The organism is Planktotalea sp. (assembly GCF_018607995.1).
In the GTDB taxonomy this organism is placed as follows: domain Bacteria; phylum Pseudomonadota; class Alphaproteobacteria; order Rhodobacterales; family Rhodobacteraceae; genus Planktotalea.
Genome location: NZ_JABBAL010000003.1, coordinates 1 through 54,628, shown reverse-complemented (window position 1 = coordinate 54,628; position 54,628 = coordinate 1). Strand labels below are relative to the sequence as shown.

The window sequence follows — 54,628 nt, the reverse complement described above, 5'->3', positions numbered from 1 at the left end:
TGAGACATTTGATAAAATGGATGAGACACGCCGATTGTTTGAGCAAGAGCATGTGCGCGCGGATATCGAGCGCGCGACCGAACGAGACGAAGAAGACGAATGAAGCTCTGGCTCACCGCACTCTTAATCTGCTTGTCGTCGCCCTTAGTCGCCGCAGAGTGTCGTGAGCAAATCTATAAAGGCAACCGCTTTGTGGTCTGCGATGTAGACCTTGCCAGCGAGGACCTACGCCTGTTTCTGAAAGACGACGCGGACGAAGTGCATGGCTATTTTTCCTCCGTAAATTCTGCGCTGAAAGACAACGGCGAAAAGCTGGGCTTTGCGATGAACGCGGGCATGTATCACGAAGACCGCTCACCTGTTGGATTTTACCTTGAGAATGGCAAGCAAGAGCAACGCGTCATCACATCAGATGGTCCAGGCAACTTTGGCCTGCTGCCCAATGGTGTATTTTGCATCAGTGAAAACCGCGCTGATGTGATCGAAGCGCGCAAATTCGCCAAACGCTCGCCTCTGTGTACCTATGCCAGCCAATCTGGCCCGATGTTGGTGATTGATGGCAACCTGCACCCACGCTTCTTGATCGACAGCACGTCGCGCTACCTCCGCAATGGCGTTGGCACTAGCGCGGATGGCCGTATTGCCACCTTTGCGATTTCGCGTAACACCGTGACCTTCCACGAGTTCGGCACTTTTTATCGTGATGTTCTGAAAACCCCGAACGCGCTGTTCTTTGATGGCAATATTTCGCGACTTTATGCGCCTGAGATCGACTCCTCCGGCGTTGGCTGGAACAAACTAGGCCCCATCGTTGGCACGGTTATCCCCGCAGAGTAATTGACGGGCGCGCGCCAATTGGCTAGTCGGCGCGCTCAGGTAATTAAGGACACTCCCATGGCACGTAAACGCAAAGGTCGCGATATTTCCGGCTGGATAGTTATCGACAAGCCTGCGGGCATTACATCGACCGCCGTTGTGAATAAAGTGAAATGGGCGCTTGAGGCGAAGAAAGCAGGCCATGCTGGCACGCTTGATCCTGAAGCGACGGGCGTTTTGGCGGTGGCCTTGGGCGAAGCGACAAAAACTGTAGCCTATATCACCGATGCTTTGAAAGCTTACCGTTTCACAGTGCGTTTGGGCCAAGCGACCAATACTGATGATGCCGAAGGTGAAGTGATTGAGAAAAGTGATTTGCGTCCAGAAGATGCTGAGATCACAGAAGCGCTCAGCGCATTCATTGGGGACATTCAACAGGTGCCACCAAAATTTTCCGCGGTGAAAATTGACGGACAGCGCGCCTACAAACTTGCGCGCGATGGTGAGGATGTTGAACTGTCTGCGCGCCCGCTTTGGGTTGAAGAACTGCTGTTAATTGACCGCCCTGATGCAGATCATGTGGAGCTGGAAATGACCTGCGGCAAAGGTGGCTACGTACGCTCCATCGCGCGCGACTTGGGTGCTGCGTTAGGGAGCTACGGGCATGTCCTAAAATTGCGTCGTATTTGGTCTGGCCCGTTTGTCGCGAGCAATGGAGTCAGCCTGGAGCTGATCAAAGAGCTAGAGCGCACGCCAGCGCTGGACGATCATATCCAACCTCTTGAAATTGGGCTTGATAACCTACCTGAATTGCGATGCTCTGAGGAAGGAGCGACCAAATTGCGCAACGGCAATCCCGGCATGGTGTTCGCCGCAGATGGCATTGAATGCGGCGACGAGGCTTGGGCGTCCCTCAATGGGCAAGCTGTTGCCGTGGGCATCTACAAAGCAGGCGAATTGCACCCGTCACGCGTATTCGTGCGCCCGAGCTAGCGGTGCTGGTCGATCAAGATCGGATTACCATCAGGATCAACCACAACGAAACTCGCAGGCCCCTCTTCGCCACCTTGCTCATGCTCAATCACATGTCCTGCGGCGACCATCTTTTCCTTGATTGCACGTACATCATCGAACGGATCAACATTTTGCGCGGACTGATCCCAAACGGAGTTGAACGTTAACGTGTTTGTCTCAAACATCCCTTTAAACAGCCCGACCAAGCTCTCGCCGTTTTTCAAAATCGCATAACCACGCTCGACTGTGCCGCCAAAGTGCGTAACGCCAAGATCCTCGTAAAATGCGATGGATTTGCTAAGATCCTTTACCGTCAAGCTGATCGAAAACGCGCCTAGGTTCATCTGATGTCCTTTCTTACTTTCGCGACACACTTACACAGATTTGCACACTCGCACGTTTCAGGCATAACGGCGCATATGATCACGCGAACACATACCAAAGGTGATGCGCCCTCAACTGCGGTTTATTCCGATTGCAAGCAATATCGATATTCCCTTAGCCGCGTGTGGGACAGCGCTGGCAAGCATGTGTGTTTCATCATGCTCAACCCCTCGACAGCGACTGAAGTGCAAAATGATCCAACCGTTGAGCGATGCGAGCGTCGTGCACGCGCACTTGGATTTGGCAGTTTCAGTGTGACCAACATATTTGCGTGGCGCGACACCGATCCGCGCAAGATGAAGGCAGCTGCTGATCCAATCGGTCCAGCAAACGATGATGCCATTTTGGACGCAAGCCGCACCTCTGATCAAATCATCGTCGCATGGGGCACGCATGGGGCGCACTTGGCACGTGGGGCAGAAGTTCAGCAGCTTTTGTGCAAACTTGGGAAACCGCTTTACCACCTCGGTCTCAGCAAGGCGGGCCATCCAAAACACCCGCTCTACATCGCTTATACAGAACAACCACAACGCTGGGATTTACCCAATGACTGATAATACGAACACGCGCCTCGACAAGCTCACGGCGGAACTTGAAACGCTCAACGAACATCGCTTAATTCGGGTTCATAACTCTCTGTGGAAGCTCATTCTTTTCCAATTCACACGTGGCCTTGCGTTTGGTCTTGGCTCCGTTCTGGGCGCGTCAATATTGGTGTCGCTTGTGGTTTGGTGGCTATCGCAATTCGAGTTTATTCCCATCATCGGCGACTTTACCAAACAGCTGATTGACTGGATCGAAATTCCCGCTTCGGCACCGCGTAGACGTTAACCAATTAATCTAAATAGATTTGCCCGTCGCAACTTTGACCGTCAATCACCTGATTGGGGTTTAAAGAGGTGCGTGATGCTTATTTTAGATGGTCTTTTGGGGATGTTGGCGATTGGCTCTATCTCGCTTGTCGAACCCGGTACAAACACGGATGAAACTGACGATGGCATATTACTAGACACCCTAAAAGACGACTTCACTACGCAAATCGCTGATACGAGCACGGAATTCTTATCCTACTTGGATGAAGACAGCGGCACCCGAATCAATCCAAATGAAATAACAGATGGCGATAATCTTCTGGTTGGAACCAATGCCGCTGACGATCTGATCGGCGCTGATGGCAACGACAATGTCATGGCAGGTGGCGGTGATGATGATGTCCTCCACGGAAACAGCGGCAACGATGTATTGACCGGCGATGACGGGTTTGACGCCTTGTTCGGAGATCAGGGAAGCGACGCGCTTGATGGCGGCGTTGGGAACGACACGCTCAGTGGCAATGACGGCGATGATGCGCTCTCAGGTGGCGAGGGCAACGACAGCCTTTATGGCGGTGAAGACAACGACACACTTTTGGGCGGCCTCGACAACGACACGCTTGTTGGCAGTGCAGAAAACGACCTTCTTGATGGCGGTGAGGGAAGCAATCTCTTGAATGGAGGCGGCGGTGACGATGCGTTGAACAGTTGGGAAGAGACGACCGAGAGCACTGACTTTCTCAATGGTGGAGATGGCAATGATACGATCTTCGCGGGGGCAGACGATCAGGTGTCCGGCGGGCTAGGTGCGGATGCAACCGTGTTGAGCACTAACATGGACGGAGCGGCGCAAATCTGGGGTTTTGAAAGCGGGCAGGACACTTTGGTGCTTGTCTATGAAGCAGGCGACGTGGAACCCGAGGTGAGAATTTCAAGCGATGCAGAGCAAGCAGACCGCTGGCTAATCCAAGCAAACGGCACCGCGCTTGCAGAAGTGACGGGTGACGCGCCAACTCTGTCTGACATCAGCTTTGTTGAACAGGCGTAGCTATGCGCGCGTTTTTTGCTTTCTTTTCGACCTAATCTGACCTAAACGCGCCTGTCTCTCCTAGAAAAGAGACGATTCTCCATGGGCCTTGCTGGACGATATCCCGGCCTGCGCCATTCACTTTTATCTCTTAAAGGAGACCCCGATGTCGATTACGCCTGAAGAAAAAGCACGTCTGATGAAAGAATTCGCCACCAAAGAAGGCGATACAGGTTCACCAGAAGTACAAGTTGCAATCCTGTCCTCGCGCATCGCGACACTGACAGAGCACTTCAAAACACACAAAAAAGACAACCATGGTCGCCGTGGTCTGCTGAAGATGGTAGCTCTGCGCCGTAAGCTTCTGGACTACGCACGTGCGAAAGACGAAGCACGTTACCAAGACCTAATCAAACGTTTGGGCTTGCGTCGCTAAGCGCCAGCTCTTACCGTCGAATTAGAAACACCCGTCTCTCTTTGAGGCGGGTGTTTTTTGTGCAATCAGTGCGGAGTACGGATGGCCCCACTGTGTTGATCTAAACGGCTAGCAAATCCTTCAAACACCCTTTCGCCTTTGCAACATCCGTCAGCGAATAGCCATCTAAAGCAGCAAAGAACGCTTCTTGCGCCTCAAGCAACGGGCCACGCAAACCACAGGCGGGCAAGATCGCGCATGAGGTATTGGCACCAAAACACTCCGCGACGGGTTCATCTTTTTTCAAGGAGCGCAGAACTGTGCCAATCGAAATATTGACAGCCGGCACAGCCAACGTCAAACTACCTCCGCGACCACGTTCTAACACCACAAAACCACCCTTAGAAAGTTGGGTTGCGATCTTCGCAAGGTGGTTTTCTGATATCCCATACATCCGCGCAATGTGAGACACCGACAACTTGCCCGGCGCATGCGCGGTCAGTGAGATCAAGATACGTAACGCGTAGTCTGAAAATTTGTCCATTTTTATAAGCACATAATTAGCATTCTCAATGCGCATATAAAACATCTATTTAATCCGCATCTAAAATACCTATTTAGGAGTAAACTCATGAAAATTTCTGATATGGTCCTTTGGCCTGGCACGAAGATCTGCGAACGTTTGGGCGTTGATCCCACAGGAGACGTGGCCTTGATCCGATGGATGATTAATACATTGATCTATCTTGTTATCGCTTTGATCTTTGTATGGATCATCGTTGTATAAGTGCTTGCACGGTTAGACATAACAACGGATGAGATCGAGCGTGTGACTGAAGCGTTTTATGCCAAAGTTCGCTCGCATGAAACGCTTGGCCCTGTATCCGCATTGCACGTGAAAGTTTGGCCTATTCAAGAAGCGAAGATCACGCGATCTTGCTAGAACGTTCATACAACGGCAATCCAATGCAAATTCAAAAAGCGGCTGGCAACGTCCATGTGAATCATTTCCCCATCTGGCTCGCCCTTTTTGACGAAACACTTGCACAGAATTTAGAACCAAACATTGCGCACGCTTGGTCGACGCTTGCCCATCGCATTGGCAGTGACCTTAGCATGGGTCTTGAACCTGTTGTTAGAGCAGGCGCTGCTCCGCCAAAGTTCATTTAAGACAAGTAGCTGACCTCTTCCCAAACGTACAAATTTACTATAAACGCGCCCTATCTGAGACGTGACGCTTTGGCCTTGGCGCACAAAACGATGGAAAAGGCCGGTGGCAATGGGGCCACTAATTGAACGGAAGACCCGGAACGCCGGGAGTGCTTCCAGCTAGGAAACGATACATGTTTAACGTTACGAAAAAATCAATCGAGTGGGGCGATGATACGCTGACACTCGAAACCGGCAAAGTTGCGCGTCAAGCTGACGGCTGCGTCATTGCCACACTTGGTGAAACCTCCGTTATGGCGGCCGTCACCTTTGCGAAAAAGCAAAAGCCAGGTCAGGATTTCTTTCCTTTGACCGTGCACTACCAAGAAAAATATTACGCTGCGGGTAAAGTCCCCGGTGGTTTCTTTAAGCGCGAAGCACGTCCTTCCGAAAAAGAAACACTTACAGCACGTTTGATCGATCGTCCGATCCGTCCACTGTTCGTCCCAGGCTTCAAAAACGAAGTTTTGGTGATGTGTACTGTTCTGTCCCACGATCTCGACAATGATCCAGACACGCTCGCTATGATCGCGGCTTCTGCGGCGTTGACGATTTCCGGCGCTCCTTTCATGGGCCCAATCGCCTGTGCACGCGTTGGTTTTGTGGACGGCGAATATACGCTGAACCCAACTGTTGACGACATGCAGGACCTGCGTTTGAACCCTGAACAGCGTCTTGATCTCGTTGTTGCTGGTACAAAAGACGCCGTGATGATGGTTGAATCAGAGGCGTATGAGCTGTCTGAAGCTGAAATGCTTGGTGCCGTAAACTTCGCGCACGAGCAAATCCAACCTGTGATCGACTTGATCGTTGATCTGGCAGAAGATTGCGCGAAAGAGCCGTTCGATTTCCAACCTGCTGACTATTCCGAATTGTCCGCTGCTGTCGCAGCTGCTGGCGAAAAAGACATGCGCGCAGCATTTGCGATTACAGACAAACAAGAGCGCACGACAGCCGTAAACGATGCTCGCGCAGTGATCAAAGACGCGCTTACAGAAGAGCAGCTTGCAGATGCCAACCTTGGTTCCGCAATGAAGGGCCTCGAAGCAGGTATCCTTCGCGGTGACGTTGTTAAGACGGGCAAGCGTATTGATGGCCGTGACACGACAACGATCCGTCCAATCGTTTCTGAGACAGGCCTTTTGCCACGTACACACGGCTCTGCCCTGTTTACACGCGGTGAAACGCAAGGTCTTGTTGTGACGACTTTGGGTACCGGAGACGACGAGCAGTTCATCGACTCATTGCACGGTAACTTCAAATCCAACTTCCTGCTGCACTACAACTTCCCTCCCTATTCTGTGGGTGAAGCTGGTCGCGTGGGCCCTCCCGGTCGTCGCGAAATTGGTCACGGTAAACTGGCTTGGCGCGCGCTTCAGGCGGTTCTGCCTGCGGCAACGGATTTCCCATACACCGTTCGTGTTGTGTCCGAGATCACTGAATCCAACGGCTCGTCTTCTATGGCATCTGTTTGTGGTGGCTCCTTGTCGATGATGGACGCGGGCGTTCCGCTCAAGTCCGCTGTTGCTGGTGTTGCAATGGGTCTCATCATGGAAGAAGATGGCTCCTACGCGATCCTGTCCGACATCCTTGGTGACGAAGATCACCTCGGCGACATGGACTTCAAAGTGGCAGGTACCGAGAACGGCATCACGTCCCTTCAGATGGACATCAAGATTGCAGGCATCACGCCTGACATAATGGAGAAAGCTCTTGAGCAGGCCAAAGACGGCCGTATGCATATCCTCGGTGAAATGGGCAAAGCCATCTCTGGCGCGCAGGAATTCTCTGTGCACGCGCCACGCATTGAGACCATGCAGGTTCCAACAGACAAAATCCGTGAAGTCATCGGTTCTGGCGGTAAAGTCATCCGCGAGATCGTTGAAGTCTCTGGCGCGAAAGTGGACATCAACGACGAAGGCATCATCAAGATTGCTTCGCCAAATGGTGAGTCCATCAAGAAAGCCTACGACATGATCTATTCCATCGTAGCCGAGCCCGAAGAGGGCATGGTTTACGACGGTAAGGTTGTGAAGATCGTTGATTTTGGTGCCTTCGTGAACTTCTTCGGCAAGCGCGATGGTCTTGTGCACGTGTCTCAGATTGAGAATCGTCGCTTGAACCACCCATCTGACGTTCTCAAAGAAGGCCAGGACGTTAAGGTCAAGCTTCTGGGCTTTGATGATCGCGGCAAGGTTCGCCTGTCCATGAAAGTTGTTGACCAAGCAACTGGTGAAGAAGTTAAGCCAGAAGCGGCTGAAAAGTCGGACGACTAAAAGACGCTCAACAAACCATTATAGAAAGCCCCGGTGGAAACGCTGGGGCTTTTTGCGTTTACCTCCAGCATAATTCCCCGTGTTAGCAATGTTTAAGTAGTTATACCTGCCCCCACAAAAATAACGAAGGGACAGATCATGAAGAAACCATTGGCTGAATTTATCGGCACATTCACACTCGTACTATTCGGTTGCGGCGCTGCGGTTATAGCAGGAGGCGACATTGGCCTCACTGGCATTAGCTTTGCATTCGGCCTCGCGCTGATCGGTATGGCATATGGGATCGGCTCCGTTTCGGGCTGCCACATCAACCCAGCAGTTACACTTGGTGTTGTAGCATCCGGCCGCATGAGTATCGCAGACGCGGTACCTTATATGATCGCGCAAGTTGCAGGCAGTATTGCTGGTGCCCTAGTTCTGATGATCATCGCGACAGGCAAAGCCGACTACACGGTTGCGGCAAACGGTCTTGGCCAAAATGGTTGGGGCGCTGGATATCTTGGCGAATACACAATGGCCGCGGCGTTTGTGTTTGAGGTTGTCGCAACATTCTTGTTCCTCGTCTTCATTCTCGGCGCGATTGGCGCTGGCGCTCCGTCCGCAAAGGCGGGTCTCGCGATTGGTCTCGCACTCGTGGTGATCCACTTGGTTGGCATCAACGTGACAGGCGTTTCTGTGAATCCTGCACGCTCCATCGGGCCAGCATTGTTTGCAGGTGGTACAGCAATTGCACAACTTTGGCTGTTCATCGTTGCACCAATCATTGGTGCGGTCGCGGCCGGATTGCTGTTCAAGTCAGGCTTGCTTGACGCAGAGTGATTGAGCACGGGGTGAAACACACTGCTTTTCCCCGTTATTCATTGCTTAAGAGTAGGCAAATACAAATCACGTAAAGGTGCCTTCACTCACGGATAGTGCCTGACCCTTCGCCATTGATTCCCTCATGGCGGAGGGTTTTTCTAGTACTTGGCGACCTTGTTGCAAATCTGTGGCTATTTTCATGGACTGACTCGCCTTGTAGTTGACCTTGAGGCATCCATCAGAGGCACAGGGGTGAGTAATTTTTTGTAGAGCCAATATTATGAATATCTATTCTTCTTACCGCGGCTGCCATCGCGCTACTTGCAAGCACTGCATCTGCACAAGACAGCAACCTTCGTTTCGGCCTTAATGTCCACCATGGGTGCGACACATGAAGGTGCATATCGCTTTAACCAAAACTGGGCCGTTCGTGGTGTAATCGCTGGCGGCATTAGCGCCAATGGAACACAATCCGTAGACTGCGTAAGCTATACGACGCCAGGCCAACTTGGTGGTTTTGCATTGCTTGCTGACTACTACACAGGTAGCTCAGGCTTCCGCGTTTCTGGTGGTGCATTTGTATCAAACACAAACTTCAGCGGCTCAACAACAGCGACTGCTGCGAACCCAATCGAAGTTAGCGGCTTTACAGCTAACAGCGGTGAAACAGTGAGCGCAGAGATTGAATTCACTCGCAAAGTATCTCCAATATTGACGGTTGGCTACGACTGGAACATTGGTCGCACGTTCAAACTTAGCGGTGAAATCGGCGCAATTGGTATGGGCGGCTTGAACGTCTCTGTTGATGCTCCTGCAATTGCAGCAAACGAAGTTGCAGCCGAAGTGTATAACATTAACGACGAGCTTTCAGCGTTTGGCGTTTACCCCTACCTGGCGATCACAGGTACGTTCCGCTTCTAAGATCGTTTTTGATATTCAAAGAAAAGCCCCGGTCATTTCGCCGGGCCTTTTCTATTGGTGATTAGAAATCAGGACGGCAATTGTGCTTTGCGCAAGTAAGGCAGCACCATTTCGAATGTTCCGAATTTCTCTATGGCAGCCTCGTTCGAAACCGTCGCAGGAATAATCACGTCCTGTCCCAACTCCCAATTTGCAGGCATCGCAACACCATGTTTTGCTGATGTCTGAAGCGCATCCAAAGCACGCAGGATTTCCGCGAAATTCCGACCAACCGTCATGGGGTAAGTCATCGACAGCTTCAACTGCTTATCGGGTCCAATGATAAAGACCGAGCGCACGGTCGCACTATCAGCAGGGGTGCGTCCATCGGGCAAATATGCCTCTGCGGGCAACATGTCGAACGCTTTGGAAACAGCAAGACCCTCATCCGCGATAATCGGAAATCCAGCGCTCGTGCCAGCAACGCTTTCAATATCGCCTTTCCATTTTTTGTGATCTTCAACACCGTCCACGGACACACCAATCACCTTGGTGCCACGGGCTTCCCATTCAGATGCCAACTGTGCAACTGCGCCAAACTCGGTCGTGCAAACAGGTGTGAAATCTTTGGGATGCGAGAACAGGACTGCCCAACTGTCACCAATCCAATCATGGAACGTTATCGCCCCTTGATCCGTGTCCGCCGTGAAATTTGGAACCACTTCATTAATACGAAGACTCATATTTTATCCTTTCATTTCGCTCTTTGAATATCCTACGTCATAACTTAGGCGTTCGTTAAGACACTTACATCTCCTCCCTTGCGCCAGAGCGCACACGATGACAAAGTGCCGCTAATCTGCGAGGAGACCCTTCGCACACGAGAATCTCACAGGAGCTTTCCAATGCTGGAACACCGTCAGTTTTACATCGATGGCGCATGGGTTGACCCAGCCGTTGCGAACGATTTCGATGTGATAAACCCTTCAAACGAAGAGAATTGCGCAGTCATTTCTTTGGGTGGCCAAGCGGATACAGACGCTGCTGTTGCTGCTGCGAAAATTGCGTTCGAGAGCTGGTCGCAAACCTCCAAAGAAGAGCGCCTCGCGCTTTTGGAAAAATTACTCGAAGTGTATAACGCGCGCCAAGAAGAAATGGCGCAAGCTATGTCCATGGAAATGGGTGCCCCACAAAATCTGGCGCGCGCTCAGCAAACTGGCGCAGGTAGCTGGCATCTTGATGGTTTCATCAAAGCGTTCCGTGATTTCGAATTTGATTCTGAGTACACGAAAACTGAGATGACGCTCAAAGAGCCGATCGGCGTCGTGGCCTGCATCACGCCTTGGAACTGGCCAATGAACCAGATCGTTCTGAAAGCGATTCCGGCGATTGCGACAGGCTGTACAGTCGTTCTGAAACCATCCGAAATTGCGCCTTTGTCTGGCGTTCTGTTCGCTGAATTCATGCACGAAGCAGGCTTCCCAGCGGGCGTATTCAACATGCTGAATGGCGACGGTGTTGGTGTCGGATCGCAGCTTTCCGTGCATCCAGATGTGGACATGGTCAGCTTCACAGGGTCCTCGCGCGCGGGCATCCTGATTTCTAAAGCAGCGGCAGACTCACTCAAGCGCGTGAGCCTCGAACTCGGGGGCAAAGGTGCTAACATTATCTTCGCGGACGCTGGCGAAAAGGCAATGCAATACGGCGCAGATCGCTGTTTCCGCAACTCCGGCCAATCATGCAACGCGCCAACGCGCATGCTCGTTGAACGCTCTGTCTATGATCGCGCTGTCGAAGTGGTCACGGAAGCCGCAAACAACACTCATGTAGGACCAGCGTCAGAAGAAGGCGGCCACATCGGTCCGGTTGTCTCCAAAGTGCAATTCGACAAGATCCAAGGTTTGATCGAAGTCGGCATGGGCGAAGCGAAACTCGTCGCCGGCGGCCTTGGTCGCCCAGACGGTTTGAACCGTGGCTACTACGTCAAGCCAACGGTCTTTGCAGATGCAACGAACGACATGCGTATCGCTCAGGAGGAAATCTTTGGCCCCGTGCTTGCGATGATCCCTTTCGACACCGAAGAGGAAGCAATCGCAATCGCCAACGACACACCGTATGGCCTCACCAACTACGTGCAAACGCCTGACGATGAAAAACGTCGTCGCGTGGCGCGTCGTTTGCGCTCTGGCATGGTCGAAACCAACGCGCAAGGCTTTGCACAGGGTTCACCGTTTGGTGGATACAAGCAGTCTGGCAATGGTCGCGAAGGTGGCCTCTATGGCCTCGAAGAATTCCTTGAAATCAAGGCCGTTTCTGGCTGGAATGGCAAAAGCTAAACGAGCTTAATTCTAAAGTGTAAGAATGCGCCGAGGACACTCTGGCGCATTTTTCTTTGGCTAGTGTAGATATCCGAGCTTGTTTCGTATGAATTGCGCTTCTGCGGCATTCTGCGTGTGCTCAAGCGCCAAACCCAGCACATGTCTAGCATCTGCATCGCGTCTCAAACGTTCCAGAACCTCTGCCTGCGCAAGATGAAACGGTACATATCCTTCCAAGTTTTCAATGTCGTCTAGAACCGCCATAGCTTTCTCAGGCCTGCCAGCCATACAAATCGCAACAGCTTGATTAAGCCGTACAACGGACGTGGGTTCAAACTTCAGCAACTCACCATAAAGCGCAACGATCTGCACCTAATCGGTGCTTTGCCAATCCGCGCTATAAGCGTGAACGCCACTGATTGCCGCTTGAATCTGATAGGGGCCAGCGCGTCCTTGCTTTAAGGCAACCTGCAAAAATGTCGTGCCTTCTTTGATTTTATCTTTATTCTGACGCGCTCGATCTTGCTGCTATAACGTGACCACGTCTCCATTCTCTTTCACACGTGTTTCACATCGAGAATCGTGCAGCAAAATCAACGCAAGAAGCCCCTGTACTTCGCATTCCTCTGGCATCAACTTGGCGGTGATACGCACCAAGCGGATCGCCTCATCGCTCAGATCAACGCGTGTCAAAGCATTGCCGGATCGGCTTGCATACCCTTGGTTGAAGATCAGATAGAGCGTACGCAAAACCTATACAAAACGAGCAGGCAAGTCTTCTGCGTCTGGCACCTTATAGGCGATCCATGCTCCAGCAATTTTCTTTTTCGCACGTGTGATCCGCCGCTGCATCGCTTCACTTGTGTCTAAGAAAGCAGCTGCAATTTGCTCTGTACTCAGACCGCCCAGCGCACGAAGCGTGAGCGCTACACGCGACTTCTCCGCCAATGCAGGGTGACAACAGATGAAGATCATTGGCAAACGCTCGTCAGGGATCATTGCGCTCTCCTCCGCGTCATCACCGTTGTTTTCCAGCTCATAAAGGTATGTCAATTCGGGAATTTTCGCCGCGAAACCTCTGTCGCGTCTTATGCGATCAATTACTTTACTTTGCGCGGTTTTCAACAACCAAGCGGCAGGCGATCTTGGCTGGTCAGAGCGCTCCCAATGCTCAAAAGCACTGAGTAACGCGTCTTGCAGGCAATCTTCTGCCATTTGAAAATCACCCAGCGTTTTCACTAAGCTAGCTAAAATGCGCCCCCAGCACTTCTTTCGTTTCCATGAAGGGACCGTCCATCGTTTCGGTCTTTTCGCCACGCACAGACACAGTCGTCGCCGTTTCTGTCCCTTGCAAAGCATCGCCGGAGACGAATTTAGCGGTGTCCTGCACATGTTTGGTGAACGTACCGTACCCCTGCATCATTTCGCCAAACTCAGGCGTTCCGTGAGCAGGCTCGTTTGCGGGATCAGAATAAATGAGGCACATAAATTGCATGGTATTTCCTTTGTGTTGCAGCAAACGCAAAGCACGTCTGTACATACTAGACGAACAAAGCTTAGCGAAACCGACAGTTTTCACGAAATTATTTTTAAAAAGGTGCTTTGGCGCGGAATTTATGCGTCGCACCACCGTCAGGATGCTTCACGCGCAGCTCTTCTGAATGCAGCATCAGCCGTCCATGATCCGTCAAAGCAGCGCCAGAGGCGTAGAACGGATCGCCCAATATCGGATGCCCAAGTGCGAGCATATGCACGCGAAGCTGATGCGAACGCCCTGTTCTTGGCGTCAAACGCACGCGAGTTTCATTCTCGCCGTAACGCATTACACGATAATCCGTATGCGCGTTTTTACCCGTCTCGTGGCACACCTTTTGCAACGGACGGTTTGGCCAATCAACAATAAGCGGCAATTCAACCGCGCCAGTCTTTGGTTCTAAAAACCCTGAAACACGCGCCACATAGGTCTTCTGCGTCATACGTTTCTCAAATTGCAGTCCCAAGTGCCGCTGCGCATGACGGGTCAACGCAAAGACCATGACGCCAGACGTATCGCGGTCCAAACGATGCACGAGCAGAGCTTGCGGAAACACCATTTGGATACGCGCAATCAAACAATCTGCAAGTTCCTCCCCCTTCCCCGGCACAGACAACAAACCCGCAGGTTTGTTCACGATCAAAAGTTCATGATCGTCGTGAATGATATCCAAGGGATCATTCGGGGGATTGTATGCGGAACCCATGCGCCCTCGTCTCAGATGCGCGCCGTCTTTTCAAGCCGACATCTTGCGCCTAGGCTATCCGCAAAGGAGTTTCCCATGCATCCCACAATCACCACCATGCAAGAGGTCGTCGCCAAAGGGGACGATAGCAAGATCGCGCCTTTGCTCACAGAGCAAGTTAATTTCTTGCCACCGACCTATTTCGCGACTTGGACGGGACGTAATGCAGTTGCGGCAGTGTTGGGTCATGTGGGGCAAGTGTTTAGCGATTTCGAATACCGCCGTGTGATGGGAAGCGGCAAAGATTGGGCGCTGGAGTTTCAATGTAAGATCGGTGATCTCGATGCGGTTGGCGTCGATCTGATTACCTTGGATGATGAGGGTTTAATCGAGACATTCGAGGTCGTCATGCGTCCGCACAAAAGCATCGGCGCGCTGCGCGAGACGATGAATGCACGCGTGATGAAAGACCCCACGTTCCTGAAACACAAAGCTGCTTTGAGTTAAGCTTTGCGCATCTGGCGCACCATTGAGGTGGTGTAAACGATCAACGCCAACCAGATCAGCGGAAACGCAATTGCTCGCGCGCGCCCGAAAGGTTCGTCAAAGACGAAGACCGAGATCAGGAAAATGATGGTTGGGGCGATGTATTGCAGGATGCCAGTGGTGGAGAGGCGCAAGAGTTTCGCGCCATTCGCGTAGATCATCAGCGGCACTGCGGTGATGACCCCACAACCGAGCAGGAGCCAAGTGTTTGTGCTAAGTACTGGTTCGAAATGCAATGTGCCTAGTGTGCTGAGATAGGCGACGTAGGCGAGCGCAAAGGGGAGCAGGATCAACACTTCGAGCAGGAACCCTTGGTTCGGCCCAATCGGCAATTGCTTCTTGCCCAACGCATAAAAGCCCCATGTGAACATCATGCCAAGCGCGGCCCATGGCAGACCCCCGCCATCAATGACCAACACCAGAACAGCAGTTGCAGCTAATCCAATGGCAACCAACTGCGCACGGCTGAGCTTTTCACCCAGCAAAAGCGCGCCAAGCGCGATGCTAAAAAGCGGGTTCATATAATAGCCCAGCGCCGCTTCCATGGCGTGTCCGGTGGTGACGGCCCAGACATAGATGCCCCAATTGAGCGAGACCAATGCTGCCGTTACGCAGGCCATGCCAAGCATCTTTGGCGTTTTCAAAGCGGTGACCACATCCTTAGTGCGGCGCAACAAAAGCAACACGACCACAGCGATCGGAACGGACCAAATTATACGATGCGCAATGATCTCAACAGGGGGGATATGTGCGAGGAGTTTGATGTAGAGCGGCAAGAACCCCCACAAAAAGTAGGCGGTCAAAGCAAAGGCAAGACCTTGCGGTGTATCAACATTTGCGCGTTGTGTCATATGGCAGTGCTACTGCACCCGTCCACCAAAGGAAAGACAGGTGCGTGCCAAGCACAACACCTTACTTAGGGTGCGTGATCTTACGCTACCCCCCGCTTATACTTTTACGCGCTCAGACTTGGGGTCATAAAACGGCTTGGAAGACACCTCAGCCTTCACACGCGTTCCAGCAACATCAATCTCAAACATTGATCCTAAAACATCCGCAAGCTTTTCACCCTTGCATGGAATATACCCCATGCCCATCGCAGCCCCCTCCTGATGGCCATAAGCGCCAGAGGTCAGGTAGCTCACGATCTCTCCATCGCGCAGCACAGGTTCCGCGTGATACAAAAGTGGCTCAGGATCGCTCAGCTTGAACTGCAATAGACGCATATCAAGACCATTCTCTTGCTTGGCCAAAATCGCTTCACGGCCGATGTAGTTCGCTTTGTCCTTCTTCACAGCAAAGCCAAGACCAGCTTCCATCACATGATCTTCAGATGTGATATCATGCCCAAAATGGCGGAACCCCTTCTCGATGCGACAAGTGTCCATCATATGCATCCCACACAGGCGCATGCCCATTTCTAGACCCGGCTCCGCAAGCGTTTCAAACACATGACCCGCCATATCGGCAGAAACATAGATCTCCCAGCCCAGCTCACCCACATAAGTCACGCGGTGCGCGCGGGCGAGACCCATGCCAATCTCGATCTCTTGCGCAGTTCCAAAAGGATTGCTCGCATTGGTGAAATCATTCGGTGACACCGCTTCCAGTAATTCGCGTGAGCGTGGACCCATGATGGCCAAAACACCCTCGCCAGAGGTCACATCCGTGATCACCACCTCAAAGTCGCCTTGATTGCGACGCAGCCATGTTTCATCCGCAAGCCGTGTCGCCGCAGGCGTGACAACCAGATAAGACCGCTCCGTCAAGCGAGTGACAGTCACGTCTGCTTCAATTCCACCGCGCCTATTCAAAAACTGCGTGTAGACGATCTTGCCATTGGCCACGGAATAATCACCACCGCCGACGTAGTTCATGAAGGCTTCAGCATCACGTCCCTCGACGCGGATCTTACCAAAGGACGACATATCATACATGCCCACGCCTTGACGCACGGCCATATGTTCTTGACGCACGTTGTCGAAGAAATTCTGGCGTTGCCAGCTGTATTGATACTCTGGCTCCTGCGCCTCGCGCGCGAACCAGTTTGCGCGCTCCCACCCCGCCAGTTCACCCATGACAGCGCCACGCTCAATCAGGTGGTGATGAAAGGGCGTCCTGCGCACACCTCGCGCGGTTTTCTTTTGCAGATAGGGGAAGTGATCGGCGTAAAGCAGACCCAAAGTCTCTTTCGAACGCTCAAAGAGGTAAGCTTTGTTCCCTTGGAAAGGCTGCATACGGGAGATGTCCACATCGCCCAGATCAAATGGCTTATCGCCTTCATCCATCCATTGCGCCAAAGCAGAGCCAGCGCCGCCAGCAGATTGAATGCCGATAGAGTTAAAGCCACAGGCTACCCAGAAGTTATCTAATTCAGGTGCAAGCCCAAGATGATAGGCATCATCAGGCGTAAAGCTCTCAGGGCCGTTAAAGAACGTATGAATGCCCGCTTCTGCAAGCATTGGAAGGCGTTCGACAGCCGCCTCAAGTATCGGCTCGAAGTGGTCAAAGTCCTCTGGCAGTTGGTCGAACTCAAAGTCCTTGGGAATGTCCAAGGTCCATGGCTTAGAGACTGGCTCAAACGCGCCGAGCAGCATCTTGCCTGCGTCTTCCTTGTAGTAAGCGCATTCATCAGGAACCCGCAGCACAGGCATTTGCGTAAGGCCCGCAATCGCTTCGGTCACGATATAGAAGTGTTCACAAGAATGCAGCGGCACGTTCACTCCAGCCATGCGTCCAATGGAATGACCCCACATTCCACCACAGTTGACGACGTGCTCTGCTTCAATCGCACCGGTCTCGCCGTTCTTATCTTCCCAAGTGACACCCGTAACGCGACGCCCCTCTTTCTGGATGTTGGTGACGAGATACCCCTCTTTCACCAATGCCCCATTCTGACGCGCGCCTTTGGCCAAAGCATGCGCAATGTTGGCCGGATCGCCCTGCCCGTCGAGAGGTAAGTAAACGCCACCGTGGACACCATCAATGTTGAGATGCTCGTACTTTGCTTTCACTTCTTCGGGTGAAATCGGCCCAGCCTCGACCCCGAAAGAACGTGCCATCGCGGCTTGACGATTGATCTCTTCGAGACGTTCTTCAGTCAACGCAACGGTGATGGAACCACAGCGCTTAAAGCCCGTCTCAACACCCGTCTCCGCCGCTAAATTCCCATAAAGCTCCTGAGAATACTTCGCCAGCTTCGTCATATTCTTTGTCGCGCGCAGCTGCGCGATCAGGCCAGCCGCATGCCAGGTCGTGCCAGATGTGAGTTGTTTACGCTCCAAAAGAACGATGTCTTTCCAACCAAGCTTAGCGAGGTGATATGCAACAGAGCATCCAATCACGCCACCGCCAATAATGACGACGCGGGCTTTTTCAGGAAGAGACATGGGCGTGGGTTCCTTTAGATTATAGTGTGACCAGCCGCGCGCAGGCGTTTGGCGATTTCCGCAATATGGGCAGGGCTGACTTCACAGCATCCGCCAACGAGTGTGGCCCCTTGATCGACCCACGTCATGACGTGATCGGCGTAGCTTTCAGGGGTGAAATCATGGCGCAATGTGAGCGCATCAACTGTGGGGCGTTCTTCGAGAAAGCCATCGCTGATCTTAGTAAATCCGTTGGCGTATGCACCGTAGGGTAGACCCGTTTTAGCAAGTTCGGCCAACGCCGCAGGGATCACTTCGGGCGCAGAGCAATTGGCCAGAACCGCGACAACACCCAAGTCAGCCGCGATCTTTGCCGCCTCCGCAATAGGCTCACCAGAGCGCAGTTTGCTGCCGTCTTCATCACTGACAGAGAAGGCACAATATATCGGCAGTTCAGCCGCTCTTGCGCCCTCAATGATGCAGCGCGTGTGCTCAAGCGAGACAACAGTTTCGCAGATGACCAGATCGGTCTTGCCTTTGAATTTCTCCGCAACTTCGCGGTAAAGCGGAACTGCTATATCCGCGCTTGGATGAATGTCGGGACGATAGCTTGCGCCCAGAGGGCCAAGGCTACCCGCAAGACGGCCAGACCCATGCGCCGCAACAGCGTTTTGCGCTTCACTCAGGGCCATCGCGTGCAAAGTATCGAACTGGTCTTCAATTCCAACAGGCACAAGGCGGTCACGCTGGATCGCATAACTGTTCAAGGTCGCAACCGTCGCGCCAGCGCTCAGAAAATCTTGCGAGACTTCGGAGACCAAGCCGGGCTTGTCCATCATCACTTGCGTGGACCAAAGCGGTGTTGGTTTGTCGCCAGCACGGTGAATAAGTTCTTGGCCCATGCCACCATCGAGAAGTGTAATTTCGCTCATCAGATCGGTCCTGTCAGTAAGAAGAATGTCAGGGCCGCCGCATAACACCAGTCCACGATAACGCAAACACTAACGTACCAGCCAAAGAATGGCGTTCCATGGCCGCGATGTTTCAACAGGTCCCAAACGCCATGACCGAAGATGCCTGCGATGATGAGCCATGGAGTAGTTAACAAGCCTAGCAGACCGAGCAAGGCTAAGAAGATTAAGACGCGCAGCTCTAGTGAGAAGTGGCTCCCGCTACGCCAAGCGGCAGCGGGGTAGGTAAAGAGCATCGCGATCAGGAAGAAGGTCGCGATGCCCCAGATATAGGCGTGCGGCAGAGCGAAATGACTGATCACAATTCCGATGACATAAAGCGTCGACGCGGCCTTCAAAAAAAGGAGGGACCGCGACAACAGGCTGTCATGCCAGTCAATATCGTCTTCCGTGTGGGTCATGCACGCAGTCTTTCATTCGCAGGATCCCACATGGGCTGATCTTGCTGAACTGTCGCGCCGTATCGAGCGCCAAAGATCTCAACCTCAAGCTTCGTACTCGGCTCAAGAAGGTCCGCGCGCAGCATGCCAATCGCGATGCACTTGTTGGTGCGGTAGCCCATCGCAGACGACGTGACCTCGCCGACAACCTCATCGCCATTCCAAATCGTGGACATATACGGTGCATCGAAAATACAGTCGTCATCGATCGTCATCGTGACGAAACCCTTCTTGCGACCCGCTTGCTTTTCACTCAACAAGGCGGCCTTGCCTGGGAAGTCCTGCTCTTTGTTGAAGTTGATGAAGCGATCTAGTCCGCCCTCTAGCAGGGAGTAATCCGTGGACAAGTCCCCCTTCCAAGCACGGTAGCCTTTTTCGATCCGCAAAGAGTTGAGCGCATACATGCCAAAAGGCGATGCACCTGCGGCGGTGACGGCGTCATAGATTTCGCACGCGTCGCCCATGGCGCAATGCACTTCCCAGCCAAGCTCCCCCGCGAAGGAAACGCGCAGCAAGCTCACGTCTTTGCCTGCGACTTTCGCTTCTTGATAGGTCAGCCAGCCTTTGGAGAGGTCCGCGTCACTGATACCCGCGAGCACGTCGCGTGCTTTTGGACCTGTGACGAGCAAGCATTCATAGTCTGTCGTTTTGTCGATGATTTCGATGCCCTCAGGCGCGGTGCGACGCAAGAATTCAGCATCGTGCCATTGTGCGAGAGCAGCTGTAATCAACCATGTCTCATCTTCGCTACGCGGGATCACAGAGGTCTCTGTCACGATACGACCACGGCTGTCCGCGAAATAGGCCAAGCCAACGCGACCCACTTTTGGCAAACGCGAGGCGGTCAAGCTGTCGATATAGTCCTGCGCACCGGGGCCTTTCACGGAGAGGCGCGAAAAGCCGGTGATCGGCAGAACACCGCAGTTGTCGCGCACCGCTTCAACTTCTTCCTTGATGCGCGCTTCCCATGGGCCATTGCGCTCCCATGTTTGCGTGCTTTCCTCGGATGTGTCGTCGCCGTCTTTGGCAAACCAATTTGCGCGCTCCCAACCGTTGTAGCTGCCCATCTGACCACCACGCTCAAGCAAGCGCGAATGCAAAGGCGAATGCTTCTTGTCGCGACCCGCTGACCATTCGTGATGCGGGAAGTGCATCGCGTATTCATGACCGTAGGTCTCCAAAGCTTTCGCGAGGCAATGATCATGATCGGTGTAATCGGTGTAGCGACGTGGATCGACAGCCCACATGTCATCTTCGGTTTCACCGTGCATGATCCATTCCGAGAGCACCTTACCCGCGCCGCCGCCCTGAGCGATGCCGAAGGTAAAGGAATGACCTTCAAACGCGTTCGGGCAACCGGGCATTGGGCCAATCATCGGCAATCCATCGGGCGCATAAGGGATAGGTCCGTTGATGTTGCGCTCGATGCCGCCTTCACCCAACAACGGCACGCGCTCCATCGCATCGGTGATCTGGAATTCGATCCGCTCCAAATCGTCGGGATAAAGCTGGAACGAGAAATCCTCTGGCATCGGATCTTCTGGCGTGACCCAATGGGCCTTACAGTTACGCTCGTAAGGGCCGAGGTTCAGACCGTTCGTGTCCTGCCGCAGATAATAGCTGATATCCACATCGCGCAGCAGCGGTACTTTGTGACCTTTTTCCTTGGTCCAGGCTTCGAGCTCTGGCAATTGACCTGTCAGGAAATACTGGTGCGACATGACGACCATCGGAACCGTGCGACCCCCATGCGGCTTGAACATCTCACCCACGCGCTGCGCATAATACCCCGCGCAATTCACAATTTTTTCGCAGCTAATATCGCCTTTGTTAGTCTTTACAATCCACTCGTCACCATCGCGATCAATACCTGTAACAGGACAGAAACGCTCGATCCGACCACCCGCGTCGCGCGCACCTTTGGCCAAAGCTTGTGTCAATTGAGCCGGATCAATATCCCCATCAAGCGGATCCCAAAGACCGCCTGTTAGATCGTGAGTTTCCATGAAAGGATGCAGTTCCTGCATCTCTTTCGGGGTCATTATATCCATTTGCAGACCCTGATAACGGCCCATGCCTGCGACGCGCTCGAATTCCTGCATGCGCTCCTTGGAATGCGCCAAACGGATCGACCCTGTCACGTGGTAGTTCATCGGATAATCGACATCTTCGCCCAACGTGCGATACATCGCAGCGCCGTAGCGTTGCATGTTCATCACCGCCCAAGAGCCTGCGAAGTTCGGAACGTTCCCCGCGGCATGCCAAGTGGAACCAGCGGTCAATTCGTTCTTTTCGAGCAGCACGCAATCTTTCCAGCCTGCTTTAGCAAGGTGGTACAAAGTTGAAGTGCCGACGACGCCACCACCGATGATGACGACGCGGGCCGTTGTTGGAAAGTCAGCCATGGTTTCTCCCTAGGTTTTGTTCAGTTGCGCACCGCCAAGCAGCACACCGTAAATGATAAAACAGATCGCCATCACACGCCTAAACCAGACGTTGAAGACTGCACCCAATGCGGCGCGACCCAAGCCAGCGCCCAGCGCGGTGAATCCGCAATAACTCAGCGTTGTGAGGATCAAAGCAGTGGGAGCGATGACTATCATTTGCTCCCGAATCGGAACGTTGGGTTGCACGAATTGCGAGAATGCCGCGAGATAACCCGCCACGCTTTTCGGGTTGATCACAGCAATTGCTAAAGCGCGCCCATAGATACTGCCAGTGCTCGGCGGCAATTTTGGAGCCGGTTTTCTCGCGCCCATCCAACCTTTGATCCCAAGCCAGATCAGCCATGCGGCACCAATATACTTCGCAATCAGAAAACCAGTTTCAGAAGCGGCGATAAGTGCTGTGACGCCAAGCGCGGACAGCACCAAGAAAAGGCTCGCTTGTGTCAGGATCGCCGCCACACCCCAAAGGCTGCGCGCAAAGCCAAGTTGCATGCCGTTCGCGATGCAATTGACCGCGTTTGGGCCGGGTGTCGTGACAAACACCGCCCAAAAGATTGCGAAAATACTCCATGCCTCGAAGCTCATATGCCCGCGCCCTAATACACTGGCGGCGCGATCACCCAGATCGCTACAGCAGGTTTTTCGTAAGGGTTAGACCACTGATAAGAAACACCTTTGATCCGGAAACTATCCCCTGCTTTGACGGTAAATGCTTGGCCATCAATGACAAGATCAAGCGTGCCAGAGACCAAATATCCAACTTCCTGCGTCGGCCGCGTCACCGCGTCTTCCATCAAAGCGCCGGGATCGAATGTGGAATGCACCATCTCGAATTCATCCGTGAGATCAGGCGAAAGGAGTTCTTCGACCAAGCCCTGCTCTTTTGATCCAATGGGTCGACGCGCATGAGCACGCACGATCACACCTGCTTCTTGAGCAGGTGTTTGCGCCTGACCAAAGAGGATCGAGACGGGCACATCCAAGATCTTTGCAATCTGTTTCAGATCTAAGACAGAAGGTTCAGAGAGATCGCGCTCAACCTGAGAAATCCAACCGACCGAGCGATCCAACGCGTCCGCCAAATCACTCAACGTCAAGCCGCGAGATTTGCGAAGCGCACGCAAATCAGCCCCAAGGCTCTTGGTCTTTGTGACGTCAGATTGAATCATCTAGGGTGCGGCTTTCGTGAAATTACTCAGTCAAATTTCACAAAGCCCGAAGTTGCGTGAAAAATCAAAGGATTTTTTCATAACCTAAACATTTGTATATTTGTCAGGCGACATCTGTGAACACGGTATTAAGAAGCTCCGTCAAATTATCCGCATCAGTTTGATCAAATGCAGCGGGTTGATCGCTGTCGATATCCAGCACACCCAACAATCGACCTGCCCCGTTCACGACCGGAATAACCAATTCAGAGCGAGTAGAACTGGCACATGCGATATGACCCTCAAAAGTCTCTACATCCTTGATAAGTTGCGTTTCTTGCGTGCGTGCCGCAGCCCCGCAAACACCGCGATCAAATGGGATTACCAAACACCCATGCCCACCTTGATAGGGTCCGATCTTCAATAGTTCCGGCGCGGTGACACGGTAAAACCCGGTCCAATCAAACCGATCATCGCTGTGATGCACCTCGCAAGCAAAGGTGGCCATCAAGGCAATTTCGTCGGTCTCGCCCTGCGTCAAAGACAACATTATCGCGGAGAGATCTTTATAATTTACACGCTTCATCATGCTTATCGAATCGTAACCAATTGCTCCTAAGTGTGTCTTCAGTATTTCCAGAACAGGCAAGATGCACATGAATATTACAAGTGAAACAAGTGGTGATCTTCAAATCTTAAAAGTGGAAGAAACACGTATCGATGCGGTCGCGGCTATTCAGTTCAAAGATACCTTTCGCAACTGACAGCTGATCAAGACAACGCCGTTGTGCTGGATCTATCTAATGTCGAGTTTATTGATTCCAGTGGACTTGGCGCAATCGTTGCGGCGATGAAACTGCTGGGTAGAGATCGCCCACTGCATCTTGCTGGGCTAACACCCATTGTGGCGAAAGTCTTTGCGCTTACGCGGATGGAGCGGGTGTTTAATATCTTTAAATCACCGCTCGATGCATTGAAAATGAATGAGGCAAAAAGTGCCTGACGGCTCTTTCATAGAACCCATGACCATTCAGTCCAAAACATCTTCACCACCTGACGTACACCTCGTCTTCACAGCGCGTGAAATCGCTGTGCGGCGGGCTTTGCAATTGACCTGTCAGGCGTTGAAAGCACTTGGGACCGAAGCTTCCGCGCTTAGAATTGTCGAAATCGTTTTAGCAGAGGTCACGAATAACATTGTCGAACACGCCTACTCTGCACAGTCCTCTGGCACGATAACACTAAGCTGCATCAAGCGAACAACAAACATTCGCTTCGAAGTCATTGATCAAAGAAATATGTTGCCGGGTGGCGAGATTCCATCAAAACAGTAACATGATCTCACAATCGACCTGGATAGCTTGCCTGAGGGCGGCTTCGGTTGGGGATTGATTCGCGATATGACTATGAATCTAGCGTACCGCCGCCGTGAGGGCCGAAACATTCTAAGATTTTCGATTCCTTTGACAGAATTGTAGGCACCCTGGTCAATATTTGCAGGCGACACACGAAGGTATCCAGCGAAGTATCGGTCTTGGCGCCATGAGGACATTCCAATCACATCGAAGTTGCTAAAAATCCTTGCGGGCGGCGTGCTCTAATGAAAAATAGGTGCCGCATCCTAAAAATCCCCATTCTGAGCCAAAAACTGTCTCTTTAAACCGCCACCACTGGTCTTGTAGCTGCATATAGCTTCATTCCAGCGTCGTGTGTTAATTGCCCCCACCCAGTACGCGACGCTGGGAACCTCCCCAACGCTCTTCGATTATTGGCAAGCTTCGCAAGCCGAACTAAGGTTTCTCTGACACCTTAAGAAAGAAGAAAATATGCGCGATTTCCATTTTCCAGGACGTTCCGAAGTATTTGCAAGCAATGGGATGTGCGCAACGTCGCATCCGCTTGGGGCAAATGTCGCGATCGATATTCTCAAGCGAGGTGGTACAGCAATGGACGCAGCAATTGCTGGCGCGCTGGTCTTGGGAATTTGCGAACCCCAAATGACGGGGATTGGAGGCGATCTATTCGCACTCGTCTCTCCAGCCGGATCCGACAGAGTCCACGCCTACAATGGCTCAGGTCGTGCACCTGCTGCTGCAAATGCAGCGAACTTGCGCGAAAAGGGCCATGCAACGGTTCACCTACAAAGCCCCGATGCAGTCACCGTTCCCACAGCGATGCACGCCTTCGCGGCGATGAACGAAAAATGGGGCAAACTTGGATTTGACACGGTTTTAGAACCTACAATTCACTACGCTCAGACAGGTGTTCCTGTAGCACCGCGTGTTGCGTTCGACTGGTTTGATGCCTCCAAAATACTGCAAGGCGCTGGCAAGAAACACTATTTGATCAATGGTCAGATCCCCAAAGCGGGCGACATGTTCTACGCCCCCGGTCAAGCAGAGGTCCTGAAGCGCATTGCAAAATATGGGGTCAAAGCCTTCTATGAAGGCGAAATAGCCGATGATATGTTAACCGCGCTCCAATCACTCGGGGGCGTACATACCGCCGAAGATTTCGCGAATGTCACCTCAGAAGAGACCGCGCCAATCAACGGAGACTACAAAGGCACAGAGCTGTTTGAGCACCCACCGAATGGCCAAGGCGCAACCGCTATCTTGATGCTGAACATCCTCAAGCATTTCGACATTGCAGCGATGGACCCCTTCGGATCAGAGCGCGCGCATATCGAAGCGGAAGCGGCCAAGCTGGCCTATGATGCGCGTAATCGTTTTCTCGCTGATCCAGATCACACCGAGAAGCTTGATCATATGTTGGCGCCAAACATTGCAGAAAAACTTGCAGGGTTGATCGATCCAAAACGCGCTATGGCTGCACCCAAAAAGGTAAGCGAAGCCGTTCACAAAGACACGATTTACATCACCGTTGTTGATCGTGACGGCATGTCTGTGTCGTTGATATATTCGATTTTTCATGGATTTGGATCTGGCATCGCCTCTGAAAAATTCGGCATTTTGCTACAAAATCGCGGCGCTGGTTTCACGCTTGAGGCTGGCCATCCCAATGAACTTGGCGGTGGAAAACGCCCGATGCACACTATTATCCCTGGAATGCTCGCTGAAAATGGCGCAGTTAATATGCCGTTCGGCGTGATGGGCGGTGCGTATCAACCCAATGGACACGCGCGTTTTCTATCAAACTTAAAGGACTTTGGCATGGATGCCCAAAGCGCCATTGATACCCCACGGGCCTTTGCCGATGCCGGCATTCTCAAGATCGAGAAAGGTTACAGCGACCAAGTGCGCGCTGAATTAGCAGACCTCGGACACAAGATTGAAGAGCCAAATGGGCCAATTGGCGGAGCACAGTCCATCAAAATCAATGAAAATGGCGTGCTCGTTGGCGCATCTGATCCACGCAAAGATGGATGTGCTTTGGGCTACTAGTTTAGCTGGAAATGCAAAGGATAGGTCCCATCCTCGATGGGGCCAAACAGGTCCTCGATATCAGGATGATCCACAGGTTCGCCTGAATAATCCGCGATTAAATTCTGCTCTGACACATAGGCCACGTAGTAGCTTTGATCGTTTTCCGCGAGCAGGTGATAATACGGTTGTTCGCGCTTGGGACGGCTATCCTCGGGAATCGCGTCATACCATTCTTCGGTATTGCTGAACGTCGGATCGACATCAAAAACCACACCTCGGAAGGGATGTTTTTTGTGTCGAACTATCTGCCCGAGGTGATATTTTGAATGCGATACGATCATTGCATTGCAGCTCCTACATTTGGTTAGTACCCAATTCAAGTGCGTCTTGTCCAATTTTTGGGTCTAAATTCAGGGAAACAGTTTGTGATCATCTTTGTGACAGTGCTGGAAATCGTTGCGCCCGTGTTTCTACTAGCGTTGATCGGGTTCAGCTGGGTCAAACTTGGATTTGAGTACCGCGTTGAATTTGTTACGCGTCTTGCCATGACCCTTGCAGTGCCTTGTTTGATCTTCACCGCACTAATGAAGACCGAGATTGATCCAAGTGCATTAACCACGCTTTTGTTGGCCAGCATCTTGGCGCATAGCGCGATTGTGGCAATCGGTGCGCTCGGGTTTTGGGCGCTGAACATGCGACAACAAACCTATCTTGCACCTTTCACGTTCGGCAATACTGGTAACCTTGGCCTGCCGCTTGCGTTGTTTGCGTTCGGGGCCGAAGGGCTAAGCTATGCGATGGTTATTTTTGCCGTATCCGCAATCCTCTCCTTCACATTTGGTATCTGGATTGTCTCAGGCGGCAGCAGTTTGATGAGAGCGCTAAAAGAGCCGATGGTTAGCGCGACCTTACTTGGTACTTTGTTTCTCTGGCAAGGTTGGCGCACGCCTGATTTCTTAACCAACACACTTGAATTAGTTGGGCAAATGGCGATTCCGATGATGCTCATCACCCTTGGCGTGGCGGTCGCGCGGCTGAAACCCGGACGCATCGGACAAGCCTTCATCCTCACCTTCGTAAAATACGGCGTCTGCGCAGGCGTGGCTTTGGCAATCGGCACAGCGCTTGGTCTTAGCGACATCCCACTCGCAGTTCTTGTGCTGCAAACAGCTACCCCCGTTGCGGTCACCGCGTACTTGCTAGCCCAAAAATATGGCGGCGATGCCGATGCAATTGCAGGTTTAGTCGTCGTTTCGACGCTCATGTCCGTTGCTGCAATACCGCTGTTGCTCGCTTTTCTGCTGTAGTCGGCTCGCCTCAAGCGAAAATCATTTTGCAACGCGGAAATTTGCGCTAAAATGCGAAAAATATAATTTAAAGCGAGAGGCATATGAGCAGAATCTTTCGCGCCCTGGTAATTTCAGCCCTGGTCGCATCTTGCGGCGGAGGCGGCAATAAGTCGTCTGCGCCACGAAATCTTGATAACGCCTGCAGCATTGCGCAGCAACGTCCTAAATACATGAAAGCCTTCCGCAAAACTGAGCAGAAATGGGGCGTGCCTGTGCATGTTCAGATGGCTGCGATGTATCAAGAAAGCAAATTTAAGGGCGATGCCCGAACACCTTTGAAATACACGCTTGGCGTTATTCCGATGGGGCGGCAAAGCTCTGCTTATGGGTATGCTCAAGCGCTTGATGCTACATGGAAAGAGTATCAGGTCGATCAAGGCCGCCGCTCTGCCAAACGTGATCGGATCGCGGATGCGTCGGACTTTATGGGTTGGTACATGAACCGCTCAAAGCAGCGAAATGGTATTTCTCTGAACGATGCGCGCAATCAGTACTTGGCCTATCACGAGGGTCACACAGGCTATAAGCGCGGATCATTCTACGGCAAATCGTGGTTAATGCGCATTGCGGGTCAGATTGACGAGCGGTCTTACAAGTATCGAAATCAGCTACAAGGGTGCCGCGGTTAGCGGTCAGTCCCTTGGGGGAGCGCGAATTCAGGATTAAACAATGTGTTGTTCATCCGCGCTTTCTTATCCAGCACGCCCAAAATCACGGTCGTGCGGCTGCCAGCATCATCATTGATGACCCATTGGCGCAGCTCGATCGGGTTTGAGGTAAACACGAGTTCGATATTTCCGTACTCAGGATGCTCTGGGTCTTGCGCTTTCACGGTCGTAGATTTGTCATCCGCCGTGTGACCAACAACCATCTTCGCACGTGACAGGTTCACGTTCTTTGCGAGAATGATCGACAAAGGCGTGCGCGCCAGCGGGTAGCTTTTAGGCGGCTCATTCGTCTTTGGATCATGAATAATCACCGTGCCACCACTGGCCAGAACCAGCGCTTTCTCCGGTGGGTTATACTCAAACCGAATACGACCCGGACGTTTGATAAAGATAGTCCCAGTCGAAATCGTGCCATCGTCATTCACTTGCGTGAAAGCTCCCTTGGCTGTGCTGAGTTGCTTCAGATAACGCGAAAGTGCATTCAGCGATATCTTCTCTGCCGCAACAGGCAGTGCAGTTGCGAGTAAAATCGCGGCGGCGGGGAAGGCTGTCCAAATTTTCATGAGTATCACTTAACCATTCTTAGCAAAGGGTACACCCCACGTGACCCTCACAAAGGTGAGAGCAGCGAAGGATCGCCATTATTACGCTTCTGGTACCAGTATTTCACGTTTACCCACATGGTTTGCGGGGGAAACAAGCCCCTGATCTTCCATTTGTTCAACTAAACGCGCAGCCTTGTTGTAACCAATCGCCAATTTGCGCTGAATATAAGAGGTCGAGCACTTACGATCCTTAACCACAATCGCAACAGCCGTGTCATAAAGCGCATCTTCGCCATCAGTATTGCCGCCAAGTCCCAGAACCGTGTCGATGCTGCTGGCCGTATCATCAGACGGGCCTTCAACAACACCGCTCATATAGTTTGGTGGGCCATAAACCTTGAGGTGGTTCACAATTTCTTCGACTTCTTCATCGCTTACAAACGGACCATGGCACCTCGTAATCTTCGCACCACCCGCCATATAGAGCATGTCACCCATACCCAAAAGTTGCTCCGCGCCCATTTCACCAAGGATCGTACGGCTATCAATTTTCGAGGTTACTTGGAACGAAATGCGTGTTGGGAAGTTGGCCTTGATCGTACCGGTGATAACATCAACAGACGGACGCTGTGTCGCCATAATCAGGTGAATACCAGACGCACGCGCCATCTGCGCGAGACGTTGAATACACGCTTCGATTTCCTTGCCCGCAACCATCATCAGATCCGCCATTTCGTCAACAACGACGACGATGTAGGGCATTTTCTCCGGCTGCGTCTTTTCCGTTTCAAAGATCGGTTCACCCGTTTCATCATCAAAGCCAGTCTGCACAGTGCGCGAGAACATTTCGTTCTTTTTCAACGCATCGTCGACGCGAGAGTTATAGCCATCAATGTTACGCACGCCCATTTTGGACATCTTGCGATAGCGCTCTTCCATCTCGCCCACAGTCCATTTTAGAGCGACAACCGCTTTTTTCGGGTCGGTCACAACAGGGGACAGAAGATGTGGAATGCCGTCATATACGGACAGCTCAAGCATCTTCGGGTCGATCATGATCAAGCGGCACTCTTCCGGTGTCAGCTTGTAAAGCAAGGAAAGTATCATCGTGTTGATCGCCACGGATTTACCAGAACCGGTCGTGCCCGCGATCAAAAGGTGGGGCATCTTGGCGAGGTTTGCCACGATGGGATCGCCGCCAATGTCCTTGCCCAAAGCAAGAGGAAGTTTCTGCTGACCGTCACCGAAGTCACGGCTTGAAAGGATTTCACGCAGAACTACTTTCTCGCGGTTCTCATTCGGCAGTTCTATACCAATAACAGAGCGTCCCGGCACTGTAGACACACGCGCGGACAGCGCAGACATGGAACGCGCGATATCATCAGAGAGACCAATCACGCGTGACGCTTTTAGACCCGGTGCAGGTTCAAGTTCGTACATGGTGACAACTGGACCCGGACGCACAGAGACAATCTCGCCTTTGACGCCGTAATCATCCAAAACCGCCTCAAGCATGCGCGCGTTTTCTTCCAAAGCTTCATCGCTCAAGTGGTGACGTTGAACTTCAATCGGGCTTTCCAACAGGTTCAAAGGCGGCAGTTCAAAGGCCGCGGCACTGTCAGCAAACTTTAACGTTGGTTGAGCCTCTGCCTTTGCGCGCGTGGAGGGTTGCACAGGCTTGCGCTGCGTATGTTGCACAACGCTTTTCGGTTCTAGCGTCAGGATATCCATAACAGGAGCATAGGTTGCCATCGCTAATTCATCGACTTCTGGCGCATTGTCAAAGCTTGGTGCATCGACCAGCTCTGATTGCGGCAAGTATTCTGCTGGCATCGCATCAAAAGCCATTGCATCTGGTTGAAGCGTTGGCTCAACGACTGGTTCAGGATCAGCGTAAAATTTTGATATCATTGATATTGACTCTTGCGGAACAGGTTGCTCCGAAGACTGTTGCGCCTGGAAAGACGCGCTCATCGGGGGTTCAACGCGCATATTCGGTTGCGCCGTATCGACAACAAGCGGCGTCGGACCACGACCACGTGCCTTTGCAGGATGTGACGTTTGCGGCGGTTGCGTCACCATGTGATTGTGCGCACGGCTTTTGATCACGTCAGAAATTTTGCTTTTGATGCGATCATCCGTTGGCATTTGCGCGTAGTTTTCGCTTTGTTCATATTCGACCAGCTCTGGCTCTGGCAAAGGCTCTGCGCGCTTGATCAAAGATGGCATCCGCGCGAGCAGGCCAAACTTCTCTTTTTCAGGCACTGGCGCTGGTGTCGGTTCCGGCTCTTCAAAAACTGCCTCGTGCACAGGCTCAGGCGTTGCAAAGCTCATCGGTGGCTCATCCGCCAAACGACGGGCTGCGCGGGCTTCGTCTTCTGCACGAAGCGTTTCACGTTTCTCAGTTTGGCGTGCTTGCATCGTACCAGCCGCACTAACCGCACCTGTTGCACCCTTGCCGATCAAACGCATCACCATGACGGTGGTCACGACCACGCCAATTACGAGGAATCGCGCGCCTTCTTTCAGCTCATAACGTGTGACACCCAAAACAAAACCAAGTATGACAATTGATCCAACGGCCAAAAACAGCGCGAGTAGCTTAAGGCCGAAGGCAGCGCTGAAAGGTAGGAACGTCAAGAACGCGCCGAGTACAGTGTCGCCAAACAAACCACCCAAACCAAACGCATGCGCCCAAGCGGCACCCGGCAGCAAAGAGGACGCGTAAACTGCGCAAACAACCACAGCAATCGGCAAGAAGATCAAACGGCCCAGCGCACGATCTGCACCTTGATGTAGAATGAAACGCACGCCCCATCCAAGTGCAAAAACAGGGATAACCCACGCCGCTTTGCCCACAATCATGAACAAAAGTGCTGCAATCGACGCGCCCATTTGACCCAGCATATTTTGCACAGGCGCATCCGTCGCAGACAGCCAGCTCGAGTCCGTCGGCGTGTAAGACCCAACGACCATCGTGGCCAGAATACCAAAAACAATCAGCGCTGCACCAATCATCTCTTTGCCGCGTTTCTCAATCATGGCCTGCATGTTGCTATCCAAGAGTGGATCACGTCCGCGTGCTTGATATGCCATCCCGTACCTCGTCTATTATGCGAACAGACAGTCGCGGATTTGGATCAATCCTCGCTGCATTTCGTCTTTTGGGGCCACCATAGCGACCCGAATGTATTCACGGCCAGGGTTTCCCTGATCCGTGTCTTTACTCAAATATTCACCCGGCAAAACGCGCACGCCCGTCTCTTTCCAGAGCTTCAGCGCAGCCTCTTCACCATTTTCAACAGGTAGCCATAGGAAAAATCCGGCGTTCGGTCCTCGATAGCCTTGCACATTCGCGAAAATTTCATCCGCGATGCGGTATTTTTCTTGATAAAGAGCGCGGTTCTCGTCGACATGTGTGTCGTCCGCCCATGCTTTTTCGGCGACCTTTTGCAAAGGCAGCGGCAAGGGCGAACCAGAATAGGCGCGCAATTGTTTTATACGTTTGATGCTTTCAGCGCCGCCAGTCACAAAGCCCGAACGCAAGCCAGGCAAGTTCGAGCGTTTAGAAAGCGAATGAAACACAACGACCGTCTCAGGGGCGGCACCCATATCCTGCGCAACCTCCAAAGCACTGACAGGCGGCGTATCGCGGTATATCTCACAATAGCATTCATCCGCAAAAATCTGGAAATCATACTGTTCGGCAAGCGCGATAAGTTCACGCCAGAACTGCTCCGACGCGACTGCGCCTTGGGGGTTCGCGGGCGAACACATGTAAGCGATGGAAGTGCGTTTCAACACATCCTCGGGCAAGGCTGTAAAGTCAGGCAAATGTCCAGACGCCGACGTTGCATTAACGAAAACAGGTTCTGCGCCAACGGAGATCGCGGCGATCATATAAACTTGGTAGAATGGGTTGGGCGTCAGAACGATCGGCTGCGCACCGTTTTTCGTTTCAGGGCAAAGCGCCATGGCAGCATTATACAAGCCTTCGCGCGTGCCGTTCAGCGCCATAACTTGATTAGATGCATCAACATCGGCCCCAAAACGACGCTTTAGCCAATCGGCAATCGCGCCTTGCAACTCAGGCGTGCCATCATTCGGGGGATATTTGTTAAAACCTGCAGCGTTGTCGGCGATAATCCCTGAAACCCAGTCAGGAAAGGCATGTTTCGGCTCACCAATAGTCATGTGCACCACGTCACCGCCCGGTTCGTGATGGTCTAATAGACTACGCAAACGCGGAAACGCGTATGGCGGAAGGTTCGAAAACCGCTCAGGGAACATATTCTAGTGCCTCAATATCGGGATCATTTTCGCCCCGTTGAGACTAAAGTAACCTAAGCGCGTGCCTCACGTCCAACAAAAATCGCAAGTTTCAGAACAACTTGTGGCATTTAGGCCAAAGCGGCCTCTGTGGCGGCTCCAATGCGTAGCAAACGTTCCTCCTGCATCGGCAAAGTGTTGAGCATAATACCACAGCTTGGCACACCCGTTGGCAGCGTTAGCGCGCAACATCCCATAAGGTTACCAATGCGCGTGTTGCGTAGCGCTATTAGATTTCGTTCCACATAAAACGCTTCATCCACCTCCAGATCTGCAATCTTGGGCGGCAAGATCGCACATGACGGGATAAGCACAGCGTCGTATGCCGCGATGCGCGCGTTCCACGTTTCGCGCAACGCGTTCAAGGTTTCCCAAGCGGCGACATAATCTGGTGCAGAGAAATTTTCGCCAGCACGGAAACGGCTCAAGACCTGCTGAAACATGACGCCAGGATTAGCTTCGATTTCGGTGCGCCACATGCCATAGGCTTCCCCTGGATAAAGCGGACCCGCATGCGAGATCGCTTCGATCACTTCAGGTGCCTCGATTTCAACGATGTCTGCGCCTGCGATTTTCAGTTTAGCAACCGCCCCCTCAAACGCGGCACGCGGCTCAGGCTCTAAATCGTCCAGCGCCAAAGTCTTCAAAATCGCAAAGCGCACACCTTTCAAACTTGCTCCACGTAAAACAGGCGCGACTGTTCCTTCCAAAGCAGCAAGCGCAAGCGCCGCATCTTCAACCGTGCGAGCCAAAGGCCCAACCGTGTCAAAGCTTTTCACCAAAGGTACAACACCTTTCAAGGAAACCCGTCCTGCCGTGGTCTTCAAGCCAACCAAATCATTCCAAACCGCAGGTAAACGCACCGACCCACCCGTGTCAGATCCAATCGCGAGGGGCGCAATATCGTGAGCGACAGAGGCTGCCGCCCCTGACGACGATCCACCAGACACGGCATCTGGATCATGCACACAAGGCGACGTTTCCGTCACTGGGTTATAGCCCAGACCAGAGAAGGCCAGTTCGCTCATATGGGTTTTGCCGATGCAAACAGTGCCCATCATCGTGGACACGCGCAAAACTTCCGCATCTTCGCTTGGGACACGATCCTTGAGCAATGCACTGCCCGCTTCCGTCGCGATCCCTGCTGTATCAAAAAGATCTTTCCAACTGATCGGCACACCATCAAGTGGTGACAGACGGTGACCTGCTTTCGCACGCGCGCTGGCGGCAGCAGCTTCAGCCATCCCGCGCTCCGGCGTGAGGCGCGCATAGATGCGATGGCTCATGGGATGGGCGCTCGCCGCATCAAGATAGGTTTGCGCCAGATCCACCGGATCAATCTCGCCCGCTTCAATTCCTCGGCCCAGCGCAGCGGCGCTCATCTTTAACCAATCTTGCATCTTTATTCTCCCTTTCGTCGCAGCGTAGCGGCGCCAAAGCGCATGGACAATCCTGCGCACGCACCCATATTGCAAACTATGAAATTAGATACCGATCTTATCATTGTAGGTGGCGGCTTGAATGGCTCCGCTTTGGCGCTTGCCGCCGCGCAAGGCGGGTTGAGCAGCACCGTGATTGACGCGTTGGCTTTGGACACGCAAAAGGATCCCGAATTTGACGGGCGCTCTTATGCTTTGGCGCTCGCGTCGCAACGGCTGTTGAACGCGCTTGGTCTTTGGGATGGCTTGGCAGATGATGCTCAACCCATGCTGGAAATCAAAGTGACCGACGGGCGTGCGGGCGAAGGTCCTTCACCGTTTTTCATGCATTTCGATCATGCGGAAATCGAAGAAGGACCGATGGGCTACTTAGTCGAAGACCGCTATCTGCGCCGCACTTTCTTGAACGCAATGGACGCGAACCCTTTGATCACACTCCTCCACAGCGAAACCGTGATTGCGCAAGACACATCGCCTCTTGGTGCTGCTGTGACGCTTGCCTCTGGTGAAATGTTGCGCGGACGTGTCCTTATTGGATCAGACGGGCGCCGCAGTGGCACGGCTGAACGTGCAAAGATCAAACGCACAGGTTGGGGCTATGGCCAGACCGCGCTGGTTTGCGCAATCACGCATGAAAAGAGCCACAACGGGATTGCGCATCAGTTCTTTATGCCCTCAGGGCCTTTGGCGATTCTGCCTTTGACAGGCAATCGCAGCTCTATTGTTTGGAGCGAAACAGAAGAAAACGCCAAACTCATTCATGCCCTCCCTGACGCGGAGTATCTGGACGCTTTGCGCCCCGCGTTTGGCGATTTCCTGGGATATATCCAACTTGCAGGCGCGCGATTTACCTACCCTCTAAACCTCACCATTGCGAACAACTTCACCGCAGAGCGCCTCGCCCTCATTGGCGATGCCGCGCATGGTGTTCACCCGATTGCAGGGCAAGGTCTAAACGCTGGATTGCGGGATGTTGCAGCATTGGCGGAGGTGATAACCCTTGCCCAAAGGCGCGGTGAAGACATCGGATCAGCCCTCGTGTTGGAGAGATATCAACAGTGGCGCCGCTTTGACACGGCTACGCTTGCGGTTGCGACAGATACTTTTAACAAGATGTTTTCTAATGATAATCCAATCCTACGCATGGGTCGTAATCTGGGAATGGGTCTAGTGAATTCTGTCCCAAGCCTGCGTCGCACCTTCATTCGCGAAGCTGCAGGACTGACGGGAGATTTGCCAAAATTGATGACAGGTAGACCGCTCTAGTCGAGCTTGCGCGCCTCATCCAGCAACATCACAGGGATGCCATTTCGAATAGGAAAAGCGAGACCCGCCTTCTTCGATACCAGCTCCTGCGCGTTTGCATCGTACTCCAAGCCACTTTGCGTGTGCGGGCAAATAAGCGCCTCTAGCATATGCGGATCAAAGTCAGGGGCGTCGTTCTCAATGCTCATTGCATCATTTCCTCTGCATCCCCGCCGCGTAAGAAATATTCGATCAAGGTGACCAATGTTTCGCGGCGTGTAGATAGGCTTGGCGCTTCCAGAAGCGCCTGTTTATCTTCAGGTTCGAAATCAAGCATCATCGAGAGCGAATTGACCAGCAATTCGTCATCCGCATCCTTCAACGTTTCCCAATCCGCACTTAAGTCACGAACGGTGAAATATTTTGAAAGGAGGTTCAAAAAGGCCTCGCGATCATAAGGCGTATCTATTTCGCCCTCCTTGCGATCTTGTTCGAAGCCATCCCAATTCAACTTGACGCGGCGATAGGGCATGAAACCTTCGACTTCACCCACGAGACGAAACCGCGATACGCCCGCAAGCGTGAGCATATATCGCCCGTCTTCCATTTCAGAAAACTGCGTAATGCGACCCGCGCAGCCAATCTTGTGCAAGCCCTTTTCATCCCCCGTCCGACCCGGATTAGGCTGGATCATCGCAATAAGACGTCCTTGTGTTTTCAACGCATCATCCACCATCGCGAGATAGCGCGGTTCAAAAATGTGCAACGGCAAGCGCGAACGCGGCAAAAGCAAAGCACCGGGCAAAGGAAAGGCCGGCAAGATATCGGGGAGGTCACCAATTTTCTTCATGCTCTTGATATAGCCCGTCAGCGCGATCAGGCAAATATCATCGAACTCAATTTGCGACGGCCATTCAAAACGATGGGATCTTCTGGCTTGAGTGCATCGAATATAGTGAAAAGCTGCGTTTTTGCAGCGCCCTCGTTCCATTCGCGATCACGTCGGAAGATTTCCAATAATGCGTCGACAGCGTCTTCTGTTTGCTCATCGGCATTCAGCGCAACGGCAAGATCAAAGCGCGCTTGAAGATCATCTGGATTAGCTTCAACCGCCGCTGACATCTCCGCCAAAGGCCCCGCTTGCTCCGCCTGCCGCGCGAGCGCGATTTGCGCGAAAGCCGCTTCAATCATCGCCGCAGATGAAATATCCGCAGGGACACCGTTTAACACAGCCTCCGCTTGATCCGCTTCGCCCATCGCCAAATGCGAACGCGCAAGACCTGCATAGGCTGCGACGCATTGATCGTCTTCTTCCAAGATCGCCGCGAAAGTTTGCGCCGCATCACTTGCGTCGCCTTCCTCTAGCATCATCGTTGCTGCCTCAATCGCGTCGTCCAAGCCGCCCGATGGGTCGCCGCCGCCGGCTTCAATCACACGCGCAACAAAGGCTTTGATCTCGGAGGGCGGCAAAGCGCCTTGAAAGCCATCAATTGGCTGACCTTTGTAGAACGCAAATACAGCAGGGATTGATTGGATTTGCATCTGCCCTGCGATCGTCTGGTTTTGATCCACATCGATCTTCGCCATCTTAACGGCACCATTGGCTGCCATGACTTCAGCTTCCAATGCGGGGCCAAGCGTTTTGCACGGTCCACACCAAGGTGCCCAAAAATCGACTATAACAGGGACCAAGTCAGACGCTTCCACCACGTCTTTCATAAAAGTGCTTTCGTTGACGTCCATGATCAGATTAGCCGTGTCCGTCGCAGTACCTGTGCCCAGTTCAATCATCGCTCATCGCCTTATTTGTCTCTGTGTTGTGCTCTAGATGGCCCATCACCCTCACTTTCGCAAGGGCCAGCGCATTAGAGATCAAACGTCGCAAACACAGGCGCATGATCCGACGGCTTTTTCCATCCGCGCGCTTCACGCAAGACACGCGACGAATGGGCAGCAGAAGCGATATCACCAGTTGCCCAAACATGATCCAAACGTCGGCCTTTGTCAGCAGCGTCCCAATCCTTGGCGCGGTACGACCACCAGCTATAAAGCTTGCCCTCAGAGATATCCGCGCGCGTGACATCATGCCAATCACCCGCCGTCATGACCTCGCCCAGATGTTCCACTTCAATCGGAGTGTGGCTGACAATCTTGAGCAGCTTCTTGTGATCCCAAACATCATCCTGACCCGGAGCGATGTTCAAATCGCCGACAAGGATGCTCTTTTTAGGGCTTTTCATTTTGAACCAATCCCGCATTTGGGTGAGATAATCCAGTTTTTGTCCGAACTTCTCGTTCTTATCACGGTCCGGCACATCACCGCCCGCAGGCACGTAGAAATTGTGGATCGTCACACCGTTTTCGAGCTGCCCAGCAATATGACGCGCATGACCAAGCTGCGCAAAATCCTCGGCCCCAACTTCCTTGATTGGCAGTTTGCTCAGGATCGCAACGCCGTTGTAGCCCTTCTGTCCCCGCGCAACCATATGGGTGTAGCCAAGCGCCGCGAATGCTTCCGTCGGGATCAACTCAACAGGCGATTTACATTCCTGTAGGCACAGCACATCCGGCGCTTCCTCTTGCAGCAATTTGCACACAATCGGCTCGCGTAAGCGCACGGAGTTGATGTTCCAAGTAGCAAGAGTAAAACTCATGGCGCGTCCTTTTTCAGATGAGATTGCGCCAAACTAGCCTAGATGCCGTTCGGTGCAAGCAACACTTTGCCAGACCGCTCCCCCGCCCACGTGTAGCGTGCAGCTTCGCTGATTTCTTCAAGCGTGAACACACAATCAATCGGCGCATGAAGCGTACCCATTGCCACCGCTTTGGTCAGCGCGCCATAGGTCACCATGCGCTCTTCTTTGCTTGCGCGTTCAAACCAATTCACGAGCCAGAACCCACGCACGCGCACGTCACGGAAAATCATCGCACCCGCCTGCATCGACGCAGCTTCATTCGACATCGCCCCGTAATTCACAAGCGTGCCGCCAACTTCCAAACTTTCGCCAAGACGGCCGAACGTGTCACCCGCCACCGCATCAAGCGCGAGCTTCACCTTCGCGCCGCCCGTCGCCTGTTTCACGCGTTTCACCAAATCAGGGCCGTCGACAAGAACCACATCAGCCCCTTGATCAAGCAGGCCTTGCACAGCACTTTCACGGCGCACCACGCAAACGGTTTTCACACCCATGCCCTTGGCAAGCTGTACGACATAGGTGCCAACCGCAGAATTCGCAGCACTTTGGATGATCCAATCACCCTCGGCCAGTTCAATGAAATCCGTCAACAAAAGCTGCGCGGTCGCAGGATTTACCATCATCATAGAAAGCTGATCGACATCGCCCTCAGGCATCGGCACGAACGCTCCTGCAGAGGCAACGACCTCACTGCGCCACGTCCCCACGCCAGCTGGCAGCAAGACAAGCTGACCGACAGACAGCCCACGCACTTCGCCGCTTACCTCAGTGATCCGACCAATCCCTTCATTGCCAGCAATCGCTGGTAAGGGTGGGCGAACACCGTAGTTGCCCGACACTTGGATCAAATCTGACGGGTTAATCGGTGAACGCAGAACATCCGCACGTGCTTGGCCCGGTTCCAAAACCTCGCGGGCCACCTCTTCAAGGCTTAAGACCTTGGTCGGGTCACCAAACTCAGAATAAACAACTTGCTTCACAGTTTCAGACATCCGACAGGCTCCAGTTTATATTGTCGACAACACGATGCCTGTCGGGCCGCCACAAGTTAACCCCACGCGCCGCAACGTCACGCTTAAACTTGCCAAATAAACTTTGGAGGTTAACTCGCCGTAGCCTCAATCATAGGCGACGGTCTCATATTCGATCTCGTTCTCGCCACTGAAATAGAACCGCTCTCCCGGCTCATAATCTTGATGCGAAAATCGCTAAGCTGACAAAAATGCGAAATAGTTTGGATGGTTGCATTAGTTGCGGATGCTTGTCGCTTGACGCCTGCGCCCTCTACAATCCTGAAGACACACTAGCGCAGCACGGGGATGGGCCGGTCATTTCCTTCAGCCTCGACCGTTAGCCAAAAAAAGACCCGGGGCTTTGCCCGGGCCAGTCCAACAGAGAGGTGTATACCATAAACCGGATATACGCGGTGTCTCATCTTGGTCATTTAATCATGAATACGAGGTTAAACCTTGATTTAGATCAAAACTATTCGCGCTCATTCAAAGTTAAAATCTCAAGCTATTAATCTATACCCACCAGATTCAGTTACAAGAAGGCGCGCATTTGACGGATCTGGTTCAATTTTTTGACGAAGACGATAAATATGAGTCTCCAGGGTGTGCGTTGTGACGCCTGCATTGTAGCCCCAGACCTCATGCAAAAGCATGTCGCGCGGCACGACGCCCTCTGTCGAGCGGTAAAGAAACTTCAGGATATTCGTTTCTTTCTCCGTCAAGCGGATTTTCTTTTCGTCCTCTGTAATCAGCATCTTCATCGACGGCTTGAACGTGTAAGGACCCAAGCTAAACACAGCATCCTCAGATTGCTCATGCTGTCGAAGCTGTGCGCGAATACGCGCTAGAAGGACAGGAAACTTGAAGGGCTTAGAAACGTAATCATTTGCACCAGCATCCAAACCAAGGATCGTATCCGCGTCGCTGTCATGACCCGTCAGCATCAATACAGGACTTTTCACACCTTGCTTACGCATCAAACGGCAAAGCTCACGACCATCCGTATCGGGCAAGCCTACATCGAGGATGATCAAATCGTAAAGCGAGTCTTTGACGCGCTCCATCGCGGTTGCACCTGAATCAGCCTCAAAGACTTCGAAGTCTTCGGTCATCACCAGTTGCTCAGAGAGCGCTTCGCGTAGATCATCGTCATCATCGACAAGAAGGATATTCTTAAGCTGTGCCATTGGATCATCTCCTATCCGCTATTGTTATAGTCATGCGTCTGCATGCGGCATTCGACAAGTTTTGTGGCACTCCCTCACGTCCATGTGTTATTCAACCTTGATTTGTTTCATATTCCTCGGCAATCAGGGGCGTTCTGTAGCAAAGTGTTTCAAAGAGCGGTGGGCAAAACATGAATTTAGCACCAGATCCATCCGAAAAAATCGCACGCGCGCGCGGTGATTTACGTATGGGCGTGCCGATTGTGATCATCGATGGCCCCGTTGGGATCTTGGTTCAAGCGACAGAAACGCTTACTCCAGACCGCGTTGCGGATGCCCGCGCATTGCCGGGTGACACAGTTTTGAGCATTACAGCACGTCGCGCAGAAACCCTAAAGGCGCGCCCTTATGATGGCGATCTTGCGCGCATTCATGTTCCAGAAAATGCTGATCTGCGCTGGATTATAGCGCTCGCAGACCCTGCTGACGACTTGCGCACCCCAATGAAAGGGCCGTTGCACTCCGTACGAAACGGCAAAGCGGACGCGCATCGCGTCGCTTTGCGCTTGGCGAAAGACGCGCGCTTGCTGCCCTCCGTCTTGATCACTGATCTCGAAAACCCAAGCGACTTTGCAACGAAACATGACCTTACAACTCTGTTTACTGTGCAAGTTGAACCTTTGCTCGGCGTCTCAGCGCATTACTATGATATCGTTCATGCCCGCCTGCCGATGGAAGTGTCCGACAAAGGTCAACTCCACGTGTTTCGCCCCGATAATGGCGGGGAGGAGCATTACGCGATCATTGTGGGCGCACCTGATCGCAATCAGCCAGTGCTCACCAGACTGCACTCCGCGTGTTTCACAGGTGATCTCATGGGGTCACTCAAATGCGATTGCGGGCCACAGCTTCGTGCCGCTCTCGCTCAGATGGGGGCCGAAGGGGCGGGCGTTCTTTTGTACCTAAACCAAGAGGGACGCGGCATCGGCCTTGCCAACAAGATGCGCGCCTACTCATTGCAAGATCAGGGGTTTGATACGGTCGAAGCCAATCATCGTCTTGGTTTTGAAGATGATGAACGCGATTTTCGGATTGGCGCCGCGCTGTTAACCAAACTTGGCATTGCGCAGGTCCGCCTTCTTACAAACAACCCCGCAAAGATCGACATGATGCAAAAGACAGGCATCGCCGTCAGTGAACGTGTTGCCTTGAAAGTCGGCAAAAACCGTTTCAACGCTGACTATCTGCGCACCAAGGCCACCAAATCGGGGCATTTTTTGTGACCCCCTATGACCTTGTGCTCACGCCAAAAGGCGTCCGCTTTGCAGGTCGCCTCTATCCCTGCACACATGGGAAGGGCGGTATCGTGACAAACAAACGCGAAGGTGACGGCGCGACACCGCGGGGTATCCACCGCATTGTAGGGATGCTTCATCGCCCAGATCGTCTTAAACAGCCAACGCCGATGGCAAAGCCAATTGGTCCGCGCGATCTTTGGTCTGACGAAGCAACAGATGCGGCTTACAATCACCATGTCCGGGTGCCCTATCCCCACAGCCACGAGACGTTAAGACGTGCTGATCCACTCTATGACCTCGTGATTCTAACTGATTGGAACTGGCCCAACGCGACCCCACATAAAGGCTCGGCAATCTTCATCCACCAATGGCGAAGGCCGGGATATCCGACCGAAGGTTGTATCGCATTTCGACGTGACCACCTGCACGACATCGCATCGAAAATCACACAAAATACACGCCTCATCGTGCGGTAAGGCAAATCTTCCTATTTCCATAAATATCCTGGGGAGCGCCAGGGATTAGCCCCTCGCCTAGATCCGATGAGGCACTCATCGGACAGCCCTCAAAGCTCATAAGCGCGATCACCAAAGATAGCTGATCCAACACGAACATGCGTCGCACCCAGCGCAATCGCACGCTCAAAGTCACCGCTCATGCCCATCGAAAGACCCACAACCCCATTGCGTGCGGCTATTTTCGCAAGCAGCGCAAAATGCAATGACGGCTCCTCATCCGCAGGTGGGATGCACATCAAACCTTGAACAGGCAAATCAAATGAGCGGCATTCTTCGATAAAACCGTCAGCTTCCTGCGGAGAAACGCCTGCCTTTTGCTCCTCTTCACCGGTGTTTACTTGCACAAAAAGCTCCGGACAACGGCCCAATTCCTGCGCCAAACGCGCTATGGTCTTGGCAAGCTTCGCACGATCGACTGTGTGAATTGCATCAAACAATTCCATCGCTTGGCGGGCCTTGTTGGTTTGCAAAGGTCCGATTAGATGCACTGAAACATCGCTGAACTCTTCTTTAAACGCGGGCCATTTGCCAGCGGCTTCTTGCACACGGTTTTCACCGAACACGCGGTGACCTTGCTTTAGAACCGCGTGAACACGTTCGTTGGGCTGGACTTTGGACACAGCTATGAGCTGCGCGCTACCTGCACTGCGGCCTGCATCGTTTTCCGCTTTCGCAAATTTTTTTTTAATTTCTCGCAAAGACATATACGATCCTCTGTTTCAAACCTGAGGTAATACGCATCACTCAAAAAGAAAAGGACGGACAAGTGATTGCATTCTGCAGCTCACGCAAACACAAAATGCGTGATCAGACCAGCATACACATGAGCTTTCTTGCAGGACTACGTGTCATGGAGATAGCAGCACTAACGGTTGGTGATGTGTATGATACTGCAGGTGCAGTGCGCAGTCAGTTCAACATCACAGGCACACAGGCCAAAGGCTGCAACACCAGGGCCATATATGTGAACAACAAGCCAAGTGTGTGCTAACATAGTATCACGCATGTGTAGCGGATCGCGCAGCTGATGCACCCCTTGTTTCTCACACAGCAGCGGAGCAGCTTCTCAGCCAATACCATATGCCTGCTGTTTCTGAACATATACTCTGACTTTGAACTCAAAGGTGCCAGCAGCCACAGTGGACGCAGAACCTTCATCACCAAGTTTGCCAACACAGGAATCAATGTTCGCTTGTTAGCTGCATTTGCAGGTCATCAGCACATTAGCACCACGCAGCGCCATATTGATGTCAACGACGCACAGCTCGCAAAGGCAGTAGAAGCTTATATAGTTAACAGCTCTGCAGTGATTAGCACATCACTGTCACTGGATTAGCATCTACGAGCGCAACGTGGTTACGATCTACACAGGGTAAATATCAAGCTATCAATTGTTCGCGCATTGTATCAATGCCAAACGTAATCCTTTGCGCTCAGACTCAAGCAAGTGCTCTGTAACTGAGTTGAGATAAGCAACACATCCAGCCCCAACAATAACCATCATATGGCAACAAACCAGAGCGCACCTATCACCGTGTTGTAGTTGAGTACGCCGCTGTAGTTGGAGAGTTAGTAACGCTCTTACACACAGTCATACCCAAAACGTGAAAAGAGCGGACCAAAGCCCGCTCTTTCCCTTACTTCATATCCAAATTGGATTAGAAAGAGAAGGATACACCGAGACCAGCAACTGTTACGTCATTGTTCTGACCAATTGTACCAACAAGCGATGCACCACCAAGATCATGTGACACCTGAGCGCCTATGTAATCTGTAGTGGTTGTACCACCGTCAGTGCTGAACTCTGCACCAAATGCAAGAGACGTTGCATCAGAGATATCGTAAGAAAACGTGAGTACGGCGTCATTGTCGCTGTTTAGACCGAGGTTGGCTGCATAGTTGCCGCCGCTGTAACCAGCCTTAAACATCCAACCATCAGCTGTGTTTACACCTAGGCCCAAGTTAAAGCCGTTCATTGTGTAGCCCACACCGACTTCTTGCTCAAGGCCGCCAACATCGGTAGATGCTGCAACAGTCAAATCGCCCGTTTTGTACATGACCAAGACGTTGTCTCCACCGTCGTTTTGTACACCAACAATTGAGTTGTCATTGCCAACGACACCACCACGGTTGAAACCGAGGTATGTTGTTACACGTGCGGTGTTGCGCATCGCGCCGTGTGTTGCACCAACACGCAACGTGAAGCCACCGGAGGTCATGTTAACCTGGTTGTGCTCCAACTGACCGTTGTTGCCATTGCCACTCTCTGTGATACGCGCAGACGCGCCAAATGCAACACCTGCATCTGTTTCAACAGAAGCGCCAAAAGTTATGCGAACACTGTGGATAACGTCAGTTGTAGCATCAGTTGTCGCATCACCAGCGTTGTATATAACACCCATGTGTGCGTTGCCACCTACGGATAGGTCAGCGGATGCGATGCCTGCTGTTGCGATCAAAGCTGTCGTTGCGAAAAGAACATTTTTCATTTTGTTTCCCTCGGGGTTTTTATTCTCGTGCCTAGCTCCGGGGAATCCGTACTAGGTCTATGTGGTTTTTCGCTCTTTTCGTGGTGACTTTGCAAGCCTCCCAAAACATGGCGCAAGAAAGCTCTGCGAAATGGTGCAGCTTTGCCACAGTGGGTCTCACCAACAAAAAGCTGTGATTGGTGACAATATTCGCAAAGTCCGTGGCAGTGTTATATAAGCGAAAACACTTGCCCCGACCTATCGACGGGTTTAGGACAAAGGAAACAAAGGCTCAGGCAGGAAAATGACACACATTCGCTCCGCTCGACTTCTTTTCATCGCAACGGCATGCATCGCTCTTGCGGGATGTAATGGTCTCAGTTCTGGCAACAGCTCGTCTGCAAGTGCCGCAAATACCAACGACGCTGACGACGCTCAGAATGTCAGCTCGATCTGGGATGTACTTCAACGACCTGATGCGAACAACAACGTTCAAGTGAACAAATACCTATGGAACGCGTCCTTAGAGGTTCTCAACTTCTTGCCTGTTGAATCCGTCGATCCATTCTCTGGCGTCATTACAACGGGCTATGGTCGCCCACCAGGCGGCGGACGAGCATATCGTGCGACAATCTTGGTGAATGACCCTGCACTTGAAGCACGGTCTTTGAATGTTGCCATGCAAACACGGAACGGCCCTGTCAGCGTTGGCACAGCCCGCGCCGTTGAGGACGCGATCCTTGCACGCGCACGCCAATTGCGTATTGCAGACGGTCGTCTGTAATCAGGCCTCCGCCAATTAAGAGACCCAATCAAGCTGCTTAGGCAGACTTTGGGTCTTTAGATCATAAGGTTTCAAAACAAAATCACGTGCTGCCTTCCTAAGTCGCGCGCGCGTCTCATTATCTTCCAAAAGCGCATTCGCTTTCTCAACGAACGCACCCACATCAAAGAAGTCGGTAAGCCAACCAGTCTCATCATGCTTAATCGCTTCCAGACCTGGGGCTGTATCAGACGCGAGAATCGCTGATTCTATGCTCGTCGCTTCCAAAAGCGACCAGCTTAGAGCGACCGGGTAGGTCAGATACATGTGCAACCGGCTGACCTGCGTCATCGCCAAAAACACATCATAGGACACACGCCCCATGAAATGCACGCGCGCCCAATATTCGTCAGAAATCTACTCGCGCGCTTCATCCATGTAGATCTGCTTCCAAGTTTTCCCACTTGGCGGACGTGAGCCATAGCTGACCTCATCATCCCGCGTCACACTTAGATCGTCCGAGATTTTCAAGACTGCATCGGCGTTGGGCTTCACCGTTTCCGTATCAATACCATCATGAATCACGCTAATTTTGTCGCGAAACGGCTCTGGAAACGTCGCTGCTTGAAACTGCGTCGAACTTATCCCCGTATCGCCAATATCAAAATGCAGCGCGTTGTTCAGATTACGCAATCGCAAGCGAAGCGCATTGCCGCTCAAGTCAGGGGTCGAAAACTCTGGGTCAAAATTCACTGTCTCGCCCGAATCCAAATGATATAGCTTACAGTAGAGCCCCAATTTGGCATTCGGCCACACGTCCTTCTGCACATAGGTTCGCCCCAGCCGTGATGACCAAGAATGACATACGGCTCTAACCCCTTGTTTTTCATAGTCAATTCTTGGCGATAACAGGCCTCTTCACGAATAACTTTTGTTTCCAAATTCAACAGTCAAGGATGCACATCTTTCGAGGATGACCGCGTGATCCGATACGGGAACAGGGTCAGGCCCTTCCAGACCGTACGTTTCTCCACCTTTGGTTTTGGTGAAAACACCTGATGCCCTTGCGTAACCAAAGCAAGTGCCCAATGATTGTACTGACCAGGAAAATTCTATTGGATAATAGGGATTTGCATGTGAAACGGCATGCTCTTTTTTTGGTAACTATAAAAACAGCAATGTGGCACGCCAATGGCGAATTCTGGGAGGTCTTGGCTCTGGACGCTTTAAAGACCATCGCATATCAGGTTTGAAACAGTTTTTATGGCGCAAACACGCGCAAAAAGGATCACGCTCATGCAACGCTATGACGCCACCACCATCGAAGCGAAATGGCAGGAGGCTTGGAATACCGCCAACACCTTCAAAGCCGAACGTGATGAGAGCAAGCCAAAATACTTCGTTTTGGAGATGTTTCCCTACCCGTCAGGCCGCATCCACATGGGCCATGTGCGCAACTACACCATGGGCGATGTGATCGCGCGCTATAAGATGAGCACGGGCCACAATGTTTTGCATCCAATGGGTTGGGACGCATTCGGTATGCCAGCGGAAAATGCCGCGATGGCGATTGGCGGTCATCCTAAGGATTGGACCTATTCCAACATCGCAGACATGCGCAAGCAAATGAAACCGCTTGGCTTGTCGATTGACTGGTCCCGCGAATTCGCGACCTGCGATGTCGATTACTACGGCCAGCAACAAGCGCTGTTCCTCGATTTCCTCGACGAAGGTTTGGTTTATCGCAAGAACGCAGTGGTGAACTGGGATCCAGTCGACATGACGGTTCTAGCCAACGAGCAGGTAGAAGCGGGCCGCGGTTGGCGCTCTGGCGCGTTAGTGGAGCGACGCGAGCTAACACAATGGTTCTTCAAGATCTCAGATCACTCCGAGGAATTGCTTTCCGCTTTGGACGGTTTGGACAATTGGCCGGCCAAAGTGAAGCTGATGCAGGAAAACTGGATCGGAAAATCGCGTGGTTTACAGTTTACTTTTTCTACGATTGAGGCGCCTGACGGCCATGACCGCATCGAGGTTTACACGACGCGCCCCGACACACTGAATGGTGCGTCTTTCGTTGGCATCTCACCAGACCATCCGCTCGCCAAAAAGCTTGAAATAGATAATGCCGAGATGCTGGCGTTCAATGAGGATTGCCGCAAAGGTGGCACCACCGCGGAAGAGATCGAAACAGCGGAAAAAATGGGTTTCGACACTGGTCTGCGCGTGCGCCATCCGTTTGATACAAGCTGGGAACTGCCTGTTTACATCGCCAATTTTATCATGATGGATTACGGTACGGGCGCGATCTTTGGCTGCCCTGCACATGACGAGCGCGACTTTGAATTCGCTGCGAAATACGCCCTGCCAATCACGCCGACATATTTGCCATCCGAGGACGCTTCGCCCAACTTGGAAAAAGCCTACGTTCCTGCGAAGACAGAAAAGGTTTTCTATAACGGCGGGTTCGCGGGTGAGCAGTGGCAGACTGGCAATGAAGCGATCAACGCCGCCATCGCATTTTGCGAAGAGAACGGCATCGGCCAAGGCGTCACCAAATACCGCCTGCGCGATTGGGGCCTGTCGCGTCAGCGCTATTGGGGTTGCCCTATTCCTGTTGTGCATTGCTCTGATTGCGGCGTGGTTCCTGAAAAGAAAGAGAACCTGCCGATCGAGCTGCCTTATGATGTAACCTTCGACACACCCGGCAATCCGCTGGATCGTCACCCTACATGGCGCAATTGCTCTTGCCCCAATTGCGGCAGCCCTGCGCAGCGTGAAACCGATACTATGGACACTTTCGTGGACAGCTCATGGTATTTCGCACGCTTTACCTCGCCCAATGCGGAAACGCCCATTAATCTGGAAGACGCAAACTACTGGATGAACGTCGATCAATACATCGGCGGGATAGAGCATGCGATCCTCCACCTGCTCTACTCCCGCTTCTTCGCCCGCGCGATGAAGATCACAGGCAACCTGCCCGCAAAAGCGATTGAGCCGTTCGATGCATTGTTCACACAAGGAATGGTGACCCACGCGATATACAAACGCGATGGACAGAATGGACGTCCTGTTTATTATTATCCCGAGCAAGTCGATCTGAAAGACGGCAAAGCGTTTCTCAAGGAAGACGGCTCTGAGGTAGATATCATCCCATCTGCGAAGATGTCGAAATCCAAGAACAACGTTGTTGATCCTTTGAACATCATCTCCGCGTTCGGTGCTGATACCGCGCGTTGGTTTGTTCTCTCTGACTCCCCGCCAGAGCGCGACGTCGAATGGACCGCCTCTGGCGCGGAGGCATCGTTCAAACATTTGGGGCGCGTTTGGTCGCTCTGCGAGAAGATCGCCGATATGGACAAAGACGCCAGTGGCGCGAGCGACGAAAACCTTTTGCGCGAAATGCACAAAGCCATTCGTGATGTGACGCTAGGTGTTGAAAGCTTCGGTTTCAACGCGGCTATCGCTAAGCTTTATGGTTTCACAGCAACACTGAGCAAATCGAAAGCAAGCCAATCCGCACAAAAGCAAGCAATCATGACGCTTGCTCAGCTCATGGCACCCATGACGCCGCACCTCGCGGAAGATATCTGGATGCTTCAGGGCGGCGAAGGGCTGATTATTAATGCTCCATGGCCCGTCGCTGATGAGGCGATGTTGGTGGAAAACAGTGTGACCATGCCGATTCAAATCAACGGTAAACGCCGCGCAGAAATCACTGTGCCAACCGACATGTCCAAAGAAGAGGTTGAAAAAATCGCGCTCAGCGATGATGCTGTGCTGAGATCACTTGACGGGGCGTCGCCTAAAAAGGTGATTGTTGTTCCAGGGCGGATCGTGAATGTCGTACTTTAAAAGAAGACATTTTTTATTGGCTGGGCCCGCTATGCTTCTCACTAGCGCTTGCAACTTCATGCCAGTCTACGCACCGGACGGGGCGGGATCAAAACTGGAAGGGCAGATCTTCATAACTGCGCCCGAAGCGAAAGACACGTATCTTTTGACTCGTCGACTTGAGACGCGATTAGGCCGTGCAAACCCCGCGCCAATGACTCTTTCGGTTATTGTATCTCACGGCCTAGCGGGTCTTGGAACCACAGCGACGGGTGCCGCCACGCGGCTCCATCGACGTGGCACATTGCGCTATACGTTGAAAAATTCCGCAACCAAGGCGAATATCGATAGCGGCAGTTTCTCTAACTTCGTTGGCTATTCGGTCACTGGAAACACGGCAACATCCCTTGCGGCAGAACGCGCATCGGAAGAGCATTTGATGAATGTCCTCGCAGACCAGCTTGTTGATCGTTTACACCTTATTGATCCTAAACTGCTACCATGAAACTGTCCCCGCGCGAGGCATCTGGCTATTTCGTCAAACCGGACGCGAGCAGAACAGGACTGTTGATCTACGGGCCCGATGCCATGCGGATTGCCCTGAAACGCCAGCAAGTTATTGCCGCGCTTATTGGCCCTAAGGGGAAAGAGGAAATGCGCCTTGCGTGTATTCCAGCGGCTGACTTGCGCAAAGACCCCGCGGCTTTGATCGACGCGATGACCGCGCAAAGCTTCTTTCCTGGTCCACGTGTTGCCTTTATTGAAGATGCGAGCGACGGATTAAGCAAAGTGATCGAACCCGCGCTAGAGGAATGGCGCGATGGCGATGCGCAAATCGTTGTCACCGCGGGGCAACTGAACGGACGCTCTGCTCTGCGCAAACTATTCGAGGGGCATTCGAATGCCTTTGCGATTGGTATCTACGACGATCCCCCTTCTCGCGGAGAGATTGAGGCAGAGCTTACGCGTGCCAAAATCACAATGCCTGAACGCGATGTCATGGATGATCTGACAGCCTTATCAAAGGACCTCGATCCCGGTGATTTCCGACAAACTTTGGAAAAGTTCGCACTCTACAAGCTAAATGATCCAACACCGCTCTCCAGCGACGACATCGCCAATTGCGCGCCCACCTCGACAGAGGCAGGTCTCGATGACGTTATCAACATCGTGGCCGAAGCCCGCTCTGGAGAGATCGGGCCAATCATGTGCAAGCTTCAAGCGCAAGGTGTGCAACCTGTCGCTCTCTGCATAGCAACGCTCAGACATTTCAAAACGCTCTACGCCGCTGCCAGTGATCCGGGTGGTGCTGCGCAAGGCATCGGTAAACTACGACCACCAGTTTTTGGTCCGCGCCGTGATCGAATGCTGCGACAAGCACAAGCATGGGGAATCTATAATCTTGAGGCCGCTTTAAGCCTGATCGTCGATACGGATCTGAAACTCAGAAGCGGCAGCCAACACGCCCCGGCGATGGCACTTGTGGAACGTTGTCTCATTCGCCTCGCCATGATGGCGCGCAAATAAACTGTAAGGAAATCTATGCATGTATGAAGTTTTTGGAACAATCGCGAGCCGCACTTTTCGTGTGCTATGGGCCTTGGAAGAACTGGGCGAACCCTATGAATTGATTGCCGTTAAGCCCCATGATTCTGCACTGACGGCTGTGTATCCTTCAGGAAAAGTGCCTGCATTGCGCGTGGATGGGCAGACCATCAGCGATTCAACTGCGATCATGACCTATTTGTCCGACAAACATGGTGTCCTTTTAGCGACAGCTGGCAGTGTTGAACGTGGTCAGCAAGATGCAATGGTCCACGCGATTATTGATGAAATTGACGCAGTTCTGTGGGCGGGCGCACGTCACAGCTTTATCCTGCCAGAAGACCGCCGTGTACCTGCGGTGAAAGACTCGCTGAAATGGGAATTTAATCGCAACGTCAATCGGCTTGCGGAGCGGATTACGACGCCTTTCGCCGCTGGTGAAACCTTTACGATTGCCGACATCATTCTAACCCATTGCTTGAATTGGTCGATCAGCGCCAAGTTCGACTTTGAGAGTGAAAAAATGCAGGCCTATGCAAAACAAATGCGCGCGCGCTCCGCATTTCAACGCGTTAGGGCGCTGGGGTAAGCCCGAGATAACGCGCCGCCCCGCGTCCAGCGGTGCGGCCAGTCGCGAAACACGCGGTAAGCAAATAGCCACCAGTTGGAGCCTCCCAATCTAGCATCTCGCCTGCACAAAATGTGCCGGCCTTTTTCAAGAGCATCAAATGTTTATCAAGCGCAGCTCGAGAAACGCCACCACTTGTAGAGATTGCATCGTCCATCGGGCGCAACCTGGCGTTATGCAGCTTTAGATTTTTGATTACATTCGCACACTCGCTTGGGGCCTGCGGCAAAGGGTAGGCCCATTCGTTCAACAACGCGAGTTCATGCTTTTGTAATTTCAATGCACGCCGCAAATGGTTCGAGAAAGACGACTTGCCACGCGGTTTTGAAAGCGCCACTGCGACGCGGTTAAGGGTCCAATCAGGTTTCAGATCAACATAAAGCGCATGGCCTTCGCGCACACCATTCGAAACAGAATAGATCCCCCCCCCTTCAAGACCCTGCTGGGAGATGACCGCCTCACCACGGCTCGTACATGGACCGGAACGGAATGCGACAGCTTTTAGCGCGGTGCCAAAATGGGGCTGCATATGCGCGCTCCACTCAGCAGCTATACCGGCGTTTGACGGAGCAAATTGCTTAAGATCTATGCCTTGAGCTGTAAAGGCCTTCGCCCATGCCCCATCAGATCCAAGATGTGACCAGCTGCTGCCACCTAATGCGAACACCGCTACATCGGTCTTAAGTGCTTGGTGCCCTTCTGGCGTTCCAAAAACCAGTGCATCCCCATCCCAACCTGACCAAAGCCATTTGGTTCGGACCGTAACACCCCGTTGTACAAGCCTCTCAATCCAGGCCCGCAAAAACGGTGAGGCCTTCATCGCTTTCGGAAACACGCGACCTGAAGAGCCGGTAAACACCTCTTGTCCAAGATTGTTGGCGAAAGACATCACCTGTTGGGGGCCAAAGTCATCCAACATCGGGCGCAACCATGGCTCTGCGTCCTCATAACGAGAGGTGAAAGCGGACAAAACCTCGTCCATCGTCAAATTCAACCCGGACTTGCCAGCCATAAGGAATTTTCGGCCCAAGGACGGTTTGCCCTCGATCACAATCACCTCTGCGCCTGCGCGAGATAATTCGTCCGCCGCCATCAAACCTGCAGGTCCGCCGCCAATGACAATAGCTGTCTTCATGTGGCCCTTGTGCGAATTTCGCCTTTGAGTTCGACAATGCGTTGCAGATAAGGAATTTCGATCCCATTCTCTTTCAGCGCATTCCAAACAATGAACAACACATCCGAAGTAAAATTATGGAGCCGATGATCAATGCCATTTACCCAGAATTCTACCGCGAAATTTACACCACTGTGACCAAAACTGCGTTGTCCGCAATCCCGCCGGAACGGCTCCGCCAATACTTCGGGATGTTTTGAGACAGCCTTTTCCACAATGTCAGGAACGAGATTGATATCGGTATCATAACTGGCAGAAAATGGAGCTTCATAACGGTTCGCTGATCCACTATCTGAATGGTAAACAACCCGTGTTGTAATGAAATCCTCGTTTGGAACTACAATCCAGCGACCATCATATGTCTCAAGAATCGCAACGCGTGCAGTGATCTTAACAATTGTACCAGCCTCGCCCCCATCAAGTTCGACGTAGTCCCCGATAGTGGCCCGTCCTTCCAGCAGCAAGATGACACCAGAAATGAAATTGGATGCGGTTTTCTGTAGGCCAAAGCCAAGACCAACACCAATCGCCCCCCCTAGAACTGCAAGCGATGTAAGTGAAATACCCATGATATTCATAAGAACAAGGAAAGCCGCACAAAAGATTACGATCTCGGCAGTCTTAGATGCCAACTCGCGCGTAGCAGGGCGCATCTCTTCCTGCTTCGCTATAAAGCTCGAGGATTGATCGTTGGACCAACGTCCAAACCAGAATATGATGCCACCTAAGACTGCAAATCTAACCAAAAAGAGTAGTGCGAACGACAGGTTGCCCAATGGAAAAACCATCATGTCCAAGTTTGCCGCGAATTCCAGCAGTCCAACAGCATGGCAAGCAGCCATCGGAACAAGAACGAATTTGCCTAATAGCTTAAGAAGCCTGTCCTTGGTGATTCGATCTACAAGGGTGCACGCTGCAAGGAATAGAAAGACCCGCTTACCGAACGCGATGACTTCGCCGCTTGCAAGTATTGAGCGTGTCACGCTCTCGCCCAGCCCTGTCAGACCATAAGCGAGAAGTGGCAAAAACAGCGGAGTGAATATCAATACAAAGCGTCGTGCCTTAGCGAAGATGTTTTGCTGTTCGGCCTGAGGAGTTAGCAATCGTGCCGCAAAGGGCCGTAGTTTTCGTGTTAGAAAAACCGCCAAAAGATACGCTGCAATTAGAATAGCGAATTGTGACCACGCAGCCGGGCTTAAAAGCCAGCTTTTAGCGAGCTCACAACCTTGCGTGGCGTATTGTATTGCTTTCTGGATGATTTCAAGTTGCTGTCTAAGGTCCATGACTGTGTCCACAACTTGACATGCTAAGTATCTGACATGATCGAACCAAGATTTCCATAAGAAACCTTTTTTACAGAAATTATATTGGGTGGCAGGTTACGGAGGTTCATCGGTACATAGAGATTTGGATTACTGGGATTGGCGGTGACCTACTCTCCCACGTCTTA

The 54,628-nt window shown here is 52.4% G+C and carries 61 protein-coding genes and 3 pseudogenes (1 of these 64 cut by a window edge); 31 read left to right on the top strand and 33 right to left on the bottom strand.

Features of this window, described 5'->3' with window-relative positions:
- The 3 genes in view from rbfA to truB are tightly spaced (at most 57 nt apart) and all read left to right on the top strand, a layout consistent with a single transcriptional unit that may run on beyond the window.
- A protein-coding gene (rbfA, locus tag QZ280_RS01160; RefSeq protein WP_293440326.1) for a 30S ribosome-binding factor RbfA crosses the window boundary here: on the top strand, positions 1–103 show its 3' portion. 320 nt of this gene lie to the left of the window's left edge; only the last 103 of its 423 coding nucleotides appear in the window; its start codon lies off the left edge, out of view; the stop codon is at positions 101–103.
- Positions 100–837: a phosphodiester glycosidase family protein gene (locus tag QZ280_RS01155; RefSeq protein ID WP_293440324.1), complete on the top strand. Its 738-nt coding sequence runs from the start codon at positions 100–102 to the stop codon at positions 835–837. The genes rbfA and QZ280_RS01155 overlap by 4 nt, the downstream gene beginning before the upstream one ends.
- Before the next feature lie 57 nt (positions 838–894).
- Positions 895–1,809 carry a tRNA pseudouridine(55) synthase TruB gene (gene truB / locus QZ280_RS01150; RefSeq protein WP_293440322.1) on the top strand — a complete coding sequence of 305 codons (915 nt, stop codon included), beginning with the start codon at positions 895–897 and terminating at the stop codon, positions 1,807–1,809.
- Here truB and QZ280_RS01145 read toward each other — a convergent pair.
- Positions 1,806–2,174, bottom strand: a complete 369-nt coding sequence (locus QZ280_RS01145) for a VOC family protein (RefSeq protein ID WP_293440320.1) — start codon at positions 2,172–2,174, stop codon at positions 1,806–1,808. The two genes, truB and QZ280_RS01145, sit on opposite strands and share 4 nt — an antisense overlap.
- 75 nt (positions 2,175–2,249) lie before the next feature.
- On the opposite strand from QZ280_RS01145, the gene QZ280_RS01140 reads away from it, so the two are divergent.
- The 4 genes from QZ280_RS01140 (at position 2,250) to rpsO (ending at position 4,489) form a co-directional block, all read left to right on the top strand.
- Positions 2,250–2,768 carry a DUF1643 domain-containing protein gene (locus tag QZ280_RS01140; protein ID WP_293440318.1) on the top strand — a complete coding sequence of 173 codons (519 nt, stop codon included), beginning with the start codon at positions 2,250–2,252 and terminating at the stop codon, positions 2,766–2,768.
- The gene (locus tag QZ280_RS01135) at positions 2,761–3,045 is read left to right on the top strand and encodes a DUF5665 domain-containing protein (RefSeq protein ID WP_293440317.1); all 285 of its coding nucleotides are present in this window, start codon (positions 2,761–2,763) and stop codon (positions 3,043–3,045) included. The genes QZ280_RS01140 and QZ280_RS01135 overlap by 8 nt, the downstream gene beginning before the upstream one ends.
- 75 nt (positions 3,046–3,120) lie before the next feature.
- A complete protein-coding gene (locus QZ280_RS01130; RefSeq protein ID WP_293440315.1) occupies positions 3,121–4,074 on the top strand; it encodes a calcium-binding protein in 954 nt (317 codons plus the stop codon).
- Positions 4,075–4,219: 145 nt separating this feature from the next.
- On the top strand, positions 4,220–4,489 hold the full coding sequence (gene rpsO / locus QZ280_RS01125; protein WP_293440313.1) for a 30S ribosomal protein S15: 270 nt from the start codon (positions 4,220–4,222) through the stop codon (positions 4,487–4,489).
- Positions 4,490–4,589: 100 nt separating this feature from the next.
- Here the strand turns inward: rpsO and QZ280_RS01120 are convergent, their stop codons facing one another.
- Positions 4,590–5,012: an Rrf2 family transcriptional regulator gene (locus tag QZ280_RS01120; protein WP_293440311.1), complete on the bottom strand. Its 423-nt coding sequence runs from the start codon at positions 5,010–5,012 to the stop codon at positions 4,590–4,592.
- 87 nt (positions 5,013–5,099) lie between these two features.
- Between QZ280_RS01120 and QZ280_RS01115 the strand changes: the two genes are divergently transcribed.
- From QZ280_RS01115 to QZ280_RS01090, 6 genes are all read left to right on the top strand, one after another.
- Positions 5,100–5,255 carry a hypothetical protein gene (locus QZ280_RS01115; protein ID WP_293440309.1) on the top strand — a complete coding sequence of 52 codons (156 nt, stop codon included), beginning with the start codon at positions 5,100–5,102 and terminating at the stop codon, positions 5,253–5,255.
- On the top strand, positions 5,256–5,411 hold the full coding sequence (locus QZ280_RS01110) for a hypothetical protein (RefSeq protein WP_293440307.1): 156 nt from the start codon (positions 5,256–5,258) through the stop codon (positions 5,409–5,411).
- Entirely contained in the window at positions 5,405–5,638 is a 234-nt protein-coding gene (locus QZ280_RS01105; protein ID WP_293440305.1) for a hypothetical protein, read from the top strand. Before QZ280_RS01110 ends, QZ280_RS01105 begins: the two co-directional genes overlap by 7 nt.
- Positions 5,639–5,811: 173 nt before the next feature.
- A complete protein-coding gene (gene pnp, locus QZ280_RS01100; RefSeq protein WP_293440303.1) occupies positions 5,812–7,953 on the top strand; it encodes a polyribonucleotide nucleotidyltransferase in 2,142 nt (713 codons plus the stop codon).
- A 135-nt stretch (positions 7,954–8,088) separates the two neighbouring features.
- Complete coding sequence (locus QZ280_RS01095) at positions 8,089–8,772, top strand: aquaporin (RefSeq protein ID WP_293440412.1); 684 nt, start codon at positions 8,089–8,091, stop codon at positions 8,770–8,772.
- Positions 8,773–9,132: 360 nt separating this feature from the next.
- Positions 9,133–9,675, top strand: coding sequence for a hypothetical protein (locus tag QZ280_RS01090; RefSeq protein WP_293440301.1), 543 nt, complete (start codon positions 9,133–9,135; stop codon positions 9,673–9,675).
- Between the two features lie 68 nt (positions 9,676–9,743).
- Here the strand turns inward: QZ280_RS01090 and QZ280_RS01085 are convergent, their stop codons facing one another.
- Complete coding sequence (locus tag QZ280_RS01085) at positions 9,744–10,397, bottom strand: peroxiredoxin (protein WP_293440299.1); 654 nt, start codon at positions 10,395–10,397, stop codon at positions 9,744–9,746.
- 162 nt (positions 10,398–10,559) lie between these two features.
- Here QZ280_RS01085 and QZ280_RS01080 point away from each other — a divergent pair, with 162 nt between their 5' ends.
- Positions 10,560–11,990, top strand: a complete 1,431-nt coding sequence (locus QZ280_RS01080; RefSeq protein ID WP_293440297.1) for an aldehyde dehydrogenase family protein — start codon at positions 10,560–10,562, stop codon at positions 11,988–11,990.
- A gap of 60 nt (positions 11,991–12,050) precedes the next feature.
- Here QZ280_RS01080 and QZ280_RS01075 read toward each other — a convergent pair whose 3' ends face one another.
- From QZ280_RS01075 to QZ280_RS01055, 5 genes are all read right to left on the bottom strand, one after another.
- Complete coding sequence (locus tag QZ280_RS01075) at positions 12,051–12,344, bottom strand: hypothetical protein (protein ID WP_293440295.1); 294 nt, start codon at positions 12,342–12,344, stop codon at positions 12,051–12,053.
- A gap of 156 nt (positions 12,345–12,500) precedes the next feature.
- Positions 12,501–12,722: a DUF6596 domain-containing protein gene (locus QZ280_RS01070; RefSeq protein ID WP_293440293.1), complete on the bottom strand. Its 222-nt coding sequence runs from the start codon at positions 12,720–12,722 to the stop codon at positions 12,501–12,503.
- A 3-nt stretch (positions 12,723–12,725) separates the two neighbouring features.
- Positions 12,726–13,331 carry a sigma-70 family RNA polymerase sigma factor gene (locus QZ280_RS01065; RefSeq protein WP_293440291.1) on the bottom strand — a complete coding sequence of 202 codons (606 nt, stop codon included), beginning with the start codon at positions 13,329–13,331 and terminating at the stop codon, positions 12,726–12,728.
- The gene (locus QZ280_RS01060) at positions 13,216–13,467 is read right to left on the bottom strand and encodes a YciI family protein (protein ID WP_293440289.1); all 252 of its coding nucleotides are present in this window, start codon (positions 13,465–13,467) and stop codon (positions 13,216–13,218) included. Before QZ280_RS01060 ends, QZ280_RS01065 begins: the two co-directional genes overlap by 116 nt.
- A 94-nt stretch (positions 13,468–13,561) precedes the next feature.
- Positions 13,562–14,212 (bottom strand): RluA family pseudouridine synthase, encoded by a 651-nt coding sequence (locus QZ280_RS01055; RefSeq protein ID WP_293440287.1) that lies wholly within the window; start codon positions 14,210–14,212, stop codon positions 13,562–13,564.
- 75 nt (positions 14,213–14,287) lie between these two features.
- On the opposite strand from QZ280_RS01055, the gene QZ280_RS01050 reads away from it, so the two are divergent.
- Positions 14,288–14,698, top strand: a complete 411-nt coding sequence (locus QZ280_RS01050; protein ID WP_293440285.1) for a nuclear transport factor 2 family protein — start codon at positions 14,288–14,290, stop codon at positions 14,696–14,698.
- On the opposite strand, the gene rarD is transcribed toward QZ280_RS01050, so the two are convergent.
- From rarD to QZ280_RS01010, 8 genes are all read right to left on the bottom strand, one after another.
- The gene (gene rarD, locus QZ280_RS01045) at positions 14,695–15,588 is read right to left on the bottom strand and encodes an EamA family transporter RarD (RefSeq protein ID WP_293440283.1); all 894 of its coding nucleotides are present in this window, start codon (positions 15,586–15,588) and stop codon (positions 14,695–14,697) included. The genes QZ280_RS01050 and rarD overlap by 4 nt on opposite strands.
- A 96-nt stretch (positions 15,589–15,684) precedes the next feature.
- Complete coding sequence (locus tag QZ280_RS01040; RefSeq protein WP_293440281.1) at positions 15,685–18,126, bottom strand: FAD-dependent oxidoreductase; 2,442 nt, start codon at positions 18,124–18,126, stop codon at positions 15,685–15,687.
- A gap of 14 nt (positions 18,127–18,140) precedes the next feature.
- Positions 18,141–19,037: a homocysteine S-methyltransferase family protein gene (locus QZ280_RS01035; RefSeq protein WP_293440279.1), complete on the bottom strand. Its 897-nt coding sequence runs from the start codon at positions 19,035–19,037 to the stop codon at positions 18,141–18,143.
- Positions 19,037–19,477 (bottom strand): hypothetical protein, encoded by a 441-nt coding sequence (locus QZ280_RS01030; RefSeq protein ID WP_293440278.1) that lies wholly within the window; start codon positions 19,475–19,477, stop codon positions 19,037–19,039. Before QZ280_RS01030 ends, QZ280_RS01035 begins: the two co-directional genes overlap by 1 nt.
- Positions 19,474–21,921 carry an FAD-dependent oxidoreductase gene (locus QZ280_RS01025; RefSeq protein ID WP_293440277.1) on the bottom strand — a complete coding sequence of 816 codons (2,448 nt, stop codon included), beginning with the start codon at positions 21,919–21,921 and terminating at the stop codon, positions 19,474–19,476. Before QZ280_RS01025 ends, QZ280_RS01030 begins: the two co-directional genes overlap by 4 nt.
- Before the next feature lie 9 nt (positions 21,922–21,930).
- Positions 21,931–22,548, bottom strand: a complete 618-nt coding sequence (locus tag QZ280_RS01020) for a LysE family translocator (protein ID WP_293440276.1) — start codon at positions 22,546–22,548, stop codon at positions 21,931–21,933.
- A gap of 11 nt (positions 22,549–22,559) precedes the next feature.
- A complete protein-coding gene (locus QZ280_RS01015; RefSeq protein WP_293440274.1) occupies positions 22,560–23,132 on the bottom strand; it encodes a cupin domain-containing protein in 573 nt (190 codons plus the stop codon).
- A gap of 103 nt (positions 23,133–23,235) precedes the next feature.
- Positions 23,236–23,697: a GAF domain-containing protein gene (locus tag QZ280_RS01010; RefSeq protein ID WP_293440410.1), complete on the bottom strand. Its 462-nt coding sequence runs from the start codon at positions 23,695–23,697 to the stop codon at positions 23,236–23,238.
- 70 nt (positions 23,698–23,767) lie between these two features.
- On the opposite strand from QZ280_RS01010, the pseudogene QZ280_RS01005 reads away from it, so the two are divergent.
- The 3 genes and pseudogenes from QZ280_RS01005 (at position 23,768) to QZ280_RS00995 (ending at position 26,515) form a co-directional block, all read left to right on the top strand.
- Positions 23,768–24,114: pseudogene (locus QZ280_RS01005) on the top strand (STAS domain-containing protein).
- On the top strand, positions 24,107–24,445 hold the full coding sequence (locus QZ280_RS01000) for an ATP-binding protein (RefSeq protein ID WP_293440273.1): 339 nt from the start codon (positions 24,107–24,109) through the stop codon (positions 24,443–24,445). The pseudogene QZ280_RS01005 and the gene QZ280_RS01000 overlap by 8 nt, the downstream one beginning before the upstream one ends.
- Positions 24,446–24,937: 492 nt before the next feature.
- Positions 24,938–26,515: a gamma-glutamyltransferase family protein gene (locus QZ280_RS00995; RefSeq protein WP_293440271.1), complete on the top strand. Its 1,578-nt coding sequence runs from the start codon at positions 24,938–24,940 to the stop codon at positions 26,513–26,515.
- Here the strand turns inward: QZ280_RS00995 and hspQ are convergent.
- On the bottom strand, positions 26,512–26,838 hold the full coding sequence (gene hspQ / locus QZ280_RS00990) for a heat shock protein HspQ (RefSeq protein WP_293440269.1): 327 nt from the start codon (positions 26,836–26,838) through the stop codon (positions 26,512–26,514). The two genes, QZ280_RS00995 and hspQ, sit on opposite strands and share 4 nt — an antisense overlap.
- Positions 26,839–26,922: 84 nt before the next feature.
- Here hspQ and QZ280_RS00985 point away from each other — a divergent pair, with 84 nt between their 5' ends.
- Together QZ280_RS00985 and QZ280_RS00980 are read left to right on the top strand one after the other, a co-directional pair.
- On the top strand, positions 26,923–27,804 hold the full coding sequence (locus QZ280_RS00985) for an AEC family transporter (RefSeq protein ID WP_293440267.1): 882 nt from the start codon (positions 26,923–26,925) through the stop codon (positions 27,802–27,804).
- Positions 27,805–27,887: 83 nt separating this feature from the next.
- Positions 27,888–28,475, top strand: a complete 588-nt coding sequence (locus tag QZ280_RS00980; RefSeq protein WP_293440265.1) for a lytic transglycosylase — start codon at positions 27,888–27,890, stop codon at positions 28,473–28,475.
- On the opposite strand, the gene QZ280_RS00975 is transcribed toward QZ280_RS00980, so the two are convergent.
- The 4 genes from QZ280_RS00975 to QZ280_RS00960 all read right to left on the bottom strand — a co-directional run bounded on the left by QZ280_RS00975 (position 28,472) and on the right by QZ280_RS00960 (position 34,788).
- A complete protein-coding gene (locus QZ280_RS00975; protein ID WP_293440263.1) occupies positions 28,472–29,077 on the bottom strand; it encodes an outer membrane lipoprotein carrier protein LolA in 606 nt (201 codons plus the stop codon). The genes QZ280_RS00980 and QZ280_RS00975 overlap by 4 nt on opposite strands.
- An 81-nt stretch (positions 29,078–29,158) precedes the next feature.
- Positions 29,159–32,155, bottom strand: coding sequence for a DNA translocase FtsK (locus tag QZ280_RS00970; RefSeq protein WP_293440261.1), 2,997 nt, complete (start codon positions 32,153–32,155; stop codon positions 29,159–29,161).
- 15 nt (positions 32,156–32,170) lie between these two features.
- On the bottom strand, positions 32,171–33,349 hold the full coding sequence (locus QZ280_RS00965; protein WP_293440260.1) for an aminotransferase class I/II-fold pyridoxal phosphate-dependent enzyme: 1,179 nt from the start codon (positions 33,347–33,349) through the stop codon (positions 32,171–32,173).
- 110 nt (positions 33,350–33,459) lie between these two features.
- Positions 33,460–34,788: an amidase family protein gene (locus tag QZ280_RS00960; RefSeq protein WP_293440258.1), complete on the bottom strand. Its 1,329-nt coding sequence runs from the start codon at positions 34,786–34,788 to the stop codon at positions 33,460–33,462.
- Between the two features lie 42 nt (positions 34,789–34,830).
- On the opposite strand from QZ280_RS00960, the gene QZ280_RS00955 reads away from it, so the two are divergent.
- Entirely contained in the window at positions 34,831–36,093 is a 1,263-nt protein-coding gene (locus QZ280_RS00955; RefSeq protein WP_293440256.1) for a UbiH/UbiF/VisC/COQ6 family ubiquinone biosynthesis hydroxylase, read from the top strand.
- Here QZ280_RS00955 and QZ280_RS00950 read toward each other — a convergent pair.
- The 5 genes from QZ280_RS00950 to QZ280_RS00930 form a co-directional block, all read right to left on the bottom strand.
- Complete coding sequence (locus QZ280_RS00950; protein WP_293440254.1) at positions 36,090–36,281, bottom strand: Trm112 family protein; 192 nt, start codon at positions 36,279–36,281, stop codon at positions 36,090–36,092. The genes QZ280_RS00955 and QZ280_RS00950 overlap by 4 nt on opposite strands.
- Positions 36,278–36,922 (bottom strand): LON peptidase substrate-binding domain-containing protein, encoded by a 645-nt coding sequence (locus tag QZ280_RS00945; protein WP_293440252.1) that lies wholly within the window; start codon positions 36,920–36,922, stop codon positions 36,278–36,280. The genes QZ280_RS00950 and QZ280_RS00945 overlap by 4 nt, the downstream gene beginning before the upstream one ends.
- 26 nt (positions 36,923–36,948) lie before the next feature.
- Complete coding sequence (locus tag QZ280_RS00940; RefSeq protein WP_293440251.1) at positions 36,949–37,863, bottom strand: co-chaperone YbbN; 915 nt, start codon at positions 37,861–37,863, stop codon at positions 36,949–36,951.
- Positions 37,864–37,937: 74 nt separating this feature from the next.
- The gene (locus QZ280_RS00935) at positions 37,938–38,726 is read right to left on the bottom strand and encodes an exodeoxyribonuclease III (protein ID WP_293440250.1); all 789 of its coding nucleotides are present in this window, start codon (positions 38,724–38,726) and stop codon (positions 37,938–37,940) included.
- 38 nt (positions 38,727–38,764) lie between these two features.
- Positions 38,765–39,760 (bottom strand): zinc-dependent alcohol dehydrogenase family protein, encoded by a 996-nt coding sequence (locus QZ280_RS00930; protein ID WP_293440249.1) that lies wholly within the window; start codon positions 39,758–39,760, stop codon positions 38,765–38,767.
- A gap of 197 nt (positions 39,761–39,957) precedes the next feature.
- Between QZ280_RS00930 and QZ280_RS00925 the strand changes: the two are divergent.
- Positions 39,958–40,122 (top strand): annotated as a pseudogene (locus QZ280_RS00925) (redox-sensitive transcriptional activator SoxR); the annotation flags it as partial.
- Between the two features lie 159 nt (positions 40,123–40,281).
- On the opposite strand, the gene QZ280_RS00920 reads toward QZ280_RS00925, so the two are convergent.
- Entirely contained in the window at positions 40,282–40,968 is a 687-nt protein-coding gene (locus QZ280_RS00920) for a response regulator transcription factor (RefSeq protein ID WP_293440248.1), read from the bottom strand.
- A 170-nt stretch (positions 40,969–41,138) separates the two neighbouring features.
- Here QZ280_RS00920 and ribA point away from each other — a divergent pair, with 170 nt between their 5' ends.
- Both ribA and QZ280_RS00910 read left to right on the top strand, forming a co-directional pair.
- Positions 41,139–42,230 (top strand): GTP cyclohydrolase II, encoded by a 1,092-nt coding sequence (gene ribA / locus QZ280_RS00915; protein WP_293440246.1) that lies wholly within the window; start codon positions 41,139–41,141, stop codon positions 42,228–42,230.
- A complete protein-coding gene (locus tag QZ280_RS00910; RefSeq protein WP_293440244.1) occupies positions 42,227–42,721 on the top strand; it encodes a L,D-transpeptidase family protein in 495 nt (164 codons plus the stop codon). The genes ribA and QZ280_RS00910 overlap by 4 nt, the downstream gene beginning before the upstream one ends.
- 89 nt (positions 42,722–42,810) lie before the next feature.
- On the opposite strand, the gene QZ280_RS00905 is transcribed toward QZ280_RS00910, so the two are convergent.
- Positions 42,811–43,467, bottom strand: coding sequence for a YggS family pyridoxal phosphate-dependent enzyme (locus tag QZ280_RS00905; RefSeq protein WP_293440242.1), 657 nt, complete (start codon positions 43,465–43,467; stop codon positions 42,811–42,813).
- A gap of 95 nt (positions 43,468–43,562) precedes the next feature.
- On the opposite strand from QZ280_RS00905, the gene QZ280_RS00900 reads away from it, so the two are divergent.
- Positions 43,563–43,754: a hypothetical protein gene (locus QZ280_RS00900; RefSeq protein WP_293440240.1), complete on the top strand. Its 192-nt coding sequence runs from the start codon at positions 43,563–43,565 to the stop codon at positions 43,752–43,754.
- Between the two features lie 36 nt (positions 43,755–43,790).
- A complete protein-coding gene (locus tag QZ280_RS00895; RefSeq protein WP_293440238.1) occupies positions 43,791–44,099 on the top strand; it encodes a tyrosine-type recombinase/integrase in 309 nt (102 codons plus the stop codon).
- 322 nt (positions 44,100–44,421) lie between these two features.
- Here the strand turns inward: QZ280_RS00895 and QZ280_RS00890 are convergent, their stop codons facing one another.
- The gene (locus tag QZ280_RS00890) at positions 44,422–45,252 is read right to left on the bottom strand and encodes a porin (protein WP_293440236.1); all 831 of its coding nucleotides are present in this window, start codon (positions 45,250–45,252) and stop codon (positions 44,422–44,424) included.
- Between the two features lie 283 nt (positions 45,253–45,535).
- Between QZ280_RS00890 and QZ280_RS00885 the strand changes: the two genes are divergently transcribed.
- On the top strand, positions 45,536–46,015 hold the full coding sequence (locus tag QZ280_RS00885) for a DUF3576 domain-containing protein (RefSeq protein ID WP_293440234.1): 480 nt from the start codon (positions 45,536–45,538) through the stop codon (positions 46,013–46,015).
- 15 nt (positions 46,016–46,030) lie between these two features.
- Here the strand turns inward: QZ280_RS00885 and QZ280_RS00880 are convergent, their stop codons facing one another.
- Both QZ280_RS00880 and QZ280_RS00875 read right to left on the bottom strand, forming a co-directional pair.
- Positions 46,031–46,378, bottom strand: coding sequence for a glycosyltransferase (locus QZ280_RS00880; protein ID WP_293440232.1), 348 nt, complete (start codon positions 46,376–46,378; stop codon positions 46,031–46,033).
- A 33-nt stretch (positions 46,379–46,411) separates the two neighbouring features.
- Positions 46,412–46,884, bottom strand: a pseudogene (locus QZ280_RS00875) (hypothetical protein).
- 406 nt (positions 46,885–47,290) lie between these two features.
- On the opposite strand from QZ280_RS00875, the gene leuS reads away from it, so the two are divergent.
- The 4 genes from leuS to QZ280_RS00855 are packed head-to-tail and all read left to right on the top strand — an operon-like array spanning position 47,291 to position 51,965.
- The gene (leuS, locus tag QZ280_RS00870) at positions 47,291–49,852 is read left to right on the top strand and encodes a leucine--tRNA ligase (RefSeq protein ID WP_293440230.1); all 2,562 of its coding nucleotides are present in this window, start codon (positions 47,291–47,293) and stop codon (positions 49,850–49,852) included.
- Positions 49,853–49,883: 31 nt separating this feature from the next.
- Positions 49,884–50,336 carry an LPS assembly lipoprotein LptE gene (gene lptE, locus QZ280_RS00865; protein ID WP_293440228.1) on the top strand — a complete coding sequence of 151 codons (453 nt, stop codon included), beginning with the start codon at positions 49,884–49,886 and terminating at the stop codon, positions 50,334–50,336.
- Positions 50,333–51,358, top strand: a complete 1,026-nt coding sequence (holA, locus tag QZ280_RS00860) for a DNA polymerase III subunit delta (RefSeq protein WP_293440226.1) — start codon at positions 50,333–50,335, stop codon at positions 51,356–51,358. The genes lptE and holA overlap by 4 nt, the downstream gene beginning before the upstream one ends.
- A gap of 19 nt (positions 51,359–51,377) precedes the next feature.
- Complete coding sequence (locus QZ280_RS00855) at positions 51,378–51,965, top strand: glutathione S-transferase family protein (RefSeq protein ID WP_293440225.1); 588 nt, start codon at positions 51,378–51,380, stop codon at positions 51,963–51,965.
- Here QZ280_RS00855 and QZ280_RS00850 read toward each other — a convergent pair.
- Positions 51,949–53,139, bottom strand: coding sequence for a TIGR03862 family flavoprotein (locus QZ280_RS00850; RefSeq protein WP_293440224.1), 1,191 nt, complete (start codon positions 53,137–53,139; stop codon positions 51,949–51,951). The two genes, QZ280_RS00855 and QZ280_RS00850, sit on opposite strands and share 17 nt — an antisense overlap.
- Positions 53,136–54,461 carry a mechanosensitive ion channel domain-containing protein gene (locus QZ280_RS00845; RefSeq protein WP_293440222.1) on the bottom strand — a complete coding sequence of 442 codons (1,326 nt, stop codon included), beginning with the start codon at positions 54,459–54,461 and terminating at the stop codon, positions 53,136–53,138. The genes QZ280_RS00850 and QZ280_RS00845 overlap by 4 nt, the downstream gene beginning before the upstream one ends.
- Between the last annotated feature and the right edge of the window lie 167 nt (positions 54,462–54,628).

Excerpts from the sequence above, each read along its gene's own strand:
- QZ280_RS01155 (WP_293440324.1), top strand. The coding sequence starts at position 100 with ATGAAGCTCTGGCTCACCGCACTCTTAATCTGCTTGTCGTCGCCCTTA.
- truB (WP_293440322.1), top strand. The coding sequence starts at position 895 with ATGGCACGTAAACGCAAAGGTCGCGATATTTCCGGCTGGATAGTTATC.
- QZ280_RS01145 (WP_293440320.1), bottom strand. The coding sequence starts at position 2,174 with ATGAACCTAGGCGCGTTTTCGATCAGCTTGACGGTAAAGGATCTTAGC.
- QZ280_RS01140 (WP_293440318.1), top strand. The coding sequence starts at position 2,250 with ATGATCACGCGAACACATACCAAAGGTGATGCGCCCTCAACTGCGGTT.
- QZ280_RS01135 (WP_293440317.1), top strand. The coding sequence starts at position 2,761 with ATGACTGATAATACGAACACGCGCCTCGACAAGCTCACGGCGGAACTT.
- QZ280_RS01130 (WP_293440315.1), top strand. The coding sequence starts at position 3,121 with ATGCTTATTTTAGATGGTCTTTTGGGGATGTTGGCGATTGGCTCTATC.
- rpsO (WP_293440313.1), top strand. The coding sequence starts at position 4,220 with ATGTCGATTACGCCTGAAGAAAAAGCACGTCTGATGAAAGAATTCGCC.
- QZ280_RS01120 (WP_293440311.1), bottom strand. The coding sequence starts at position 5,012 with ATGGACAAATTTTCAGACTACGCGTTACGTATCTTGATCTCACTGACC.
- QZ280_RS01115 (WP_293440309.1), top strand. The coding sequence starts at position 5,100 with ATGAAAATTTCTGATATGGTCCTTTGGCCTGGCACGAAGATCTGCGAA.
- pnp (WP_293440303.1), top strand. The coding sequence starts at position 5,812 with ATGTTTAACGTTACGAAAAAATCAATCGAGTGGGGCGATGATACGCTG.
- QZ280_RS01090 (WP_293440301.1), top strand. The coding sequence starts at position 9,133 with ATGGGTGCGACACATGAAGGTGCATATCGCTTTAACCAAAACTGGGCC.
- QZ280_RS01085 (WP_293440299.1), bottom strand. The coding sequence starts at position 10,397 with ATGAGTCTTCGTATTAATGAAGTGGTTCCAAATTTCACGGCGGACACG.
- QZ280_RS01080 (WP_293440297.1), top strand. The coding sequence starts at position 10,560 with ATGCTGGAACACCGTCAGTTTTACATCGATGGCGCATGGGTTGACCCA.
- QZ280_RS01065 (WP_293440291.1), bottom strand. The coding sequence starts at position 13,331 with ATGCTTTGCAAGGGACAGAAACGGCGACGACTGTGTCTGTGCGTGGCG.
- QZ280_RS01060 (WP_293440289.1), bottom strand. The coding sequence starts at position 13,467 with ATGCAATTTATGTGCCTCATTTATTCTGATCCCGCAAACGAGCCTGCT.
- QZ280_RS01055 (WP_293440287.1), bottom strand. The coding sequence starts at position 14,212 with ATGGGTTCCGCATACAATCCCCCGAATGATCCCTTGGATATCATTCAC.
- QZ280_RS01050 (WP_293440285.1), top strand. The coding sequence starts at position 14,288 with ATGCATCCCACAATCACCACCATGCAAGAGGTCGTCGCCAAAGGGGAC.
- rarD (WP_293440283.1), bottom strand. The coding sequence starts at position 15,588 with ATGACACAACGCGCAAATGTTGATACACCGCAAGGTCTTGCCTTTGCT.
- QZ280_RS01040 (WP_293440281.1), bottom strand. The coding sequence starts at position 18,126 with ATGTCTCTTCCTGAAAAAGCCCGCGTCGTCATTATTGGCGGTGGCGTG.
- QZ280_RS01035 (WP_293440279.1), bottom strand. The coding sequence starts at position 19,037 with ATGAGCGAAATTACACTTCTCGATGGTGGCATGGGCCAAGAACTTATT.
- QZ280_RS01030 (WP_293440278.1), bottom strand. The coding sequence starts at position 19,477 with ATGACCCACACGGAAGACGATATTGACTGGCATGACAGCCTGTTGTCG.
- QZ280_RS01025 (WP_293440277.1), bottom strand. The coding sequence starts at position 21,921 with ATGGCTGACTTTCCAACAACGGCCCGCGTCGTCATCATCGGTGGTGGC.
- QZ280_RS01020 (WP_293440276.1), bottom strand. The coding sequence starts at position 22,548 with ATGAGCTTCGAGGCATGGAGTATTTTCGCAATCTTTTGGGCGGTGTTT.
- QZ280_RS01015 (WP_293440274.1), bottom strand. The coding sequence starts at position 23,132 with ATGATTCAATCTGACGTCACAAAGACCAAGAGCCTTGGGGCTGATTTG.
- QZ280_RS01010 (WP_293440410.1), bottom strand. The coding sequence starts at position 23,697 with ATGAAGCGTGTAAATTATAAAGATCTCTCCGCGATAATGTTGTCTTTG.
- QZ280_RS00995 (WP_293440271.1), top strand. The coding sequence starts at position 24,938 with ATGCGCGATTTCCATTTTCCAGGACGTTCCGAAGTATTTGCAAGCAAT.
- hspQ (WP_293440269.1), bottom strand. The coding sequence starts at position 26,838 with ATGATCGTATCGCATTCAAAATATCACCTCGGGCAGATAGTTCGACAC.
- QZ280_RS00980 (WP_293440265.1), top strand. The coding sequence starts at position 27,888 with ATGAGCAGAATCTTTCGCGCCCTGGTAATTTCAGCCCTGGTCGCATCT.
- QZ280_RS00975 (WP_293440263.1), bottom strand. The coding sequence starts at position 29,077 with ATGAAAATTTGGACAGCCTTCCCCGCCGCCGCGATTTTACTCGCAACT.
- QZ280_RS00970 (WP_293440261.1), bottom strand. The coding sequence starts at position 32,155 with ATGGCATATCAAGCACGCGGACGTGATCCACTCTTGGATAGCAACATG.
- QZ280_RS00965 (WP_293440260.1), bottom strand. The coding sequence starts at position 33,349 with ATGTTCCCTGAGCGGTTTTCGAACCTTCCGCCATACGCGTTTCCGCGT.
- QZ280_RS00960 (WP_293440258.1), bottom strand. The coding sequence starts at position 34,788 with ATGCAAGATTGGTTAAAGATGAGCGCCGCTGCGCTGGGCCGAGGAATT.
- QZ280_RS00955 (WP_293440256.1), top strand. The coding sequence starts at position 34,831 with ATGGACAATCCTGCGCACGCACCCATATTGCAAACTATGAAATTAGAT.
- QZ280_RS00950 (WP_293440254.1), bottom strand. The coding sequence starts at position 36,281 with ATGAGCATTGAGAACGACGCCCCTGACTTTGATCCGCATATGCTAGAG.
- QZ280_RS00945 (WP_293440252.1), bottom strand. The coding sequence starts at position 36,922 with ATGAAGAAAATTGGTGACCTCCCCGATATCTTGCCGGCCTTTCCTTTG.
- QZ280_RS00940 (WP_293440251.1), bottom strand. The coding sequence starts at position 37,863 with ATGATTGAACTGGGCACAGGTACTGCGACGGACACGGCTAATCTGATC.
- QZ280_RS00935 (WP_293440250.1), bottom strand. The coding sequence starts at position 38,726 with ATGAGTTTTACTCTTGCTACTTGGAACATCAACTCCGTGCGCTTACGC.
- QZ280_RS00930 (WP_293440249.1), bottom strand. The coding sequence starts at position 39,760 with ATGTCTGAAACTGTGAAGCAAGTTGTTTATTCTGAGTTTGGTGACCCG.
- QZ280_RS00920 (WP_293440248.1), bottom strand. The coding sequence starts at position 40,968 with ATGGCACAGCTTAAGAATATCCTTCTTGTCGATGATGACGATGATCTA.
- ribA (WP_293440246.1), top strand. The coding sequence starts at position 41,139 with ATGAATTTAGCACCAGATCCATCCGAAAAAATCGCACGCGCGCGCGGT.
- QZ280_RS00905 (WP_293440242.1), bottom strand. The coding sequence starts at position 43,467 with ATGTCTTTGCGAGAAATTAAAAAAAAATTTGCGAAAGCGGAAAACGAT.
- QZ280_RS00900 (WP_293440240.1), top strand. The coding sequence starts at position 43,563 with ATGCGTGATCAGACCAGCATACACATGAGCTTTCTTGCAGGACTACGT.
- QZ280_RS00895 (WP_293440238.1), top strand. The coding sequence starts at position 43,791 with ATGCACCCCTTGTTTCTCACACAGCAGCGGAGCAGCTTCTCAGCCAAT.
- QZ280_RS00890 (WP_293440236.1), bottom strand. The coding sequence starts at position 45,252 with ATGAAAAATGTTCTTTTCGCAACGACAGCTTTGATCGCAACAGCAGGC.
- QZ280_RS00885 (WP_293440234.1), top strand. The coding sequence starts at position 45,536 with ATGACACACATTCGCTCCGCTCGACTTCTTTTCATCGCAACGGCATGC.
- QZ280_RS00880 (WP_293440232.1), bottom strand. The coding sequence starts at position 46,378 with ATGGGGCGTGTGTCCTATGATGTGTTTTTGGCGATGACGCAGGTCAGC.
- leuS (WP_293440230.1), top strand. The coding sequence starts at position 47,291 with ATGCAACGCTATGACGCCACCACCATCGAAGCGAAATGGCAGGAGGCT.
- lptE (WP_293440228.1), top strand. The coding sequence starts at position 49,884 with ATGCTTCTCACTAGCGCTTGCAACTTCATGCCAGTCTACGCACCGGAC.
- holA (WP_293440226.1), top strand. The coding sequence starts at position 50,333 with ATGAAACTGTCCCCGCGCGAGGCATCTGGCTATTTCGTCAAACCGGAC.
- QZ280_RS00855 (WP_293440225.1), top strand. The coding sequence starts at position 51,378 with ATGTATGAAGTTTTTGGAACAATCGCGAGCCGCACTTTTCGTGTGCTA.
- QZ280_RS00850 (WP_293440224.1), bottom strand. The coding sequence starts at position 53,139 with ATGAAGACAGCTATTGTCATTGGCGGCGGACCTGCAGGTTTGATGGCG.
- QZ280_RS00845 (WP_293440222.1), bottom strand. The coding sequence starts at position 54,461 with ATGGACCTTAGACAGCAACTTGAAATCATCCAGAAAGCAATACAATAC.